The organism is Chelativorans sp. ZYF759, from assembly GCF_012911015.1.
GTDB lineage: Bacteria > Pseudomonadota > Alphaproteobacteria > Rhizobiales > Rhizobiaceae > ZYF759.
Genome location: NZ_WVVV01000005.1, coordinates 279,717 through 326,607 on the forward strand (window position 1 = coordinate 279,717; position 46,891 = coordinate 326,607).

Annotated in this window: 41 protein-coding genes; 21 read left to right on the forward strand and 20 right to left on the reverse strand. The window is 62.1% G+C overall.

Features of this window, described 5'->3' with window-relative positions; translation table 11 throughout:
* Nucleotides 1–394: 394 nt before the first annotated feature.
* Entirely contained in the window at nucleotides 395–1,441 is a 1,047-nt protein-coding gene (locus GRZ55_RS23415) for a site-specific integrase (RefSeq protein WP_169286916.1), read from the reverse strand.
* Nucleotides 1,442–1,864: 423 nt separating this feature from the next.
* On the opposite strand from GRZ55_RS23415, the gene GRZ55_RS10820 reads away from it, so the two are divergent.
* The 7 genes from GRZ55_RS10820 (at nucleotide 1,865) to GRZ55_RS10850 (ending at nucleotide 9,198) form a co-directional block, all read left to right on the forward strand.
* Nucleotides 1,865–2,272, forward strand: coding sequence for a hypothetical protein (locus GRZ55_RS10820; protein ID WP_169286917.1), 408 nt, complete (start codon nucleotides 1,865–1,867; stop codon nucleotides 2,270–2,272).
* A gap of 252 nt (nucleotides 2,273–2,524) precedes the next feature.
* Nucleotides 2,525–3,682, forward strand: a complete 1,158-nt coding sequence (locus GRZ55_RS10825; protein WP_169286918.1) for an MFS transporter — start codon at nucleotides 2,525–2,527, stop codon at nucleotides 3,680–3,682.
* A 379-nt stretch (nucleotides 3,683–4,061) separates the two neighbouring features.
* A complete protein-coding gene (locus GRZ55_RS10830; protein ID WP_246734674.1) occupies nucleotides 4,062–5,276 on the forward strand; it encodes an FAD-dependent monooxygenase in 1,215 nt (404 codons plus the stop codon).
* A 39-nt stretch (nucleotides 5,277–5,315) separates the two neighbouring features.
* On the forward strand, nucleotides 5,316–6,353 hold the full coding sequence (locus tag GRZ55_RS10835; RefSeq protein ID WP_169286919.1) for a TRAP transporter substrate-binding protein: 1,038 nt from the start codon (nucleotides 5,316–5,318) through the stop codon (nucleotides 6,351–6,353).
* Between the two features lie 6 nt (nucleotides 6,354–6,359).
* Nucleotides 6,360–6,893: a TRAP transporter small permease gene (locus GRZ55_RS10840; RefSeq protein ID WP_169286920.1), complete on the forward strand. Its 534-nt coding sequence runs from the start codon at nucleotides 6,360–6,362 to the stop codon at nucleotides 6,891–6,893.
* Nucleotides 6,890–8,200 carry a TRAP transporter large permease gene (locus tag GRZ55_RS10845; RefSeq protein ID WP_169286921.1) on the forward strand — a complete coding sequence of 437 codons (1,311 nt, stop codon included), beginning with the start codon at nucleotides 6,890–6,892 and terminating at the stop codon, nucleotides 8,198–8,200. Before GRZ55_RS10840 ends, GRZ55_RS10845 begins: the two co-directional genes overlap by 4 nt.
* Before the next feature lie 209 nt (nucleotides 8,201–8,409).
* A complete protein-coding gene (locus GRZ55_RS10850; protein WP_169286922.1) occupies nucleotides 8,410–9,198 on the forward strand; it encodes a helix-turn-helix domain-containing protein in 789 nt (262 codons plus the stop codon).
* Nucleotides 9,199–9,536: 338 nt separating this feature from the next.
* On the opposite strand, the gene GRZ55_RS10855 is transcribed toward GRZ55_RS10850, so the two are convergent.
* Complete coding sequence (locus GRZ55_RS10855) at nucleotides 9,537–10,247, reverse strand: GntR family transcriptional regulator (RefSeq protein WP_169286923.1); 711 nt, start codon at nucleotides 10,245–10,247, stop codon at nucleotides 9,537–9,539.
* A gap of 86 nt (nucleotides 10,248–10,333) precedes the next feature.
* Here GRZ55_RS10855 and GRZ55_RS10860 point away from each other — a divergent pair, with 86 nt between their 5' ends.
* The 5 genes from GRZ55_RS10860 to GRZ55_RS10880 all read left to right on the forward strand — a co-directional run bounded on the left by GRZ55_RS10860 (nucleotide 10,334) and on the right by GRZ55_RS10880 (nucleotide 15,514).
* Complete coding sequence (locus GRZ55_RS10860; protein WP_169286924.1) at nucleotides 10,334–11,185, forward strand: fumarylacetoacetate hydrolase family protein; 852 nt, start codon at nucleotides 10,334–10,336, stop codon at nucleotides 11,183–11,185.
* Nucleotides 11,186–11,206: 21 nt separating this feature from the next.
* The gene (locus tag GRZ55_RS10865; RefSeq protein ID WP_169286925.1) at nucleotides 11,207–12,295 is read left to right on the forward strand and encodes a tripartite tricarboxylate transporter substrate binding protein; all 1,089 of its coding nucleotides are present in this window, start codon (nucleotides 11,207–11,209) and stop codon (nucleotides 12,293–12,295) included.
* A 74-nt stretch (nucleotides 12,296–12,369) separates the two neighbouring features.
* Nucleotides 12,370–14,334 (forward strand): tripartite tricarboxylate transporter permease, encoded by a 1,965-nt coding sequence (locus tag GRZ55_RS10870; protein ID WP_210257306.1) that lies wholly within the window; start codon nucleotides 12,370–12,372, stop codon nucleotides 14,332–14,334.
* 590 nt (nucleotides 14,335–14,924) lie between these two features.
* Nucleotides 14,925–15,161: a hypothetical protein gene (locus GRZ55_RS10875; RefSeq protein WP_169286926.1), complete on the forward strand. Its 237-nt coding sequence runs from the start codon at nucleotides 14,925–14,927 to the stop codon at nucleotides 15,159–15,161.
* Between the two features lie 14 nt (nucleotides 15,162–15,175).
* Nucleotides 15,176–15,514 carry a hypothetical protein gene (locus GRZ55_RS10880; RefSeq protein ID WP_169286927.1) on the forward strand — a complete coding sequence of 113 codons (339 nt, stop codon included), beginning with the start codon at nucleotides 15,176–15,178 and terminating at the stop codon, nucleotides 15,512–15,514.
* Nucleotides 15,515–15,604: 90 nt separating this feature from the next.
* On the opposite strand, the gene GRZ55_RS10885 is transcribed toward GRZ55_RS10880, so the two are convergent.
* Nucleotides 15,605–16,849 (reverse strand): hypothetical protein, encoded by a 1,245-nt coding sequence (locus GRZ55_RS10885; RefSeq protein ID WP_169286928.1) that lies wholly within the window; start codon nucleotides 16,847–16,849, stop codon nucleotides 15,605–15,607.
* Nucleotides 16,850–17,046: 197 nt separating this feature from the next.
* On the opposite strand from GRZ55_RS10885, the gene GRZ55_RS10890 reads away from it, so the two are divergent.
* Nucleotides 17,047–17,538 (forward strand): DUF3489 domain-containing protein, encoded by a 492-nt coding sequence (locus GRZ55_RS10890; RefSeq protein WP_169286929.1) that lies wholly within the window; start codon nucleotides 17,047–17,049, stop codon nucleotides 17,536–17,538.
* Nucleotides 17,539–17,689: 151 nt separating this feature from the next.
* Nucleotides 17,690–17,860, forward strand: coding sequence for a hypothetical protein (locus GRZ55_RS10895; protein WP_169286930.1), 171 nt, complete (start codon nucleotides 17,690–17,692; stop codon nucleotides 17,858–17,860).
* Here the strand turns inward: GRZ55_RS10895 and GRZ55_RS10900 are convergent.
* The 6 genes from GRZ55_RS10900 to GRZ55_RS10925 form a co-directional block, all read right to left on the reverse strand.
* Complete coding sequence (locus tag GRZ55_RS10900) at nucleotides 17,845–18,339, reverse strand: hypothetical protein (RefSeq protein WP_169286931.1); 495 nt, start codon at nucleotides 18,337–18,339, stop codon at nucleotides 17,845–17,847. The two genes, GRZ55_RS10895 and GRZ55_RS10900, sit on opposite strands and share 16 nt — an antisense overlap.
* A 1,973-nt stretch (nucleotides 18,340–20,312) precedes the next feature.
* Nucleotides 20,313–20,750: a hypothetical protein gene (locus GRZ55_RS10905; protein ID WP_169286932.1), complete on the reverse strand. Its 438-nt coding sequence runs from the start codon at nucleotides 20,748–20,750 to the stop codon at nucleotides 20,313–20,315.
* Between the two features lie 296 nt (nucleotides 20,751–21,046).
* A complete protein-coding gene (locus GRZ55_RS10910) occupies nucleotides 21,047–22,129 on the reverse strand; it encodes a hypothetical protein (RefSeq protein ID WP_169286933.1) in 1,083 nt (360 codons plus the stop codon).
* A gap of 11 nt (nucleotides 22,130–22,140) precedes the next feature.
* Nucleotides 22,141–22,824: a hypothetical protein gene (locus tag GRZ55_RS10915; protein WP_169286934.1), complete on the reverse strand. Its 684-nt coding sequence runs from the start codon at nucleotides 22,822–22,824 to the stop codon at nucleotides 22,141–22,143.
* A gap of 318 nt (nucleotides 22,825–23,142) precedes the next feature.
* Nucleotides 23,143–24,003, reverse strand: a complete 861-nt coding sequence (locus GRZ55_RS10920) for a hypothetical protein (RefSeq protein WP_169286935.1) — start codon at nucleotides 24,001–24,003, stop codon at nucleotides 23,143–23,145.
* Nucleotides 24,004–24,292: 289 nt separating this feature from the next.
* Nucleotides 24,293–25,138, reverse strand: a complete 846-nt coding sequence (locus GRZ55_RS10925; RefSeq protein WP_169286936.1) for a hypothetical protein — start codon at nucleotides 25,136–25,138, stop codon at nucleotides 24,293–24,295.
* 185 nt (nucleotides 25,139–25,323) lie between these two features.
* On the opposite strand from GRZ55_RS10925, the gene GRZ55_RS10930 reads away from it, so the two are divergent.
* Together GRZ55_RS10930 and GRZ55_RS10935 are read left to right on the forward strand one after the other, a co-directional pair.
* Entirely contained in the window at nucleotides 25,324–25,782 is a 459-nt protein-coding gene (locus GRZ55_RS10930) for a hypothetical protein (protein WP_169286937.1), read from the forward strand.
* Nucleotides 25,779–25,973, forward strand: a complete 195-nt coding sequence (locus GRZ55_RS10935; RefSeq protein ID WP_210257307.1) for a hypothetical protein — start codon at nucleotides 25,779–25,781, stop codon at nucleotides 25,971–25,973. Before GRZ55_RS10930 ends, GRZ55_RS10935 begins: the two co-directional genes overlap by 4 nt.
* A gap of 219 nt (nucleotides 25,974–26,192) precedes the next feature.
* On the opposite strand, the gene GRZ55_RS10940 is transcribed toward GRZ55_RS10935, so the two are convergent.
* From GRZ55_RS10940 to GRZ55_RS10985, 10 genes are all read right to left on the reverse strand, one after another.
* A complete protein-coding gene (locus GRZ55_RS10940; RefSeq protein ID WP_169286939.1) occupies nucleotides 26,193–27,395 on the reverse strand; it encodes a site-specific integrase in 1,203 nt (400 codons plus the stop codon).
* 495 nt (nucleotides 27,396–27,890) lie between these two features.
* Nucleotides 27,891–30,032, reverse strand: coding sequence for a helix-turn-helix transcriptional regulator (locus GRZ55_RS10945; protein ID WP_169286940.1), 2,142 nt, complete (start codon nucleotides 30,030–30,032; stop codon nucleotides 27,891–27,893).
* Between the two features lie 158 nt (nucleotides 30,033–30,190).
* Nucleotides 30,191–30,562 carry a hypothetical protein gene (locus GRZ55_RS10950; protein WP_169286941.1) on the reverse strand — a complete coding sequence of 124 codons (372 nt, stop codon included), beginning with the start codon at nucleotides 30,560–30,562 and terminating at the stop codon, nucleotides 30,191–30,193.
* Nucleotides 30,563–31,208: 646 nt separating this feature from the next.
* Entirely contained in the window at nucleotides 31,209–31,454 is a 246-nt protein-coding gene (locus tag GRZ55_RS10955; protein WP_169286942.1) for a hypothetical protein, read from the reverse strand.
* Nucleotides 31,455–32,291: 837 nt separating this feature from the next.
* A complete protein-coding gene (mobC, locus tag GRZ55_RS23770; RefSeq protein WP_169286943.1) occupies nucleotides 32,292–32,636 on the reverse strand; it encodes a plasmid mobilization relaxosome protein MobC in 345 nt (114 codons plus the stop codon).
* Between the two features lie 9 nt (nucleotides 32,637–32,645).
* Nucleotides 32,646–32,891 carry a hypothetical protein gene (locus tag GRZ55_RS10965; RefSeq protein ID WP_169286944.1) on the reverse strand — a complete coding sequence of 82 codons (246 nt, stop codon included), beginning with the start codon at nucleotides 32,889–32,891 and terminating at the stop codon, nucleotides 32,646–32,648.
* Between the two features lie 406 nt (nucleotides 32,892–33,297).
* Entirely contained in the window at nucleotides 33,298–33,870 is a 573-nt protein-coding gene (locus GRZ55_RS10970; protein WP_169286945.1) for a hypothetical protein, read from the reverse strand.
* A gap of 771 nt (nucleotides 33,871–34,641) precedes the next feature.
* Nucleotides 34,642–35,709, reverse strand: coding sequence for a hypothetical protein (locus GRZ55_RS10975; RefSeq protein WP_210257308.1), 1,068 nt, complete (start codon nucleotides 35,707–35,709; stop codon nucleotides 34,642–34,644).
* Nucleotides 35,710–36,614: 905 nt separating this feature from the next.
* Nucleotides 36,615–36,953 carry a DUF2958 domain-containing protein gene (locus GRZ55_RS10980; protein WP_169286946.1) on the reverse strand — a complete coding sequence of 113 codons (339 nt, stop codon included), beginning with the start codon at nucleotides 36,951–36,953 and terminating at the stop codon, nucleotides 36,615–36,617.
* Entirely contained in the window at nucleotides 36,950–37,159 is a 210-nt protein-coding gene (locus GRZ55_RS10985; RefSeq protein ID WP_169286947.1) for a hypothetical protein, read from the reverse strand. Before GRZ55_RS10985 ends, GRZ55_RS10980 begins: the two co-directional genes overlap by 4 nt.
* Nucleotides 37,160–37,885: 726 nt before the next feature.
* Between GRZ55_RS10985 and GRZ55_RS10990 the strand changes: the two genes are divergently transcribed.
* From GRZ55_RS10990 to GRZ55_RS23420, 4 genes are all read left to right on the forward strand, one after another.
* On the forward strand, nucleotides 37,886–39,076 hold the full coding sequence (locus GRZ55_RS10990) for a DNA cytosine methyltransferase (RefSeq protein ID WP_246734675.1): 1,191 nt from the start codon (nucleotides 37,886–37,888) through the stop codon (nucleotides 39,074–39,076).
* Complete coding sequence (locus GRZ55_RS10995) at nucleotides 39,073–42,054, forward strand: ATP-binding protein (protein ID WP_169286948.1); 2,982 nt, start codon at nucleotides 39,073–39,075, stop codon at nucleotides 42,052–42,054. Before GRZ55_RS10990 ends, GRZ55_RS10995 begins: the two co-directional genes overlap by 4 nt.
* The gene (locus GRZ55_RS11000) at nucleotides 42,044–43,801 is read left to right on the forward strand and encodes a response regulator receiver domain (RefSeq protein WP_169286949.1); all 1,758 of its coding nucleotides are present in this window, start codon (nucleotides 42,044–42,046) and stop codon (nucleotides 43,799–43,801) included. Before GRZ55_RS10995 ends, GRZ55_RS11000 begins: the two co-directional genes overlap by 11 nt.
* 254 nt (nucleotides 43,802–44,055) lie before the next feature.
* Nucleotides 44,056–45,576 carry a DNA cytosine methyltransferase gene (locus GRZ55_RS23420; RefSeq protein WP_246734677.1) on the forward strand — a complete coding sequence of 507 codons (1,521 nt, stop codon included), beginning with the start codon at nucleotides 44,056–44,058 and terminating at the stop codon, nucleotides 45,574–45,576.
* Between the two features lie 12 nt (nucleotides 45,577–45,588).
* Here GRZ55_RS23420 and GRZ55_RS23775 read toward each other — a convergent pair whose 3' ends face one another.
* Complete coding sequence (locus tag GRZ55_RS23775; protein WP_169286950.1) at nucleotides 45,589–46,119, reverse strand: deaminase; 531 nt, start codon at nucleotides 46,117–46,119, stop codon at nucleotides 45,589–45,591.
* 47 nt (nucleotides 46,120–46,166) lie between these two features.
* On the opposite strand from GRZ55_RS23775, the gene GRZ55_RS11020 reads away from it, so the two are divergent.
* Nucleotides 46,167–46,748, forward strand: coding sequence for a hypothetical protein (locus GRZ55_RS11020; RefSeq protein ID WP_169286951.1), 582 nt, complete (start codon nucleotides 46,167–46,169; stop codon nucleotides 46,746–46,748).
* The last annotated feature ends 143 nt before the right edge of the window (nucleotides 46,749–46,891 follow it).

Consider the following 46,891-nt stretch of genomic DNA (forward strand, 5'->3'; position numbering starts at 1 on the left):
TCGCCGGGATTGATGTGGAACGCGATCTTCGGCTGGCGCCTCGTGGGGAGCTCGCAATCCCCATGGGGCTTAATTACCGGCGTCTCGCGCTGATCGTCAACCCGACCTGCAGCGCATCAGGGAAAAACAGTTGTCTTTGTAGCGGCAGGTGTCAGGCCAAGTCGAAGCAGGGTCTACGACCGCAGGGATACGGAGCCGCCTTGGAGATCAGCCACTGGTCAACGGCCGCTTTCGCCCCCCCGATTGCCGGGAGGGGACAGTCCGGAGTCGGCCCCGAACACGTCCTTCGCGATTGGCCCAGTACACCCATCCACCAGCTGGGCGACACGTCCCGCCTGTCCCCCAGTATCGCAATCCGACCGTCATCCATCCCCGTTGCAAAAGCGATACGACCTCACCCGCCCATGCAGAACCGCCCCCACGCCTCCATTAGCTCACGCCGCCGGTCGAGGTATGTCGTGCGGGCATAAGCGGCCACCACCTTGTCGGCCTGCTGGTGCGCAAGCGCCGCCTCGATAATCTCCGGCGAGTAATCGGTCTGTTCGCGCGCCCATGTCGAGAAGGACGAGCGGAAGCCATGGACAGTGGCGCCGTCATCTCGGACGCCGCGAAGACATTGCAGCATAGCCATGTTGGACAGGGTAGGGGCTTTGGCCCCGGGGAACAGGTACTCGCTCGTCCGCGGCAGGCCAGCGATCAGATCGACTGCCGCCGCCGACAACGGCACACTGTGCTCCGCACCCGCCTTCATCCGGTCAGCCGCCAATGACCACAGCTTCTCATCCAGATCGATCTCAACCCATGTCGCCAGCAAGGCCTCGCTGGTTCGCGCTGCCGTAAGGATGGTGAACAGCAGCGCCTTCGAACTCACCGAGGCCAGCGTGCCGATGTCAGCCGCCACGGAAGGCACTTCCCGGTAGGGCACGGCCGCATGATGCTTCTGCTTGCCCCGCTTCACCTTGCCCAGTGAGGGCAGGAGATGTTCGAGCGGTCCGGTGCGGCTGGCAGGGTTGTCGCCGGTCCGATATCCCATGGCCGTTGCCCAGCCCAGCACCTTGTCGATCCGGCCGCGGATGTTGCCGGCCGTCTGCGGCTTCTCATGCCAGATGGGCTTTAGCACCTTCACGACGTCATCGATTCCGACCTCGTTGACGGGCTTGTTGCCGAAGACGGGATAGACGTAGTTCTTCAAGGTCGAGGACCATTGCCGGCGGTGCTTCTCGTTCCTCCAGCTCGCCTCATGCGAGGCAATGTAAATGCGGGCGCATTCCTCGAAGGTCGGCATGGGCTTGGCTGCCGCGTGCTGCTGGTGCTTCTCCTGCCGGGCGGCTTTTCTGTCGCCGGCAGGATCGGCGCCATCACGGATCTGGATGCGCAGCCGATCAGCCTGGTTCTTCGCTTCGGCGAGGCCGACGTCTCTGGCGGATTTGAGCCCGACCACCTTCGGCTTGCCATTGACCCAAATAGCGGTAGAGCCAGCTTCTGGTGCCCTGATGGCGGACCTGCAGATACAGATTGTCGGCCACCCAGTGCATGCCGATCTCGCGCAGGCCGTCCACCTCTCGTTGAGACAGGGCGCGTCGCCGTGCCATGGGGTTCGTCCTCGTCGTTGATCGTTCGCCGTCGATGATTGCTTGGTCGGGCGGAACAGTCCAGTGCGGGCGGGGCAAGAGGATTAGCGAATTCATCACATCGTGCCCCGCCGGAACGCTTGGGATCTGACGCAGGGCTTTCGACGAAGCAGGTCCACCGACCACGAAGACAGTGCACAGGCCGACATCATTTTGCCGATAGCAAGCTCAAGCGTTCAGATGTATTCTGCTCTCGCCAAACTCACTGGTGCTTTGAGGGGAGGGTTAAACAGATGCCTCAAATAGCAGAGAACTTCTTCAAGCTGGCCGTCGTCTTCCTGATCTTCGGAATTCTCATGGGACTCCAGATGTCGATCAGCGGCAACCACAGCGTTATCGGCGCGCATGCACACACCAACCTGGTCGGCTGGGTTACGATGGCGCTCTTCGGCGGGTATTACGCCGTCAATCCAGCAAAGGCAGAGACCAGACTCGCCCGGATCCATTTCTGGTCATTCGCTGTCGCTGCCGTCATTCTCGCGCCGTCCCTGTACGCGATGTATATGGGCTTTACCGCCATCGAACCACTTCTGGCGATCAGCTCGATCGTTGCCTTCCTGTCGGTGCTCGTATTCGCAGCCATCGTGTTCACCAAGGCTGAGGCGACCGTGAGGCCGCCAGCAACCGCTGCAGCCGCCTGACACGCACTGGCCCGACACCTCCTCTAGTGGGCATGTCGGGCCTTGCTCCACTGAGCCTGAAGACGGTCTAGCGCTTCCGACGATGCACTGGTGATCCTGCCGCATCGCTGAGGTCCTTCGAGGGTTTCGCGCTTTGGGATTGCTCTTGGGGCAGATATCGCGACGGCAGTGAGTTGCTGGCCACGCAGCCGACTTCACGATGCCGCGCGTTGCAGCCCAGGAACTGGTCAGATCGGCATAGGAGGGCCCGACATGTCTGTCGTTCCAGTTCGGATTCTCCCGACGATTGTCATCTCGCAGTTCGCCGCTACGTCGCTGTGGTTCGCCGCAAATGCGGTGATGCCCGATTTAGAGCGCAGTGCGGGCTTGCCGACTTCTGCCGTCGGCAAGATTACGATCGCCGTGCAGCTTGGCTTCATCGCTGGCACACTGGTCTTCGCCTGGCTGTCGATTTCGGACCGTTTCTCACCGCGTATCATCTTCTTCCTGTCCACGCTCGCCGGCGCGACAGCCAATGCCGCCACGTTGCTGAGTGGAGGCGAGGTCCTGCTCGCGGCGCGGTTCGCAACCGGCTTTTTTCTCGCTGGTATATACCCCGTAGGCATGAAGATTGCGGCGGGCTGGTACGACCGTGACCTCGGCCTCGCATTGGGGTGGTTGGTTGGGGCGCTGGTACTTGGAACTGCACTTCCCCATCTCGTCCGCGGGCTGGGTGGCGATTTGCCTTGGCAGGCAGTGATCCTGTCGGTCTCGGCGATTGCGATCGCTGGCGGCCTGGCGATGCTGCTTCTCGTTCCGGACGGCCCGCATCTCAGAGCGGGCGCAAGGTTCGATCCGACCGCATTCGCGACGATCTTCCGCTCGGCCCAATTCCGCGCGTCAGCCTTCGGCTATTTCGGCCATATGTGGGAACTCTACGCGTTCTACGCGTTCCTGCCGGTGTTGCTGGCGGCGCGCCTCGGCAGCGATGGCGCCGCGACCTCTTTGTGGAGCTTTGCGGCAATTGCCGCCGGCTTTCTCGGCTGCGTTGTCGGGGGATACCTCTCGAGGGTCATCGGAAGCCTGCGCGTTGCCTCTATCCAATTGACGGCGTCCGGCTCGTGCTGCCTCCTCTCGCCGTTGATGTTCATGGCACCATTGCCGGCGTTCCTCTCTTTTCTCCTGTTCTGGGGCGTGGTCATCGCGGGCGACTCGCCGCAATTCTCCGCACTCAACGCCCGTTTCGCTCCATCGAAGCTCGTCGGCTCGGCGCTGACGATCGCCAATTGCATCGGCTTCTCAATCACAGCAATTTCGATCGCGCTCCTTGCCTTGCTCATCGAAATCGTCGGAGCGCAGTATGTTTTCGTGTTGCTGGTGGCTGGGCCGGTGCTCGGGCTGGTAGCGTTAAGGCAAGTGGCCGCGAACTGAATGATTCCAGACTGACGTCTCTGGCGGATTTGAGCCCGACCACCTTCGGCTTGCCAGTCACCCAATAGCGGTAGCCAGCTTCTGGTGCCCTGGTCGCGGATCTGGAGATACAGATTGTCGTCCACCCAGTGCATGCCGCTTTCACGCAGGCCATCCACTTCTCGCTGAGACAGGGCGCCTCGCCGTGCGATGGGGTTTGACCTCGTCGTTGAGTTTGTTCAAGGCGGGATGATTGCTTGGTCGGGGGGCATAGTCCAGCGCCTGAAAGTAACTTGGCAATTGTCCCCCTTGCTACTCGGGGGGGCGGTTAAGAAGGACACGGTGTATGTCCCCACCCAGTGGGCCGGTTGACGGGCAAGCCGATAGCTGATTTGTTCACATGGAGAAGAATTTTCGCTATGTGAAAAGGCAGACGATGGAAGCCAGGAAGTTGAACGTCGCGATCGTGGGTGGAGGCATTAGCGGTCTGGCGGCTGCCGCCGCGCTCTTGCGCAAGGGTGTATCCGTCCAGGTCTTCGAGCGCGCCGACACGCTGGGCGAAGTGGGAGCGGGCATCCACATGACACCGAACAGCCTCCGACCGCTTTACGCGATGGGCATGGAGAAGGCGCTGAAGTCTGCTGGCGGTGATGTGTCGGGTAAGTCCGAATATTGCCACATGGACGGAACGGTGGTCTCGCCGATCCTCACCCACGATTCGGCCCTGAACCAGACTTACGGCATGCACCGCGCTGATCTACTTTCGATTCTGGCCGATCAGCTCCCCGAAGGCACCGTGGTCACCGGCCACCAATGTGTGGGGTTCGAGCAGACCGACGAAGAGGCGACACTGCATTTCGCCAACGGCCAGACCGCGAACGCCGACCTCGTCATCGCGGCGGATGGCATTCATTCGGTTCTTAGGGAATTCATCACCGAGCCTACCCAGCCGGTTCATTCAGGCTCGGTTGCGTTTCGCGGCCTGATGCCGCTTGATAGGCTGGACAGCTGGCGCGACAAGGCGTTCCTGGTTTGGATGGGACAGCGTCGGCACTTCATGGCCTTCCCCGTCCGCGGCAACACGATGCTCAACTACGTTGCCTTCGTACCGACGACGGAGGAGACGGCGGAATCCTGGTCTGCCCATGGCGACCCCGTCGCACTTGCCGCCGAGTTCAAGGGCTGGGATCCCCGGGTTGAACACCTTCTGTCGCGCGTCGAATCCTGCTTCTGGTGGGGTCTCTACGATCGCGAGCCACTGCCCAGCTGGACAAAGGGCCGCTTGGGTCTTCTGGGAGACGCCGCCCATCCCATGCTGCCGCATCTCGGGCAGGGCGCCAATCAGGGCATAGAGGATGGAGTCGCGCTGGCCTGTTTCCTGGCCGGCAAGGATCGGCGCGAGGCCCCTCAGGCATTGCGCGCCTACGAAGAGTTCCGCCGGGAGCGAACTGCAATTGTCCAACTCGAGTCGCGACAGAACGGGCGCCGGTACGATTCAGAATACCAGGATATCCGGCAGCGCGACGAGGAAATCGCCAACTCGGCCAAGTTCCGCAGATGGCTCTACGACTACGATGTCGAACTCGAAGCGTTAGAGGCCGCGCGGCGGGCGTAGCGCGCGTCCCCAATACCTGGAATCAAGGGAGGAAAATCGATGACAAAACTGACGATGAAACTGGCCAAACTGGCTTTGCCGCTGTTTGCTGGCACGCTGGCAGCTACCGCGGTACATGCTCAGGAATACACGCTCAACATGACGCATCACCTGTCTCCGCAGGCGATCGGGCACAGGCTGTTTCTTGAACCCTGGGCTGAGCGGATTGCGGAGGCCTCTGACGGGCGGCTCCAAATCAACATCTTCCCGGCGCTTCAGATGGGCGGCTCGGCTTCGGACGTCTATTCGCAGGTTCGCGACGGCGTGGCCGATATCGGCTGGACGCTGCCCGGCTATTCGTCGGGACTGTTCCCGATCACTGAAGTATTCGAACTTCCTTTTATCGCCGGTTCCGCTACCGCTACCGCACCCGCGCTGATGGAATTCCACGACTTGTACCTTCAGGACGAATGGTCAGAAGTGAAGGTGCTTGCCCTCCACATGACGGCGCCTGGCGGGTTGCACACGGTCAGCACGCCCATCCGCACGGTCGACGAGATGCAAGGTGTGCGGATCAGGGCACCCTCGGCAATCGGACTGACTGCCCTTGAGGAGTTCGGTGCGGTTCCGGTCGGAATGCCCGTTCCGCAGGTTTATGAAGCCCTGCAGCGGAATGTGATGGAAGGTGCGCTCCTTCCCTGGACCATCATGGGGCCAACGCGGCTCTATGAAGTCACCGCCTATTCAACCGATCTGCGCATTCTGGCATCGACTTTTGTCCTCTTCATGAACAAGGGGACCTTCGAAGCGCTGCCTGATGACCTGCAGCAGGTGCTGGAAGACAACAGCGGCATGGAACTGGTCAAGCAGGCCGGCGTCTTGTGGGACCAGGACGAGGCTGATGCACGTGATCGTGCCATCGAGGCCGGCGTCGAGATCATCGAGCCGAGCGAGGAGGAACTGGCCGCCTGGCACGAAGCCGCGCAGCCGGTGCTCGACAGCTGGGTCGCCGCCATGGACGCACGCGGCCTTCCCGGCCGGGAGATGCTCGGCGAAGCGCGCGCGCTGATCGAGAAATACGAAGACGGACAGCAGTAGAACCTCATGGCGTCTCAGCACGATCAGGACGAACTTCTGCCGGCATCGGGCTTCGGTCTGCTGCTGTACAAGGCCTCGGCCGGCCTGGCGCTGTTGGGCGGCTTCATCCTGCTGGCGGTGGTCCTGATGACCACCGCCAGCGTGGCTGGCCGCTACCTGTTCCGCATGCCCGTACCCGGCGACTACGAAATCGTCGGGATCGGCTGCGGGATCGCCATCCTGTTCTTCTTTCCCTATTGCGAGATGGCGTCGGGTAACATCAAGGCCTCCTTCTTCACGGACAATCTGGGCGATCGCTGGAAGCAGCTGCTCAACATGATTGCCGAAGTGCTGTTCCTGGCAACCGCCGGACTGCTGACCTGGCGGTTCGTGATGGGGGGATTGCGGCGTATGGCGGACGGCCAGTCATACATGTACACGCAGATGCCGATCTGGTGGGCCTACATCCCTGCCACATTCGCCATGAGCCTGCTGGTCATCGTGGCCGTCTATCGCCTTTTCGACTATGCCCAACGGTTCAGGAGCCAGAGCAGCACATGACCGGTTCCCTCCTTGCGCTGATCCTCCTCATTGCGATGATTGGCCTGATCGTAGCGCGCGTCCATGTGGCGGTGGCGATGTTCGTTACCGCCGCGGTGGGCTTCGGATTAATTACCAACTGGAACGCGCTGTTCAACCTGCTCAACAACATGCCCTGGGGCCGCGTTTCCTACTATGGCCTGACCGTCATTCCCCTGTTCGTGCTCATGGGCCAGGTTGCGCTTCATGGCGGTTTCGGTCGATCGCTGTTCGAGGGCGTCAGGACGTGGGTTGGCCACTGGCCGGGCGGCCTGGCCATCGCTGCGCTGCTGGGCTGCGGTGCCTTCAGTTCCATATCGGGCTCGTCAGTGGCCACAGGGGCGACCATGGGCGGCGTCGCGCTGCCCGAGATGAAGCGCTACAACTATGCCGGCTCGCTTTCCACCGGCACGCTGGCCGTCGGCGGGACGCTCGGCATCCTCATCCCGCCTTCCATCATCCTGGTGATCTATGCCAGCCTCGTCGAACAGTCGATCGGGGCGATGTTCCTTGCCGCCGTGGTGCCCGGACTGATAGCCCTGCTGGGCTATGTCGCCACGGTCGCGATCATCGTCTGGCGCAATCCAAACGCCGGGCCGGCGGCGCCCCGCGTCCCGTTCCGGGAACGCTTCCGCATCGTCTACGACCTGGTCCCGATCGGGACCATCTTCGCCATCGTGATCGGCGGCATCTATGTCGGCATCTTCACACCCACTGAGGCGGGCGCGATCGGCGTCTTTCTCGTCGCTCTTGCGGCCTTCCTTCGTGGTGAACTCGACGCTGCCAAGGTCCATGCCGCGCTGATGGATACGGCAAGAACCACGGCGATGATCTTCCTCATCCTGATCGCCGCGGAACTTTATGGCTCCTTCATCGCAGTGTCGGGCGTCACACGCGCCCTGACCGACATGATCGTGGGCAGCGAGTTGTCGCCCTACATCATCCTGATCTTCATCCTGTTGGTCTATCTCATCGGCGGTTTCGTGATGGATGCCATGTCGATGATCCTCATCACGGTACCGGTGTTCTATCCTGTTCTCGCCACGCTCGACTTCGGGCTCTCGCCGGATGCGTTCGCCATCTGGTTCGGTATCCTGGCGCTGATCATGGTCGAGATGGGCCTCATCACACCGCCGATCGGGTTGAACGTTTATGTCGTAAACTCGATTGCCAAGGATGTTCCGATTGTACAGACGTTCAAGGGAGTGGTGCCGTTCCTGATGAGCGACATCATTCGCGTCGGCTTGTTGATTGCAGTGCCGTGGTTCGCGCTGTGGTGGATGGTTTGAACTGTGCTTTTCCCGAGCCCTGACGGCGTCTTGCCGGAGGTGAGGTCGACTGCCAGTGCTTGTATTGTTGATAAGGAGGCTGGCGATCCCTATACGAAGCTACTTTCCCAGCCATCAGGAGAAGCCCAGATCGGCCGGCCCGAGGACAATTCGCCAACGGCTGGCCAACGAAAATAAGGACGCGACGTGGCTTGCGGAAAAAGGAACTCATGACATCTGACGGCCTTACTGTGGTGGATGAAAAGCTTTCTAAGCGTAGTGAAACGCTGGGCAGTTTGGCGAAGGGGCTCGCAATCCTTGAGAGCTTCTCAATCAACCATCAGCGGCTATCCATCAGCGAGGCGTCACGGCTGACGGAAACTTCGCCGGCGACCGCACGCCGATGCCTTCGGACACTCGAGCAGCTAGGGTTCGTCGCATTTGACGGCAAGTATTACCGGCTAACACCGCGCCTCAGCCGCCTTGCAGCAGCCTATACGGATCTGCCTCTGCCTACCTTGGCACGGCCTCACTTGGATGCCGTCAGAGACGCGACCGGCAAATCTGTCTCGCTTGCGGTCCTGGAAGACAATTTCTCGGTCTTCATTGCCCGCTCCGAGGTGGATGTGGTCGTTACGGCGGCGGTCAAGGTGGGCACACGCCTGCCGGCGCCGTTATCTTCAACAGGGCGCGTCCTTCTGGCATCCATGGAAGACAGCTTCGTCCTGGAAAGCATAGATCGGCTGGCCGACCAGCACCCGCCGACGTCCCAGCCGGCGGCGGCCAGAGCTGAAATCATAAAGGCGATCGAAAAGGTACGCGAAGACGGGTTCGCTCACCTAGTCGACATACAGAATGTCGTGAGGACCCTCGCTGTACCCGTGGTCGACGCCCGCGGGATCACCCATGCGGCGATGAGTATTGTAGCCTTCGCTAGCCAGTCTACTCTGGAAGACCTGCGCGAAAGGGTGCTTCCCGTATTGCTTGGACAAGCGTCTGAATTAGGTCGCAAGCTGTGAGATGAAGTCTTGCGGGCCGTTCACCTCTCGCCGAGATACGGAGCATCGACGTGCAACGGGTAGGTAGCCGGACCGGTGCTTGGGCATAGGTGGGGCGCAGTGGAAAAGATATCCCGCCCGGAGGCGGATCGGCCCGAAGACCACGGCGAGTACTAGGCGGTTGCCGGTCGGTCAGCGAGGCGGCGGATCTCGCAGGCTCCGGTGGTGCATCTTGGGCGCCACGCCGAACCTGTCAGGCGATAGCGTGGCCTTCGGCTCCCAGTGATGGCGCTGGACCCATATCATTGGGCTGAAGGGATACTAGGTCTGCAGTCTGATCGGCCGCTGACCCAATTGCCTCATTGATCGATGCCAATTGATCTTAAGGGATTGTTCCGTAGCAGATGGACTAGATTGTCGGCCGTGCGATCGAAGTGTTCGGCAACAAGGATACATGCCGCCTCAGCGTCGCGCGAAAGCACTGCTTTCGTGATCGCGCGATGTTCCTCCAGCAGATTGCGCTCTAACCTGGCGTGATAAACCGACGCGCGGCGATACCGCTCGCACTGTTCCTGCAGCATGCCCCGATGCTTGAGCAGCCATCGGCTACCGCAGGCCTCGACCAACGCGGTGTGGAAACGGCCGTTGAGCAGTTCCCAGCGGCCGAAATCCTGGAGCTCGCCGCGCATCAGCAGCACGTCGTGCTTTTCAAGCGAGTAGGCCGCCGCCACGACGCCTGCCTCCCAGTCCTCGTCGCCATGCTCGATCGAGAGCCGCAGTGCCGCGGTCTCGATGGCCACGCGGGCACGGTTGAGGTCAATGAACTCGTCGGGATCGAGCGGGGCGACCTGGAAACCGCGATTGGAGTTGACGATGACCAGCCCGTCGGCGGCCAGTCGCTGCAGCGCCTCGCGCAGCGGCGACGGTCCGATGCCGTAAAGCGAGCGCAGCCTCTCGATGCGCAGCTTCTCCCCTGGCTGACGGGTCCCGGCGATGATGTCAGAGCGTAGTCGGTCGAGAGCCTGTTCGACCAGTGAGGGTTCGGCAAGCGTCGGCGGGCGGATATTCATGCGCTAGAAATCGCCCAACAACCTTGACAAGTCAATCACGGTGGTTTCTGATTTTATCGATAAAAAGGCAAACCCACGAGGATTTGATGAAGATCGCAGCGTTCGAATTGGATGGCCGCCAGGCCCTCGGCAGGGTCGAGGGGGATGAGGTGGTAATCTTGCGGGAAGGCAATGCCGGTGAGGCACTTCTTTCACTCATTGAGGGCAAGGAATCCGGCGATGGCAACGGCAAGCGCGTCTCGCTATCTGCTGTAAAGCTCCTGCCGCCCACCGTATCGAGGCGTTCGGCAGTAATCTGCGTGGGCAAGAACTACCAGGCCCACGCCAAGGAATTCTTCGGCAGCGGCTTCGATTCGAGTGCCAAGGAGGAGGTGCCGTCCGAAGCCGTGATTTTTGCCAAGGCGGGTTCGTGCCTGGTCGGCGAGGGAGACGACGTGCGCGCCTCGCTCGATCCAACCGCAACCGTCGACTATGAGGGGGAACTCGCCATCGTGATCGGCAAGACCGCCAACCGCGTGTCGAAGGAAAACGCCTTCGACGTCATTTTCGGCTACACGATCTGCAATGACGTCACCTCGCGTGAACTGCAGAAGCGGCACAACCAGTGGCTCGTTGGCAAGAGCCTCGACACTTTCGGTCCGCTCGGCCCCTGGATCGTCACGGCCGACGAGATCGGTGACGTGGGCGAACTGGAGCTGGTGACCAGGATCAATGGCGAGGTACGCCAGCAGGCCAGGGTCGCCGACCTCATCTTCGACATCCCGACCCTTATAGAGACGCTGACAGCGACCATGACGCTGCAGGCTGGCGACATCATCGCCACCGGCACCCCCGCCGGCGTCGGGATCGGCTTCCAGCCGCCGAAATATCTGAAGCCCGGGGATCGCATGGAGGTGAGCATCTCCGGGATCGGCACTCTGACCAACCCGGTCGTCTAATCAACCAAGCAGGAGGAGAACATGGAAGCACCTACGAAAATCTACGCCGCATCCACCGCCGCAGCAGCACTTGTGGCGGGGATACTCGTGGCGCCGAGCCCCGCATCCGCCGATTTTTCGGGTCAGACAATCGAGATCATCGTGCCCTTCGCGCCGGGCGGCGCGACCGACGTCGCCGCGCGCTTTCTCGAGAAATACCTGGAACGGCATCTCGCCGGCAATCCGAATGTAGAGGTCGTCAACCGGGAGGGCGGCGGCTCTATCCTGGGCGCCAACTGGTTTGAAGCGAATGCCCGACCCGATGGCCAGCGGGTGCTGTTCACCACCTCGTCGACGGCCAATCCATATGTGCTCGGCCAGCCCGAAGTGGAATATGACCTTGCCGCCTACCGCGTGGCTTACGGTCTCCCCTTCGGCAGCGTAACCTATGTCTCGTCCGCCACCGGCATTGCCACCGTTGAGGACTTCGCCAATGCCGAAGGACTAATCTACGGCGGCATCGGCGCGGCGGCGAGCGACCTGCCGACACTTCTGTCCTTCGAACTGTTCGACGTCGACGTGCAGTCGGCGCTCGGCTTCACCGGACGCGGTCCAATCCGTCTCTCCTTCGAGCGCGGAGAGACCAATGTCGACTTCCAGTTCACGCCCGTCTACCTGACCCAGGTCGCCGACACCGTGGAGGCAGGCAACGCGGTCGCCCTCATGTCGGGCGGCTACATGGCCGCTGACGGCAACATGACAGATCGCGATCCAGCCGTCCCGGATCTGCCCTCCGTCTATGAGGCCTACGTGGATTTGCACGGTGAAGCGCCAAGCGGCGTGGAGTGGGACGCCTACAACGCAATGGCGGCCCTTACCCTCGGCTTCGGCCTTTCGGCATATCTGCACGCGGACACGCCGGAAGAGATCATTCAGCTCTATGCGGATGCCGTGGAGCGGATCAATGCCGATCCTGAGTTCCTGGAAGAATCGCAGCAGGTCGTCGGCGGCTACCCGCTGTCCTCGCCGATTGAAGCCGAAGGCCCGTTGCGTGCGGCGCTCCAGCCCTCTGACGAGGTTCGCGAGTACCTCATCAACCTTCTATCTGAAAAATACGATGTCGATTTCTAGCATCAGTTAGACTCAGGTCGACCGGCGGTCGTGCTTCGGCACCGCCGCCTTTTTCTCACGGGGAACACTTCCTGATGGAACACGCTCTGGCTGCCCTGAGCGAGCTTTTCGAACCAATGCGCCTGTTGGCACTGTTCACCGGGATGATTGCCGGAATGCTATTCGGCATGATGCCAGGCCTGGGCGGCGTCGCGGCAGTGTCGATTATGCTGCCCTTCATCTTCCTGTTTGACGCGATGGGCGGGCTGGCGTTGTTGCTCGGCGCGATCGCGGTGGTCTACACCTCCGACACCATCACATCGGTGATGCTTGGCGCCCCCGGTTCCCCGGCTTCGGCCCCGACTGCCATCGAGGGCCACGCCATGGCCAAACGCGGCGAGGCCTCGACAGCGCTCAGCGTCGGCTTCCTGTCCTCTATGCTGGGTGGATTGGTGGGCGCAGTCACGCTTGCGCTGGCAATACCCATCGCGGGACCGATCGTGCTCGCGCTTGGCACACCCGAACTGCTGATGTTTGCCCTCGTGGGTCTCTATTTCGCGTCAAGCATGGTCGGCAAGGATCTTGCCGTCGGCATTCTGGCCGGCTGTTTCGGGCTGCTTCTCGGCACCATAGGCCCTGCCCCGGCTGCAGCAAATTTCAGGTTCACCTTCGGACAGGCTTATCTTCTCGACGGGCTGTCGCTGACCATCGTCGCGCTGGGCTTGTTCGCTATCGCCGAGGTGATCGGCATGTTGGCTGGGGGCGGTGGCATCTCCAGCGGACGCCAAGTGGTCAGCAACTGGTCGACTGGCTTCGCCGTGTTCTGGAAACACAAATGGCTTGCCCTGCGCGGAGCGATCATCGGCACGTTTGGCGGCTTCGTGCCGGCCGTTGGAGCCAATGCATCGACGTGGGTCGCCTATGGCGACGCGATGCGGTCGGCCAAGGACAAGTCGCGTTTCGGCAAGGGGGAACCGCGTGGCATCGCCGCCGCCGAGGGCGCGAACAATGCAACGGTAATCTCCGATCTCGTGCCGACGTTACTGTTTAGCGTGCCCGGCGGTCCGGCCGCCGCGATCTTTCTCGGCGCGCTGTTCTCGTTTGGCTTCTATCCCGGACCGCGGATGGTGAGCGAACAGCCGACGCTGCTCTATCTTATCGTGTGGAGCGTGGCGCTTGCCTCCGTGGTGGGCGCGGCAATTTGCTTTGCCATCACGCCGCTGATGGCGCGGCTGACCCGCATCCGCTTTGCTCTCATTGCGGCCCCGCTTCTCCTGATCATGGTGGCAGGCGCCTATCAGTCCACCCAGACGCTTGGCGACATCGCAGTGCTGCTGGTCCTCGGCATCGTAGGCTGGTTCATGAAGCATGCCGACTGGCCGCGTGCGCCGGTTCTGGTGGGTTTCGTGCTGGCGGCCCCAATGGAGCAGTATTTCTGGCTCTCCAATCAGATCCACGGCTGGAGTTGGCTCGTCCGGCCCGGCGTGCTCATCATAGCCGGCCTCATCGTCGTTCCAATGTTGTGGAAGGCGGTCATGGCACGCCGTCGCAAACTCGCCGACGCGGCGGCCGCGATCGGGCTCGAGCCACTGCTGTCGGCAGAGGATGACGGGCCGCGCGGCACCACCACCTCGCGCCTGATGTTGGCGGTGTTGGCGGTGGCGGTGTTCGCCTATGCCGCCTTCGAGACATCCGGCTTCAGGGCAAATGCAAGGCTTCTGCCGATGCTGGCCATCATTCCGGGGCTCGCGCTGTCGCTCTTCGTCCTAGTGCGCGAGGTGCGCTCGTTCCTTACCCAGCGCGACGCCTTCATCTTTGATGCCTGGAATGAGTATCCGGTCGCCGCAATGCTCTTGCTCTACGGCATTGGCATTGCACTCGTTGGACTCAACCTCGCCACGCTCGCCTTCCTATTGTTCGTGCTCGTCAGATTCGCGGGCATGCGGTGGATCACGGCACTCATCTACACCGGGGTGCTGATCGTGGGCATCAACGGCATGTTCGTGCTGATGCGCCTGACGCCGCCCGGCGGATACTTTACCAGCGTGAACATCTTCTGATCACAGGGCCGGAAACCACTTCGTTTTGTCGGCGGGTGTGCAATGCCGCCTGCTGTCGATTTGGCGGCCTTCAGTCCATTACGAGGGCAGGGCGACAAGCAGTTCCTAGCATCCCCTTCCTGGCTATAGCCGTCAGGTACTCCAAAGTGCTGTCCGGCAAAGCAGTCGCGCCGAGACAGCAGAGTGGATCGGCCGCGGCAATTGGACGATCGGACAGACGGGACGACAGACGGTGGAGCAGAGGCCCCGATCCCGCAGAACACCGCAACTTTTGTGAACATCGACCCGTTGGAGCACCGACAAAACCTGCAAATCTCTGCCATGTCTGGAGTGAATAGGCCGCAACCGCCCGGAATCCGCGGACTTTAGCAACGTGGCTAATTATGAAGATGGCGGAGAGGGGGTCAGCGGACTATCCCGGAAGTGTGCGGTCTTGCGGGCGGACAAATATGCGCACGTGCCAGACCACGTGCCTAAGAGCAGGCCAACGTTAACCTACTGGAGTAACACGCGAATCCGCTGGCCGGTTCGAGTGGATGTTCGCCCGCGACCAAGCGATTGTCTCCTTACGAACAAGGAGGCAGACCGCCATGAACATCACCATCGTCACCACCGAGACAGCCGCCAAGTGGACCAACACCTACACCCAGCAGGTCACGCCCGGCGCCGAGTACGAGGAGTGCTTCAGCGCCGCAGAGCGCGACCGCCTCGACCGGGGCGAGGTGGTGATGCGGGAGAGCCACGGGGTGGTCAGCACCATCGTCAACGCCACCGCGCTGGCCCTCAAGGCCATTGAGGCCCACGGCGACCTGACGGTAGCACGCTGATGGAGGCCCGGCCGATGACCATCCCAACCCACCACCACCACAAGGCAGGCGCCCGGCTCCACATCACAGGTCGGGCGACCGTGGCCGAGGTCATGGACTACAGCCGCGACAACGGCCTCACGGCCGAGCAGACGGCCGAGGTCCTCGAAGGCTGGCAGGCCGCTCGGGATACAGGCGCCAAGTCGCTGCGGGACATCCGCTGGGCGACGGATGCCCGGCCGATGACGGACGAGGAGTTCCTCGCGCACTGGGATGCGCTCATTGAGGCCGCTGCGCTCGAAGGCGATGAGGCTGAGGTCGAGCGTCTGATGCTCGCGCTGGGCGAGGCCATCACCATCCGCTACCCCGGCTGACGGGCTGCGCCACACGCCAGTATCGCTAAGGGCTCCCAGCTGGGAGCCCTGCTCGTTGCGATACTGGCGATGTGGCATCTGTATCGAACTCTACCAGTCCTGTTCCCAGTCCGCGTCGATTGGACCGTCCCGGTCAATATCCTTGCGGAGCCTTACGGTTGTCGCGACAACCTCCAAGAGCTGAACGGCATCGATGCTCCGAGGGTGCATGGTCGGATTGCGAATACCAATCAGCCGCTCAATGTCGACCTGCAGACGTTCACGCCTGCGGAATACCTCTCCGAACAGGGCATCCCAGTTATCGCGACGTAGGATGATCGAACACACTTCACCGAGGTGCAGGAAGTGGTGGAGCGGGGCAAAGCTCTCTCCTCGTCGTAGCGCCTCCTTCCGCCGCGTCTTGGTCGCAAGCAACAGGTCGCCGGGAGCGCGGTGCTTCAACCATTCTATGCCCGCCACGGCTTCCAGTCTGCAGGCAACGAACTCTCTCAGATATACCTCGAAGGTATCTATCACCCGGAAGGCGCCGACCTTGGGCTGAGACGCGGCGACGTGGACCTCAACCGGACCGAGGTTCAAGACAGCCACGGCACGGGCACCCTGCTGGCGACCCGCCTCCGCTATACCACTGTCGATGAATATCTCGACGACGTCCGTTGGCTTGGCCTCGACAAGTCCCTGGTCCACCTCCGCTTCCCGATATACTTCTCGCCTCACCTCTCGATGGCGCCAGAAGGATTGAGGGAGGTCAATCCTCGTGCGGTAGCTGCCCAGGAGTGATTCGAAGGCAACCTTGCTCGCGAGCGCGCCGGGTCGGAGGAGGCTGGTGGCTTCAGCGAAGGCTGCCACCTTCAAGTGAGTCGTGACCAATGGTCCACTCGCGAGCGCTAGCCTTTCGGACACTAGGGCACCCCCGGCCGCTAGCGCCAAGCTGCCCGTGGCGAACTTCGCCTGCTCGCCTATGGCGCGCAGCGGCGCGAAGGCTTCTTGGATGCGACTCTGCAGCCGCGCCATCTCCTGGACCACGCTGGGCGTTGGACCGAAGATATCTGCTATGCGCGCGCTCGTTAGTTGACTGAATTCGCGCGACCACTCCGTCATCCTCGCGGCCTCGGCCAGTGACCCTGCCGCTTGAAACTGCGCGATGGCGCCGAAGCTCTGTCGCTCGATTGCCTCAATAGCCGTCCGAGCTTGCAGGGCGCCGTCAGCCATATGTGCTGCACGAGCTGCCGCACCCTGGAGTGCTGACGCGTCACCAATATGCTTCATCAAGCGCGAAGCGGGCGTGTCCGAGAGCTGCTCCGTGGGCTGCAGGAACTTCGATATGTCGACCATGACGTCGCCTCAGCGGTGATTCTACGTGAACAAATGTAGCACATCTGCCCGCTGCGGAATACCCGACCAGGTCTCCGTCCCCTGCTCAGGCCAAACATTAACCTAGACCACCAACCTAGCATCATGGCCACACTTCCGACTGGCGTTGCTCCTCGAAGCAAGCGGTAACAGGACACCGCACTCACAGGAGACCAACCATGACCACCAGCAACCACTACCGTAAGGCCCGCGCCCTCGTCGCCAAGATTGAAGCCAACGGCTGCACGGCCGGCGAGGCCGCTTCGGCCCTGCAGACCGCTTCCGACATCGTCGCCAAGCATGGCCTCGAGCCGAGCCGCATCGACTGGCCCGTTGCCCCGGCCGGGTACACGGTCGAGGGGACGCTAGGCGTCGACGCCAAGGTCATCAAGGTCGAGGCCGAGGAGCCCGCCACGACCAACGCCCCGAAGACGCCGCGCCGACCATCTAGCCGAAAGCTACCTCCGCGCACCCGCGCCGCAGGAGAGCCGACACAGGGCGAGCGGGTTGCTGAGATGGTCGACCGACCTGACGGCACCTCGCTCGTCGAAATCATCGAGGCCCTCGAAATTCTGCCCCACAGCGCGCGAGCGTTGATTACCGTTCACCTCAGGAAAAAGCGAGGCTGGAAGGTCGTCTGCCGCGACGGTCGCTACTATCGCGAGGGATAGACCGGGCGCATCATGACGTAGGGCCGGGAGCGCTTCCCGGCCTTGTCGCGTCCACACGGGCGGTCCCGCTCCTCGGCCCACCACCATCCGCCCGGCTGGGATACGGCGCCACGCGGGCCGCTCGTGGCCGCAGGTCGCAGGAAGCGGGTCCATGGCTGAATCGGCCAATATTCGCCGCGAGATATCAGGGGGTTATGAGGCGGAAACGCACGTATCGCTCGAATCTGGCGTCCCTGTAGGGGTCGGAAAGCGATACTGGACGGAACCCCGCATCTCCGGGCTTCTCGGGCCGCACCGCGACACCTCCTACCTCATCCTGTAGCGTCCTTCTTCGAATAAGGCCCGGCCTCCGACACGGCGCGAGTTGATGCTGATCAGCGCCTTGATGCTAATCGGCTTGCAGCCCAGCTCCGCCACAGCCTCCTCGACCGAGACGCCCTGTGGGCGGCGCAGCAACTCGATGATGCGGGCGGCGCTGGAGCCAGGCTTGGGCGGGCGGACGGTCTTGGTCCTCTCAGGCTCATCGGCTTTCGGCGCCGTCGCGATGGGCTGCTCGACCGGCTCCGCCGCGACGGGCACCTCGGGCGCCATCTCGTCGGGCTGGCACGCTTGCACCTGGAGGGGCGGGATGATCGAGTTGCATAGAACGACCCGGCCGTCTCGCCAGGCGTGGCCTGGTGGTGGCGCAGGCCAGGTGTCGTCGGGCAGGGATGAGCGCGCTGCGGCTGAGAGTGCTGCGGCGCGCTCAGGGTAGGTCAGCTCGGTGTCGGCCGCTCGGGCCAGGAGGTGGCGGGTGTCCATCGGGTTTCCTCGTCCATGGGGGCGAGGAGGAGTCTGGCTTGGTAGGCGGGACGAAATCCACCCTGATCATGTTGGCGGGTGGGCGCGAGATGCTGAGAATCCTCTCGTCGCGAGGAATAGCAGAAGCCCGGAGTTGCGCGGTTCCCACCGTTGGCCCGTTTACCGCTGGCCTTTGCCCATTGGCCTCTGGCCTTTGCCCAAAGGCCAGAGATTCCGTTGGCCTGGCCAGTACTCTCAAGAAGCCCGGAAACCTGCGGAGGCCAACGGTGAGGCCAATATGGAGGCCAACGGTCCTCGGGCCTGCTGCAGCACTCAGGCCAACGGTGGGCCACTAAGGCCCACCAGTTGGCCTGAGCGCGCGTCCCCTGGCCTGGCTCCATTGGCCTGCGAGCCTTCGAGGTGAAGTAGAAGAGCGCGCGGTGGCGCTGGCGGCGAGGAAGCCCGCCCGCCAGCCAGGCAATAAGCCCAGAATTCCCTCGTCTCGAGGAATAGCAGAAGCCCGGAATTGCGCGGTTCTCACCGTGGTCCGCTTTACCGTGGTCCGATGCCCTGGTCTGGTCCGATTTGGGCCTGTTTGGCCAAAGCGGACCACGGCGGACCACGGCGGACCAGGATTGCAGAAAGCCCGGAACTCTGGGCGGACCACGGTCGGACCACGGTGGGACCACGGTGCTCAGGGCTTGCACGCTGTGCCCCGGACCAAGGACCCCTTGAAGGGGGGTCCATGGTCCGGGCGCGGCAGCCGTGGTCCGGTCCATGGTCCAAGCAGTAGATTGGTCCGAGGAATCCTCGAAGTAGAAGAGCGCGCTGGTTCCCTCGGACGAGGTCACCCAAGCGCGCGCGCGCCGTTGCCCGCGTATCGCTCTTCGCAATGCCATATCGCCCCGCAGCCCCACCACCGACTGATACCGCCCGTGTGGCCGCGCGTGGCCGAAGGCGTGGCCCTCCACGCGCGGCGGACGTTGTCTCGGACTCCGCCCGGGTTCATATATCAGTATGGCGAGCATCGCCTCGCGGGCCCGACAGCTTACACCACATGGTCCGATTCAGACGAAGCCCCAGCGGCTGGGCGGTTGCGCGGATACAGACGATAGGGCGGACTGCATCGATTGCATCGTCTGCGGGCTGGATGCCGCCACGGTCGTTGCTTACTAGGACAGCCATACTGACCCATCGGCCGAACCACCTCATGATGTTATGGGAATAAATACTCCATGCGGAGCCCCACATCGGGGCTCCCGCCCTCCCTCATGGGTCCATGGCGTTCCCGGGTCCCGTTCAAGACGAGAGCCTCGACCTGGGTGAGGCCTCTCAGCCTCGAAGGCCTTGGCTCCCCATCATCTGCCCAGCTCTGTCACGGCTCGCTGCGCTCGCGCGTGTCGAGGTTCTGCGGGGTGGCGCGGCCAGGTCGACCCCTAAGGCGCCGAGCGCGTACTGCTTCCTCGCCTGCCAGCATTACGAGGCAAAGTGGCAACAGCCCAGTCGGCCCGCTCTCGTCCGCCAAGGCTCCTCGCTGGAGTGTTCTTCTACCATTCCAACTGTCCAGTCCAGTCGGTAGCACCGCCCTGTCCAGTGGAGACCCCCTTCAGGGGTCCCACTGGACAGGGGGCGCCGAGGATGCTCCGCTCGTCATTGTATAGGCGATTGGACAAGTGACTGGACTCCGCACAACTCCGGGCTTCTATGCCTACTTGTCCAGTCACTGTCCTTCGACTGGACACGTCCATTGGACAGGGGTGCCGGGAGGCCATAAAAGGGGCAGTCCAGTCGCCAGTCCAGCGGTAAACCGTCCAGCGCTGGACTCCGCAGAACTCCGGGCTTCTGCTAACCGGTCTCTCCTGAGGAATCGAGCAGCAACTCCTCGGCTTTCAGCTTGCCCGCCTCCGTGAGGGAGAGCGAGTGGTCGGCTGGGCGAGCAGTCCCCTCAGCCTCAAAGCCCGAGCAGCACTGACCGCCTGCCCGGCCTGCTAGGCTCAGCGCCCCCTCGGACGAGGCTTCGCGCCGACGATGCGCTTGAGGGTGTCGTAGCCGGGTCCATGACCAGATATCGAGCGGTCGACGCCATCATCCGTGTTGGCCTTGCAGGTGCCATGCTTCGCCCAATACCGCGATGATACCTCGGCCATGCTCTTTGCCTTCGCAGGCTCCAGGCGCTTGCCATCGGCAGAAGCCCGAAGAGTAGTCAGGCTGGATGCTTCAGCCATCGAGCCCGAGGTGTCGAGCTTCGTGTAAGCAGCCATGATTGCCTCGAGGCGCGCTTCGCGCTGGGCAGGTGTGGCGTCCTCTGGGAGGTCGGTCATGAATGCCGCCGTCGCTTCGAGATAAGCCTCCACCGCGCTTTCCGGGAAGACGGCGACCGGGCCGCTAGTGGCATAGCCGGTGATTGCAATTCGTGGTTCGTCGGTCTGCATGATGCTGTTCCTTTCGTGGTGTTGATAGGGCGTGGCCGGAACCGCTCTGAGAGAGGACGGGCGATTCCGGCCACAAGGAGACGCGTCGATGTTCCCTGCCGACCCGCCTGCTATTCTTTCCCGGCCAGACGGAGGGAGGACACGACTCCATCCGGCCGGGAGGTACACGCGCGCATCTGGGGCTGGGTAAGATGTGGCCCGTCGAGCGCTGCGCTGTGACGGCCGGTCAGCTTCTGGCCTGACCGGCCAACGTCCTCGCGAGACGATACCAACTCATCTACGCCTCGCGAGGAATACTAATGTCCGGTGATCATCTGCCGCCCGCCGCCGCCGCTGACCTCGGTCTCCTGCGCCCGCGCTTCGCGGAGCAGCGCAACGTCAACTCGTAGGCCCAGCACTGCGTCGGCGGGCAGCGCTCGCCACGTGACGTCCTCGCCAGAGTCGATGGCCTGCCAGACGGCTTCGGCTTCGAGGCGCTCGACATCGGCAATCTGTCGGTCGAGAGCGCGGACCAGCTTGCGGCGCTCAAGCGCGTCGATGCCGTCAGTGGTGTCGTAGGCCTCGTCGATGTTGGCCTCGAGGGTCTCGATCAACTTTTCCTTGAACAACCAGGCCGTCAGCGCGGCCGCGTCGACCACGCTGGGCGTGATGTCGGTGATGCCGTTCAGACGCTTCTTCGGCCAGCTGATGCCAACGCTCGGCGGATGGATGTGGCCTTCACCATGATCGATGAAGGGTTCGCCCGCGCCCGAGACGGTCGGGGCGCCGCGCCTGGCGAGGGCCTCGACTTCGCTTCGTACCTTGGCCTTAACCTCTTCGGCCGAGAGCGGCGCATGCTGCGCCTCCTTCTTATCCTCGCGCAGGCGCAGGGCGTCGGAGCGATACTTCGCGACGAGGGCCGCGCAGCCGCCCGTGGCGGGCAGCTTCAGCTCGGGCCTGGCATCGACCAGCGTTCCCGCAGGATGACCGTTGACGAAGCGCTTCGCTTCCGCCTGCAGGTCGCGCGTGGCATGGAGCTGGCGGATGATTTCGCTCTGCGCCTGCATCGCACGCTCATGGCTACGCCGTGCGCGCGGCAGAGCTTCCTCGGCTGAGGCCAGCGAGGCCTTGGTTGCCGCGCTCACCTCCTTACGTGTGGCCCGCTCCTCGGCCGCAGCCTCCTTGAGACTTTCGACGAGGGCACGCGCATCGAGGTACCGAGCTTCCGCCTTGGTTGTGGCGTGGTGGGCTCCCTCGGAAAGGTCGGCGAGTTCATCGGCCCGCTGCGCGAGCCAGCCGAGTCGGCGCTGAGCCGCTTCGGGCAAGGATGCAATCCGGTCCTTGGGCCGGGTGGTGGTTGGTGCCGCGTCAGGCGCAGCGGCTGTCTTGAGTCCGAACATGATTCAGTACCTCACTTGCAATGTTGCGTTGTGCGACCGCAGCCGCGCTGTCTTCCAGTGCTCGCATTAGGACTTATGTTGCTGGCGCTTGTGTAGTCTCCCGGTGGTGAAGCGACTTCCTCGTTCGAGTCGCTCCCGGCCACCAGGCGCTCGACCTCTAGCGTCCGCTCCCATTCTGGGCGCTGGCGCCAATCGATGATGGTTCGCGGCCACACGCCGATCAGGTCCGCCAGCTGCCTTATTGAGAGCGGCCGACCGACCACCTCGGCCTCGGCCGTCAGTCGTGCGGCGGCACGGAATTCCTCGTGGAGGACGACGCCATGAATCTCTCGGATGGCATGGGCGGTGAGCCCGCGCTTGCCCACCAGGCCGAGGGCGCTCAGTATCGCGAACCACTCCTCGTAGCTCAGAGCCCGATCAGCCACCGCGTGCAGATGGCCAAGCAGGGCCAGCCGCTCCTGACGTCCCCAGCGGCCTGGCTCGACCAACAGCCATACGTCGACCTCAGCCGCAGCGACCTTGGCACGGCGGAGAGCCCAGGCGGTGCGGAGCGCGCTGTGGATGTAGGCGGGCAGCGACTGCTTTATGCGGGTCAGGTGATCGACCGCCCGGCCGATGGTGAGGAGGTGATCTGCGCGACGGTGTTCGCGGTTCAGCTGGAGGGCCTGTTCGGCTTCGAGGACGGCCTGCTCCATGAGGCCAGGGTCCTCGCGCCACGCGGCTGGCGGGCGTAGCGCGCCAGGATGGGGTCGGCCGCGTGCGTGGGATTCATGTGTCGTGTGCTCCATACGGAGGAGTCACGCTTACCCCCGAGGTTGATTCCACCGGCATCATTCCTCGGGCTGGAAGGAATGGTTCGAGGATTCGCGAATCGTCGGCCGGTGTCAGCGAGAAGTGGGTCCATGGCTGAATCGGCCGAAATAGCCACCGCGATTACAGGGGGTTACAAGGCGGAAACGCACGTATCGCTCTGAACTGGCGTCCCTGTAGGGTCAAGATAGCGATACCGGCCGCTAGAGCCGGGTAGGGGCCGGAGAACCGGCATTCTCAGGCAGCAACTCGAGGACCGCCAGTGCCTCATCGCCAGCATCGTCGACAAGGATGTCGACCACGTCGAGCAGCGCCTGCTTGGTGTCAATCCGTGCGGCCCATTCCCAATGGTCGCCATCACCTATGCGGCGCTGGAGAATCCAGAATCCTCCATCCTCCACGATGCACCACTGGCGGCTCAGCCGGACGACCATGATTTCCTCGGTGTTGACCTCGGGGAGTTCGGTCTCCTCCTCCTCTTCATCCTCGGTCACACGCTCTTCCAGAATCTCCAGCATCCCGTCGAGTGCGCGGCGCATGTCTTCCGTGCAGTCATCCAACTGGTGAGCGGCGAGAACGAGCGGCCGGACGTCGCCCGTCGCCATGGCCATCGCAACCATCTTCGCTTCATACAATCCGGGCCTATCCATCGACAGCCCGGCCGCTTCCATCCAGGCGGGTCCGATGACCCACTTCTTGTGCGCAGCATGCCATGACGGCCGGTCCATCCCCTTGTCGAAGACCCACGCAATCGCACGGGGCGTCTGGTACTCCTTGCCCTTCAGGCTTGGACCGTCCATCCTGACGAGGACCCCGTCAGTGAGCTTGATGTGCTGCGCGTCAAGCTTCTCCCAGCGAAGCGGCTGCGGAGGCGGTACGGGCGTCGGGCCCAATCTGGCCACCAGCACGTCCAGGGTCTCCTCGGGGTTGGGAACGGCAATGGAGCGAATCGCGCTCGGGCCGGTACTGCGGGACGTGGAGACGCGGGTGCTCGCGGCGCGACAGGCACCGCTGCAGAAGCGAGTGTCCCTGCGCTTCGCCTGAAACGTCTTACCGCAGTTCATGCATGCTCTATCGACCGCCATTCCACACCTCGCTTTCAGCTCAAGCGTTAACCCATAGTTACCTAATGATTGCCAGTCCCGAAGAAGAGGGTATGTGGCGTATTCGGCCGAATAAGCCCCAGCGATTACAGGGGGTTACGAGGCGGAAACGCACGTATCGCTATGGAGTGGCGTCCCTGTAGGGGTCGGAGAGCGATACTGGACGAGAAGGGCGGAGTTGCGGGGCCTGTGGGCGCGACCGCGACGTCGGGTGGACGGTGGTGGGCGACATGGTACATGTGGACTGTCGCTACGCCTCGACCGTCTCCTCGCTCGCAGTGGCCGGGCGCACCACCTGCCTGCGCGGACGTGGCATCGGAGGGATATCGACCTCGCCCGATGGATTGGCATAGGCGACCTTCTCCCAGCAGGGGACCTTGTAGCGGCGCGGGACGTTGTCGGTGTGGTCAGCCCAGACCGCCATGCCTCGGGCGATGCACTCGACCATCTCTACGGGCGTCAAGTTGAGCCTGTTGCCTTTGGATTGGTTCTCCGGGCCGGGTAGGTGGCACAGGTTCTGAGGTACGTGGAGCCCGGCGATTGGCTTACTCTTTAGCCCGATGATGTGGTCGACGTGATGGCTGGGCGGGCAGGAATCGTAGATGGCGACGATGGCTGCGCGCTCGGCGTCGGTGAGCCATGGCGGGGTGCGGTGACGGTTGCGCCGCGCGTGCTGTTTGGCGAGGCCGGGGTTGGCCTTGCGCCATGCTGCGCCGTACTCGCGGAAGTATCCGGTCTCAGCAAGCTTGTGGATGCGGGCGTTATCGGCCTCGCGGTTCTCGGGGATGGCGAGGCGCGCTCGTGCACTGGCGTTCCGGGCCTCGCGCCATTCAGGGACGCTGGCGTTGCTGGCGTACCACTCGCGGACGCGGGCGTTCTCGGCCGCGCGGACTTCCGGGTCGGCGCAGCGCTTGCGGTCGCTCTCGCGCGCACACCCCATGCACTGCTGTCCCTTGCCCTTCCTCGTCACCCGCCACACCGACACGTGCCCATGCTTGCAAGTCCCTTCGGGATAGAAGAACGGCTCACCCGCCGCGACTGCCTCCAGCCGCGAGCCTGGTAGGCTCGGCCAATCATCAGGGTGCGGTGCTGCCATCGTCGAACCTCCTCATATGCCAGGGAGCCGACAAGGACTTGCCGTGCGGAGGTAGTCCACCGCCATCAACGAGGTGTGGTTAGCGCCCTCCTCGGTGTCGTTAACCCATTGTTCTAGAACGACTTCCAGCCTTCGAACCTTCAAGCGTGAGTGCAGCTCCCAACTCAACAGGGAGAACCACCACCATGCTGAACACCATCCGCCTCATGCTGGGCCTCAAGCCGAAGGCGCCGCCCAGACCGTACATCCCCTCACGCCCCAGGCATCGGGCCGAGGAGCCACAACCGCTCGCCCCAGAGGTTGAACTACATCGCCGCGTCCTCGCCCTCCCTATCCGGCCACGACAGGCATGGGAACGGTGGCTCGCGGGCAACGGCGTGGAGCCGAGCCTCGCCGTGTTCGAAGCGTGGCAGGCCGACCACCACCACCGGGCGAGAACGTTCCCCTGTCGCTTCACGCCCGCTGTCATCCCGCTGGATGCGCTACCAGACTTGACCCCGCGCGAGCAGACCTCTCTCGCGGCGTGGTGCATCCATCAGGGCTGCCCCATGGATAGACATGCGTTGAGTGCGTGGCGGGCGGACGAGGCCATGACGCGACGACTGATGCATCTGCCAGCCAAGGCGCTCGGAGGTTCGAAATGAGTATGGTGCGAACAATGAAGCGGGTGCTGGTCGGCCCCGATGTTGATCGAGAGTTCATGCGGAGGATTGGCAAGCTGACGCTGGACGAGCTTGAGGACTTCGATGAATTCAGCTGGCGGGCATTCCTGCCGCTCGGCCAAGATGCCCTCGATGCATGGGAAGAGTCCCGACAACCCACCATCGACGCCTAGACCGAGGATGGTGCATGGTGCGGCCGGGGAGGCGACTCCTCGGCCGTATCCGTTCGCGTATCGCGCCTGTGGCCGAGCAGGCCGGGCGGGTGCCCGAGGCGCGAGGTTCTGCTCGGCCACAGCGCCAGTATCGCTGTTCGGTAGGCCGGAAGCGGTCGGTGTGCCACCTGAAGGCGATACTGCCGCACACGGGCGCGACAGGCGGCAAGGAAGGGCTGCTCAGCGCCCCATCAGATAGTCCGCCCATCGCTGCATTAGTTCCTGGCGTTCGTCGCGACGGTAAGACTTGTCATATATCCGCTCCACCTTGCCTCGGATGTCATGTGAGATGGCCAGCTCCGCAATCTCCCGTGGCGCCTTCGCAACCTCGCTTGCCCAGGTGCGGAACGACGTTCGCATGCCGTGGACGGTGGCGTGTGCCTGCCCAGCGCGGAGTTTCTTCACGCACTTGTTCAGTGCGTTGTAGCTCAGAGGCTCTCCCGGATTCCCACCGGGGAAGACCAGCTCCTCTGTGCGCGGCTGAGCCTGCACCAACTCGATGGTCACGTCGGCAAGCATCGAATGGTGGATGCGCTTGGTCTTCATCCTATGAGGCGGGATGGTCCAGATGCGCTGGTCCATGTCGAACTCCTCCCACAGCGCGCCTCTGGCCTCGCCGCTGCGGGCGCCAGTCAGGATAACGAGCTGCAGGACCCTAGCAGCAGGATATTCCTCCTTGCGCAGCCGCCCGAAGAACTCAGGCATCTCCTCCCAGGGTACGTAGGGATGGTTTTCGATGACCTGGAAGCTCGACAGCGGCGGGAGGAGGTGGAGGAGCGGACCATCCTTCGCGGCAGGATTGTCGCCTGAGCGAAACTTCCTTGACTTGGCCCAGTCGAGGACCTTGGCTATGCGCCCGCGCAGTCTCCCCGCCGTCTCAGGCTTCTCGTACCAAACCTCTTCCAGCGCTTCGAAGACGTCCTCGACCTCAACCTGGTCGACCGGCTTGCTCCCGAACACTGGGCTGGCGTAGTCGGCCAGCGTCTGACGCCACTGCCGTCGATGCGGCTCGGACTTCCAGCTCGCCTCATGAGCAGCGATGAATTGCGCGGCGCACCAGTCGAACGAAGGAACAGTGGTCGATGGGGATGGCCTGGCCTTGCGGCGCTCGTCGCGTGCTTGCTTGCGCTCGGCCGCAATGTCGATGCCGCGCCAGAGCTTGGCTCGTAGTTCGGCCGCTGAGGCTCTCGCCTCGTCGTACGAGACGTCGCGCCGCGCGCCCAGGCCGAGCGACCGCTTGCGGCCGTCGCGCATGTACCGGAACGCCCACGAGCACGTCCCGTCCGGGCGAACCTGAAGATACAGGTTCTGGTCAACCCGATGTGTGCCCTGCACCTTCGCCAGCGCATCGACACGTCGCGCTGACAGCACCTGCTTCGCCATCGCCCTTCTCCCTTCCGCACGGACCATGGGCTGAGGCGCCCACCAAGTCCACGTGCCAATCCACGTGCCTAATAGCAGAGCCGCATTACCGCAGCGTTCCGGGGTTGATGTAAATATCAGCGCTGCCAGGCCGTTGAGGTGGCTGCGAGAAGTGGCGGGAATGATGGATTTGAGGGCGCAACCCCGCAGGACAGCGGCATGTCCAACATTCCAGGGCAGGTAAGGGTGGCGGAGAGGGGGGGACTCTTCCGCTCAATGCTCAGAAGCCCTGAATTCTAGGGTTCTACAACCGCATTGCAGGCGGGTTGTGTACCACTGATGTGACCCCTTTCCAAGCCTTTCGCGTCCTGGTCGCGTGTCATCAAGGAACGCGCCGCGATCAACTGCTGTCAAGAGAACAAGAGGTGTTCGAGATGGTCGAATTAGCGCGGGACAATCGAACTAACGTCGAAATGCCGAGAGGGCCGGCAAGATGCCGGCCCATATACTCTGGACTCAAGCCCCGTCGGCGCCATGCGACACATCCTCGCTCTGTCCGGCCGCCTTGCGAAGACGGTCGATGAAAGTTGTCTCCCACGCCCGGGCAACGCGTCTGTCCAGTTCCTCGCTCAGCTCGGGATGGTCATCGAACCACTGCCTTAGAAGTTTCGCAACACCTTCGCGGTAGTTGCGCACGCCGCGTCCGTAGTCATCCTCACAGGCATCCCAGAGCGCCTGATCACGGCTCAGCGGTTGGAGATAGACGGCCGAGGCTTGGTGGCGCACCGCGTTGACGAAGTCGGCCTCCCAGCTTTGCGCATCAGCCCGCACCTGTTCCAAAAAGCTCCGTGCAGAGGTGTATTCGGGATTATCCATGTCGGAATCGATAATGGCGCAGAGCGAATCAAGCACGGTCTTGGACTGCGCCTTCGCCACACCGGCCGCGCCGTCGCCCAGATACTGGAAGGCGTTGAAGTTCCAAAATCGGCCGTTCCGCAATGTCGCGGCCCAGACGGTGCGCGCATGGTTCGTTGTTACGGCGGCAAGAAGCCGTTCGTGGGCGCCGCGTCGTTTCTTCGGGAGGACCTGACTGCGGTCTGCGAAGCGTTCAAGGGTGGCACTGACCTCTGCCAACGCGGCCATGGTCTCAGCCTCAGCCCTGTTCTCGATCATTTGCTTGATAGCCGCGACCGTCGCTCTGGCCGCCTCAGCCTGTGCTTGGCGGACGGCACGGATACGACCTAGGACGAAATCAGACAGCGCGGAGGGGTCGTCAACGCTCGCATCGTAGGCGAATGCTTCTACGCCGTTCAGCCCCACTTTGGTCAAGGCATCGTCGACCTGGCCGAGCTTGATATCGTATCCTTCGTGCACATCCTGTGCCGCCTCGCCAGAGTCGTGACGCATTGATAAGGCATCACCAGCCCGGGCCAAAGCCAGTACAACGGCGCGGCTCAACAGGGTGGGGTCTGCGTGGGTCTCCGTGACATGCTCTAGCAGAGCCTGGGCGCTCGGGTCCGGGGCACTGCCCCACTTCGAGCACAGGATGTTCACGGCACGTGGATTCTTGATATGGTCAAGGATGTCGGGGCGGACCGCGCTTCCATCGACACCTCGGGTGTCAACCACTGAGATGGCTAGACGTGCATCGGACAGAAGAGAGAACGGCACGGTCACGGTCACCCGCGCTGGCAAAGACACGTCATCCTGACGCCCATTGTTGATTGCCATGAACGTGGATTTCAACCACCGACGTCCGGCCTGCGGATCGATGCCTTCAAACTCAAGGGTCTTTCGTTTGCGGCGCCACAGACCTAGGCGCGATCCCAGTTCCGTGACAAACCCCTCGCGGCTTCCGAAAGTCTGCGCCAACTCGATGGCCGGATCAGCTGCCGGGGCCACACCTCTCCTGGCACGCGGAGGCCGCGGCAAACTGGCCATATTGCGTAGAGCACGCTCGACTTCCTCTGGCGGCTTGAATTCGACCGACGCGTCACCGGCCTCGCCAGATACCTTCTCGTAGATGCCCCGTCCCATCTCGGCGACGAGCCGATATATTTCTTCGTCTGGCACTGCCTCGATCGCCATCGAGAAGCGATCTCCGGTTACGACGCGAACGTCGCAGATCGTCGTTCGACCGCCGCCGGTGTCAAGCAGCATGCCCTTGAGATCGCTAGCAGTGGCCTCATCAAGAACGAGGCCAGTCTGGCGGCACACAGCTGTCGTCTTACCGACACCGATCTCTCCGACATAGACGACATCGTGGTCGACCGAGAGGAGGAATTGTCCAGCACTTTCCAGTCGCTTATCGAGCAAGGCGGCCTGGTTAGCTAGGGTGCTTGGAACCGTCTCATCGGCAAGAAAGGTCCGAACCGTGGCCAAACCGTGTTCGATCTCAATAAGTGCATCCAGATCGGGATGGCGGAGCGACGGCCTTGGGATGTGGACCCACTCGATGGAGAGGAGCTCCTTCAGACGTTGCGCCTCGGAGGTACCGATAGCATCGAGATAGGCCGCTACATCAACTGTATCGCCCCCGCCAGCCTCAATTCGAGAGATCTTGGTCTGGTTCGCCTTCATGGCATCCGCGACCTGCTTCTGCGTCTTGTCGGATTGCGATCTCACAAGCGACAACAACTCACCCACTTCGGTATCCACGGCATATCCTCACGTTATTCATTCGGTTTCTGAATATATTCAGATAGCGAATGAATGCAAGCAAAATCTGCCGATGAGCTGCGGATGGATCTCGCCGCGCCCCGAAATGCCGATCCAACAGTACTGGCTGACAGACTTGGACGTGCCCATTGGCATGGTCAGGGTGCGTGCGCACCCTTTTGGGGATCGTCGCCATCTGGCGGACGGAAATCCTTGCCCCCCTTACCATCCCCGCCTGCTTCCCGGCTGTCGGTCGAACGATCCTCTTCCTGCTGCTGCGCCTCCAGCCAGCCCAGCGCGGATCGGAGCAGCGCTATTTCGGCATCCGCGTCGATCTTCCCGGGCGGAGCGCAGGTCGCAAGCACGGCCCAGTCGTGATTGTCGCTGATTTCGTCAAGCCAGCCGTGCGCGGCAGCGGGCAGCGCGAGCCGTCGCCTCAGGACGTCGAGAGCCTCGGCACGTGCAGCCGGTCGACGGAGGTCCGCCACAAGCCGTCTGTAGGACGGGGCTGACCGATAGCGGCCATGCATCCTGGGCGCTCTTGACCTGAGCTGTATGATGCCGCTGCCACCCTCTCCGCGCTCCCTCTCTGCCTGCTGGGCGCACCGGTCGTCGCGGGGCGGAAGTGGAAGGGCCGCCACCTTCCAGGGCCACCAGTCCGGAACGACTGGTGCGCGTCCTACAAGGATCAGGATGATGAGCAGCAGCTGCAGCGCCGTCGATGCCGCAGGATCGATCCTCCGGATGCGCCGGCGGCGATGGCGCCAGATGTCCAGACAGCTCCTGCGCTTCGTCTTTTGGTTCTTCGAACCGTTTTCCATCATCTCCCCCTTCATCTGCGTGGCCCGATAAACGTCGCGGTTTCCGACGGGTCGTGGGTCGGGTCCGCTTGAGAATCGCGCTGTATGGGCCTTCCAGCGCGACGTTTTGTTGACGGACTGCCCGAAACGGCCCGCATCCGGGCCCGCAGCGCTGCCGCCTCGTCCCAGCCCTGGACCATGTGGGCGATCAGTTCGGCCGCTCTCCGTCCCGCCTCTTCGGCCAGGCGGAGGATCTCGTTGAGGTCGACGCGGGCCAGCCTTCTCGCATCGATCGCCAGATGCGCTCGGCTGCGAGGTGAGATCCTTCGAATTCCGAAGAGCCTGGGACCATGGCTCGACATCGCACCGGCGGCGGCTAGCTCCGCTCGTCCAGCCTGTCGGACAGGACCTCGATGGCTCGCAGGGTTTCCAGCTGCGTCTGGACGATGGTCGACAGCAGCTCCGTCACCTCGTCCAGTGCGCTCCCTTCGCCTAACTGCGTCGGGTCGAGGAGCGACAGGAGCGGTCGCAGTGCCTCGGCCGCCTCCCGGCTCCCTCGGGCCTGATCGTAGGTCGCTCTGAGGGCGCGCATGGCGGGTGGTGGTGGTGTCTGGTCCTGCATGGTCGGGTGCCTCCTGCTGCATGCGTGCCTGCACCGCGCGGCGACGCTGGCCGGCCAGTCGGTCCAGCGCGCCCAGCGCCGCACCATCTGGGCCCGTGACGATCCACACGCCCGGCTTGTCGCCGCGCGCGACACCGAGTCCGGCTTCTGCAAGGGCGGCGCGAAGGGCGTCCGCGCTGTCGCTTGCTTCCCACGCCTGCCGCACCGTGACGCGTACGTCGGGAAGGGAAACTCCAAGTCTTTCGGCCCTCGCCCTCTGCCGGCTGGACATGGCCGCGCGCGGAGGTTTGGGCATGGCTTCGCCCCTGACCCGCGCCGCGACATCGGGACGACCCATGCGATCGAGTTCGTCGGCGATGGCGGCCACGCTGCGGACCTGGGTCAGGTCGTGACCCCAGTCATGTTCCATCGCCCGCGCGGCGGCTCCCAGCCGGACGAAGCTGTGGCCGTCTTTCAGCGCCCTGCCATCGGGCCCGACGTGTGACAGGACCAGGTGGTAGTGTGTGTCCACGTCGCGCCCACGTCGGGTCTTCCCGGCATGCTCCCAAAGGACATGGGCATGATCCTGGGCACCCATCGCCGCGAGGACCCGCTCCACGGCCTCGTCGCGTTGCGCGTCGGTCAGGGGCGCGGAAGGTGACAACGATATGTGGTGATAGGCGACCTTGGCCTGGGATCCGTCGCGAAGCGCCTCCATGTAACGGAGCGCCTCTACTTCGTCGGAAACCGGCGCTGCGATATGCACGACGCGGGCCCGCTGGCCTTCCTGACGCCCAAGGTGCTTAAGCAGATACCGCGTATCGCGACGGGTGCGCCCGTGCCGTGTCGTAGAGACAATCATCTCGGTGGCTCCCGCAGGGCGAGCACGGCAGCGGTCAGGCGCGCCAGTTCATGACGGCATCCATTCACTGCCTCATCCGGAACAGGGCACCCCCGATTCCCCGCGCGCGCCAGCTGATTGAGATTGTTGCCGATGCGGCCGAGGTCCCCCAGTGCCCGGCCCACGGCACGCGCCAGCCCATCTGGGCGTTGGCGCACGGTAGCCGTCTGGCCACAGGCGGCCATTACCGCGCGCCGGACAAAGGATGACGGGCCCAGCCCTGCCGACGCGGCGGCGGCATCAAGGGCGGCACGCTCGCTGCCAGAGAGGCGGAAGCTCGTTGTCGACGTCGCGCTGGGCATGCTGCTTCCTCAGGTTCCCGCTGGCAGCGGGTCACCATCGAGGGTGATGCCCCATTGGATGGCATGACCGGCGGCCAGCCGCAGATAGTATCCGCGGAGTTCGGGTTCCTCGGTCGCCATTGTCCGGAGCACGCCAAGTGCCCGCCGCTGGTAAGCAAGCATCCGTTCGCGGTCGCCCTCCCAGCGAGCCAGATTGGTGCCCGCGAGGCAGCCGATGAGAATCTGGTCATTGGTCATTCCATTCCAGTCTTCCATGTCCGTTCTCCTGTCAGCCGCCTGTGGCGGGGTGGGGTCCACGGGGAGGGAATGCCTCCCCTGGTCAGCGGCAGGGCGTAGCACCTGCCATTGCTGGCTCACCCTTCAAGCGTGCTTGCCGGCGGAAACGGGGGCAAGGGCCCATGATGCCGGAATCGACCCCGATGCCAGGGTATCCGCATATGGGAGGGGTCAGACTTGCGTCTGTATGGGCTTCTAAACGGGAGAACGAATTCCTATTAGGCGGTCCAGGAGCGAATTTCGACGGCCAGTTGCGGCCCCAGACGAAATCTCGGGGGCAGTCCGCCATGGCAGAAATTCCGACAGAGCCGCTCCATTCATGGCCAAAAGAAAGGGCGGGCGGCCAACAGGCCGCCCGCCCTTTTCGGCGCCGTTCGTGGAAACGTCAGGCTGCCGACGCCCACTCCAGGAGATGATCGAGCATGACCAGAACAAAGTTCTTGGCCTCCCACTCGGTATCGAATTCCCAGGTCCGCGTGCGGCCCTCGAACGTCACCTTCGCCTCGAACCCGCCCTCCGGAAGCTCGCCGACCTCGCCGACGACTTCGCAGCCGGCCCGCGACCGCGACGTCTGCTGCACGAACGCTACGGGCACCTTGCGCCAGCGGGATTCGACGGGAGCCCTGTCTGCAACGACCTGACGACGATTGTCGTTGCTCCCCTCGCAATGGCGGGAGTCAGAGACATCATCCTCCACGACGCAAGCCTCCTCGGTGAAGATCCCGAGCCTGGCCAGCTTCGACCGGATTGCAAGCAGCGCCCTCTTGCCGTGGACGTAGGTCTTCTCCGCGAGCGGTTCCCCGCTCGTAGGGTCGAGGTAGAGAACGTCGATGCCAGAGTCATGGGCACTCACCCATAATTCAAGCCTCTCCTCCAGAGCGTACTTTCCGATAGACCCTGACCTTGCTTCGATCAGGCGTGCGACAGAACTGAGCAGATGGGAAAGTTTTTCTGACATGATGTGCCTCCTTGTGGCTGGAACACCCCTCGCCAGGAGGGGCCCTTTCCAGGCGCAAAGGGGGACACAAACCCCGTGGGTCGGCCGGATGGTACGAAAGGAGCGCTGCATGTCGCGATAGTCGTCATGATGTGCCTCCTTTCGCGTCTCGCGCCGTGGGTGGACCGCATGCTGTTGCGGCCGGCTCAGTTGACGCGAAGCTAGCCGCGACCCCATGAACGGATGCTTACGCTGTTGGGTCGGATTTTACTGATCTGTGGAATTGCTTCGGTGGACACCCCGGCAAAAGATGGCCTCGCCCAGTATGGGCGAGGCGAACCGCATCACGGTTCTCGACCTGCTGTCCACGCCTCTGGAAGGCCCCGTTCATCGCTCAGATTCAGCATATCGTCTACCACGACCGTAACGGACATGTCCGTTACGCATTGAGGCCTTCTGGCTGGCGGAAGCGGCTAGCCTACCATGGGTCCTGGATACAGGCGGGCACCATCGCACGCTGTCGCGCAGTGGGCCTCGTATCCGCTGCTGGCGGTTACGGCAACCATTCGGCGGTTGCCCGGCTAGGCGTGCAAACTCCTTCCGCTACAGTTCCGCCAGCTCGAGGGCCGACGAGCGGCGCTGCAGGAAGGTGGGGATGGATCGTCTTTCGCTTGGTGGGTTCATCTGATCGAGCCAACAACCCCAGATTTGGCCCAAATCAGGAAAAGCCCGCCCATTCTGGCATTTGCGTGGGGCGGGAGACTGGCTTCCTTTTTATCTATACACCGATCTTTACACCTGCCTCAGTTGGGCAAGGGCTTCGCGCCAGTGCTTGTGCACGGTCGGCCGAGACAGGTCGGCCCTGACTGCCATTCCTGACTTCGTCAGTTCGCGGCCTTCCCTCGTTGCTTCGCGCATGGCGGTGACGAGCCTTTCCAGGCTGCGCTTGCCACGCAACTGCGCCGCGTAGCGCGCGCCCACGATTTGCCGGTCGCGTACCCCGACGATCCCCTCGACGTCCGCAGCGCAGGCACGTCGGTCTCGTGTTCCGTCGCGAGATGCGCGCGATGGGTCCCAGTGATCCGCCGCGTAAGTCACGACCCGATAGAGGATCGCCTGGGCCTGCTTCGACTTGTCAGCCACCTTGCTGGCTTGCCCGACCAGGCGGTCGAACAGCATTTCCGCCAGTGCATCCTGGTCCTTCCTCAGGATGGCGCTCACATATGCGCTCTCTCCGGCACCGTGCATTTCGCGCAGCGACCCATAGGCCCACTCCTGGAATGTCGTGAAAAGGGCGTTGGAGGCGCGGCGTTCGACACCGGAAAGAGCGGCGGCGCTTTCCCGAATGATGCTGTCGCGCGTTGCGCCAGTGTCGACCCAGCCGGCCCATTCAGAGAGATCGGGGAAGTGGGACTCGTTCCAGAGCTTCACGGTCCAGAACGGCGACAAGGGGCACTTGATCCGCATGGGGTTGGACAGGGCGCCAGGATCGGCTCCGAGCGGGAGGAACGTTTTGCACATGCCCGCGTGCACACCACGCCAAAATCCCATGATGTCCCTGCGGCAGCGGTCATCGTCCGGATCGAACCAGACTTCGGAACCGTAGGGGAGAAGATAGAGAAGGTGAGGCCGCTCCACGCTGCCGTCTGGCAGCTCGAACGCGATGGCCGCGTGCGGCAGGCATGGGAGTGGAAGCTGCGCGACCTGAGAGCGCAACGCTTCCCAAGACCAGAACGTAAGATCGAGATCGAGCCGGAAAACGCCTCGCACCTTGCCGTTGAGGACAACATAGGGTTCGTCCAGTCCCAGAAGCTTTGAATCCGTGGACCGCAGGATGTCCTTCGAGCGGCCGGTCGCCATCCGTGAGGCCTTGGGTACAAGCTGCACGATGCGTCGGAGCACATGGCTCGTCTCCGAGCGCAAACCCTCTTCAACGAATGGCTTGCGCCAACGCCCTCCGATCTCCTCTCCGTGGCACTCGAACCCGACCTCCAGCCGACGGCGGATCAGCTCGCGCCTGACTTCGGCGCGCCCCCGAAAGAACTCGGCACTCTCCCGGTCGGCGCGCCGGCCAGGCTCGCTCGTCCACTCGGACATGACGTCGCGCAGCCAGCGTTCCTCTGCCCACCGCGTTTCGAAATGGCGGACGGGGTCGTCAACATTTTTGGTCTGAGGGGTAGAAGGGGGCGTCGGGGGGAGGTGGCGGCCGGTTGTCGCCGTGCTCACGCGCCCTCGCGGTGGGAAATATTGACCTGTGCGTGGCCGTTCATCACGATGGAACTCCAGACTGAACACGCGGCCCGGAGGGAACCCCTTCCCGATGATGGGCCGCGTATTCAATTGGACGGCGCCGGGAAGCAGGCGTCCAGCGCCGGCCGGGGCCGGCCAGAAAAAAAGAGCAGCGCATAAGGAACAGCCGGGGCCGCGTCCGATCATTCGGACCAATGGCGCGGCCCGGCTGGGGAAATTCGCGACTCTGAGATCGGTTAACCAGGCAGCCGAAGGAGTGTCAGCATAGCGCCGCGAAGCGGGGCACGGGGCCGCCTGCCTCCGACGAAGAGCCCATGGCGTGTTTGGGCCGAATGGCCCGAAATTGGCTCAATCGGCCGGAATAGGAATTAGTTCTCCCGTCTACAGCCTCATACAGCGCGATTCTCGACCCGGCATGGGTTCAGGGTCACGGCTGTAAGACGTCGATCTGCTGATCCGGCACAAGGTCGGCCGCCAGATCGCTCCGACGACCGATGCTTCGGAACGCCATCGTGTCAGGCGACGATCCGACCGTGGGCTCGCGCATCGCTGGCGCATTCCGAAAGCCGCTGTCGGGCGACGAAATACCGATCGACTTCAAGGAGCAGCCCCAGCCTGGTCCGGCAGGCCTTCAGTTCGGAGATGCTGACATAGCCGAGCTCAGGCATTCCGAGCCCGAGATCGGCAAGGCCGAATGCGCGGTCGGGCTCGTCGGGGTCGAGTTCGGTGAGCAACCAGGTTGCGGAGCCTCCCGGCGCGAAAACCTTCACGACGGGATAGGGATCGATCTCCATTCCGGCAGCCGTTTTCCGGCCGTTGGCGAGAAGGCGGGCGCGAAGCGGGGCGGGGATCATTGTTCGCCCCCCTTGTTCGCGCGGACGACGAGACGTCCGGAGAGAGGTAAGGCCGCCAGGGTTAGGTTGAAGCCTTGTCCGTCGCGGTGCGCCCACGCGCCGCCGATCCGGGTCCAGAAGGCATCCTTGCCGTCGCCCTCGACGACGAATACGCCGTGGGTGGGTGGTTCCTTCGGACGTGCCGAAGTGGGTTCTTTGCTTGCCATCCTGGCCTCCATCATCGGCCGCACCATTGCAGCCGTTCCAGAAGCCATTCACGGCAGGAAAGGGACGCAAGCTGACCGCCGCAGGCGCGCTCGCGCTTGGTCATGAGCGTAAGCGGCGCGTCTGCCGTAACAGGTGTGGAGGAAACGGCTTCGTGCGGCCTCAAGTGCGGGAGGTATGGCACCGAAGGACAAGCTAACGATGAGAAAGGGCTCCGGCCGACGAAATTGTGCAGGGCAACGCTTCTACGACTAATCCGAGGTCGATCACGTCCGGCACGAAGGCCGCGAGGGCTGCGGTCGAAATTGGGAGGATGGCTTCACCTCGTCAGGATGCAGCGGGATCGATAGACTCAGAGTGTCCCGAATGAACTTCTGCTGCCGACCCCATTGTCGCCGTTCGGAATGCACCTGGCGTCACCCGAAGCCTGATGCCGTTCGTCCACATCGCCCATCCGACAGAACTGGAGTTGTGAACGGAATGTTCGCCTTCTGGCCTCGATATGGGGAAAGCCGCCATTCGTAGGCAATAAGCGCCTGGTCGCGTCTGGCTCAAAGGTGACGCCCAGGCAGGCGAAAACGGTCGTACTCAAACGGTTTTTGACGCGAATCGTGCTAGCCTATGGTCCGCCACTCGATTGAAGGACAAGCTGGGGATGCGTGCTTGCGACACGGACCGGCACTCGACAAACTGATTTTGCTCGACCATAAGAACAAGCAAGGGAGCGCATGCAAGCAGATGGCGGGTGTCGGAGCAGCGGTGCTATTCTGCGCCAAACGAATACTGAAATCATGTTGAACTGCGCGGATTTGTTCTCCGGCGCTGGCGGATTCACCTTGGCTGCGCGACAGGCGGGGCTGCGGGTTCGTCTAGCGGTTGAAAACGATCGACATGCGATCGGCACATATCGAGACAATTTCTGCAAAGGCCCACTGGCACCAACGCTGCTTACGGATGACATTACCGAAATCGATGCCTGGAAGGCTTTTCGGGATGCCTTTCCTGACGGAGATCAGTGCGATCTGTTATTGGGAGGACCGCCGTGCCAGGGCTTCTCGACCCATCGAATCAACGATGCTGGCGTCGACGATCATCGAAATGATCTCATTCATACCTACTTCGATTTCGTCCGCGCCTTTTCGCCCAGCGTGTTTCTAATGGAGAACGTGCCAGGAATGCTCTGGCAGAGGCACGCGGCGGTGCTGGATCGTTTCTATCTCGAAGGGGCGCTGGCAGGGTACGACGTGAGGGATGCGGTCATAGTCGATGCCCGCAACTATGGGATCGGCCAAAGGCGAAAGCGCGTCTTCATTCTCGGCATTCGCAGTGGGTTGGATGCGTCTGGCTTGACATGGCCCCCAGCGCCCACACACGGCAGCGATGCCGCGCGAAAGGGCAATCCCGATCTGTTACCCTGGGTGAATTGCACCTCGGCATTTGCCAATGCTCCTGCAGAAGACGAAAACGACGTCCACATGACGCACAGCAAAGAACTTATCGAGGCGTTTCGGAGGACACCGGCCAACGGCGGCAGCCGAAAGGATTCGGGGCGCGAGCTCCCGTGTCACCGAACTCATGACGGGCATAGGGACGTGTACGGGCGGATCGATCCGCTACAGCCCGCTCCGACGATGACGACCGCTTGCATCAACCCGTCGAAGGGCCGTTTCGTGCATCCCATCGAGCATCACGGCATTACCGTTCGACAAGCAGCGAGGATTCAGACATTTCCCGACGAGTTCGTGTTCGGCGGCGGCCTCATGGCCGCCGGCAAACAGGTGGGAAATGCGGTTCCCGTAGAACTCGGGCGGCAGTTGATCACGCACCTATTGCCGTTGCTGCGCCGCGGCCGCATCGTGAAGGAGCGGGAGGTCGCCACCGTCCATTCTGGTATTTTCGACGAACTCGAAACCGTATGATCACCCGCGTCGCATTCCAGACAAAGGCGCGGACCGTAGATCACCTGGGCCGCGAGCAAATCGCCGACACGCCGACGGCGATATCCGAGCTGTGGAAGAACGCATTCGACGCTTATGCGCGGAACGTGGCGCTCGACATATTCAACGGGGACAATCCGGTCGCCGTGATCGGAGACGACGGTCACGGGATGGACCGTGACGAATTCGTCAACCGCTGGCTTGTGGTGGGCACTGAATCCAAGGCAACTACCGAACGCACGCCCGACAAGGACCGGAATGGCCTCTATCCTCGTCCGCGCCAGGGCCAGAAGGGTATTGGTCGCTTGTCCTGCGCGAATTTGGGGCCGATTCTGCTGTTGGTGTCAAAGCGCCGCGATCGACCCTTTGTCGCTGCGCTCTTAGATTGGCGTTTGTTTGAGAACCCATTTCTAGTTCTATCGGACGTCCATATCCCGGTCGTTGAATTCGAGACCGAGGCGGAGCTGTTCAACCAGGTCCCGGTCCTCATCGAGGGACTGCTAAGGAATCTCAACGACCCCGAAAACGAAGAGCGTTCAGCGCGTCTCGAAGCAGCTTGGACCGCCTATGACAACCTCTACGATGAGGAACAGGCCGAAGGCGTGAGCAACAAGATCGGCGCGCCTTCATTGGAGATTCGCTCGTCGATCAAGAAGCTGCACTTTGAATCGCGCCATATTGCACAGTGGCCAGTGTGGTCAGGCGAATCCGAACATGGCACGGCGCTGCTCGTGTCGGGCATCAATTACGATCTCCAGGTGCAGCTTGAAACGGAGATCGCGGATTCCTCGGCGCGCGCCGCACGCGAACGTTTTTTTGAAACCCTATCGAGTTTCGTCGATCCGTTCGTCGACCCCAAGCATCCCGAAGCCCGTGCCGTGGACCTCGATTTCACCTACACCGTGAGAACCTGGCACCATGATGTTCCCGAGCTCGTGGTCGGGAGCGAGAAACAGTTCGATCGCAGGCTGCTCGACGGGCTTGAGCATCAGATCATCGGCACGGTTAACGCAGACGGGGTCTTTGAAGGTCGGGTCAAGGCGTTTGGCCACTGGGTTGAGGAGACCTGCCGCATCGAACCGCCGCGCGATCTGGCAATCCCAACGCGAGCGGATACCGAAGTTGGTCCGTTCGACATGTACATAGCTTCGATGGAATTTGTGTCCGCGAACACGACGCTGCCGAAGTTGGAGTTCCAGCGCTATCAGGAATTGGCCGAGCGTTATTCTGGCTTCATGATCTTTCGCGACGGATTACGCGTCCTTCCCTACGGTCGAACCGACAACGATTTCTTCGAAATCGAATCGCGACGCAGCAAGAATGCTGGCCGAGAGTTCTGGAATCATCGGCAGATGTTCGGACGTCTCGCGATCACACGAGGTGCTAATCCGAATTTGAAAGACAAGGCGGGGCGTGAAGGACTGCTGGACAACCGAGCAGCTAAGACGCTTAAGCTGATCGTCGCCAATATCCTCAGCCAGTCGGCCCGACGATATTTCGGCTCGGCTTCGTCCATTCGCAGCGAGGTGCTCCCCCAAGTCAAGTCGTCGAACAAGGCCGAACGCGCCAAAACTGAGCGCAACAAACTGCGCCAGCGGCAGCGCAAGGAGTTCCGGTCCAAGCTCGACAGGTATGTTAAGGAACTACCGGCGCTGGTGGACGAGATTGAGGACTTCGCGCAACATCTCGACATCGCAGACGAGAGTGCGATTGCCGACGCCCAGGCGGCGTTCGAGAGCTTCAAGGACAGGGTCGCGGACTTTCGCCTTTCGGGTGCGCCGAAGAACCTCGGCTCGCTTGAGGACAAATATGCCGATTATCGGGATTCGATGCGGTCGGCGACAACGCTGATCGAGACAGCAGCGATTGAAATCGAAAGACAGATTGAGGAGATCAACCCCACCCAGCCCCGCGAACTCCTCGAAAGGCAGCTGGCGCGACATTCCTCGCAGATTGCGCATCGTATCCAGCAATGGAAGAAGGCGATTGAAGGGCTGCAGCGGGCGGAGTTCGAACGTGTCAAGGATCTGATCACGGATAGGAACAAGTATTTTCATGCCGAGGCGAGTCCGCTCTTGGCGCGGTTTGATCGCGGAGAATTGTCCTTTGCCGAAGCCGCGAAGTTGATGGAGCAGGAAAAGGAGCGCATCGATCAGGAAAACGAAGATCTGTTCCTCCCTTACATCGGCGCGTTGGAAAGCCTGAAGGAAAGCATCGATCTCGAGCATCTCGCCGCGTTCGGCATGGAAGAGGCGGGAGACATGCGCGCGGAACTCGACCGCCTGAACAGCCTCGCACAATTAGGCATTGCGGTGGAGATCGTCGGTCACGAACTGCAGTCCTATGACGATATCATCGGAGCGGCTCTGCGGCGATTGCCTGCTGAAGTGCGCGACAGCAAGGCAGCGAAGGACATCGAGTTTGGCTATGAGGGGCTAACCGATCAACTGCGGTTCTTGTCGCCGCTGCGTCTCGCCGGCCAGAAGATCCAGCGCTGGATCACTGGTCAGGAAATTGCCGAATATCTTGGCGAATTCTTTAAGCTCTCCCTTGCCAAGAACCACATAACGCTGTCCGCCACCGACGCATTCAAATCCTTCAGGGTCTATGACCAGCAATCGCGGCTCTATCCGGTTTTCATCAACTTGGTGAACAACAGCCTGTACTGGGTCGGAACATCCGAGCGCGACGATAGGCGAATTGTTCTCGACGTTCTCGACGACATCGTAGTTGTGTCCGACAGCGGACCAGGCATCGATGTAGAGGACATCGACAATTTGTTCAGCTTGTTCTTCACGCGCAAGGCTCGCGGTGGACGCGGCGTGGGGCTGTATCTCTCTCGAGCGAACCTCGCCGCGGGCGGTCACCGCATCCGCTATATGGCACCGTCGGATACGCTCCCGCTTTCCGGAGCCACTTTTGGAATCGAGTTCAGGGGGGCGGAATTCGATGGCGAATGAACATTACGCCAAATTCATCGCGGAGGCTTTCGTCAAGCCGATCCGTTCGGTCTTGATTGTGGATGACGACTATCCGACGCTGGAGGAAATCCTAGACAAGGAAATAGCAAAGAAGGGCGACGGCGAGCCGCCCGCGACGAACAAGACATGGTATCGGAATCCCGAGCGCATCAAGCGCGTGATAGATGGATTTCGGAAACCCGAACGCCCACTCCTGGTCGACATTCATGACGGCGTTAACGTCGATGCAAAGGGCGATGCCAAGGTTGCCTCACATCTGCATCAGTCGGATCTGCTGGTACTCGACTATGAATTGGACAAGGCACGGCGCGGCGACGGCGCGCGCGCGATCGAAATCCTGCGCGGGCTGATGGCGAACGACCATTTCAACCTCGTCGTGGTTCACACGAGTGAAGACCTCGATAAGGCGTACCGGGAAATCATCCTCGGGTTGCTCGGACCGATGGAAACAAGTTTGACTGGCGAGGAACGGGCTGTGGTGGACGAGCTTATCGCCGATCGCGAGGACGCGGAAGAAGGGATCCTCGATGCTTTGCATCAGGCAGTGATCGTTGATCAGTATCTGCATGCTAGGCTCCATCCGGACACCTATCTGCGAACGATGGGCAAGAAGGAACAACCCTATACGGGCTTCGCTGTTTTGGCCGATGAGGCCAATTGGGACAATGCCAGTCGGAAACTGGTGCTGCGGCGACTGCTGTCTGATGCTGAGAAGCCGCTGCGGCCGCAGTTAAATGGCACTTCCGCCGCAGGATTGAAATGGTCGAAGTCGGCCGTGAAATGGGTCAAGGCGGAATCGGTGTTCATTGCCTTTTCCAACAAGTCCGATCACGACGATCTTTTTGCGGATCTCCAAACGGCATTGGAAGCATGGAATCCTGCGCCATCCCGTTTGTTTATGGCGAAGCTGCGCGCCGAAATGGATGAGTACGGTGTCGTTGCGCAAACTGAAGCACTCGAGCGGCAACATGCACTGGCGCATTGGTATGCGCGGCTGCTCCGTTCCGAGGGCGACGAGCGCCGATGGCTAATTGCGGAAAGCGTCGGGCGCCATTCGGATCAGTTACTGAACATCATTCTGAGACGTGTGGAGTCCTTTGCGAGTGGGTTGGTAGAAGCGGAGGCCAAGGCGGCGGGCAAAGAAGTCGACGCGCGGTGCCTGCAGCATTTCAGCGTCGATCTGAGCAAAGAGCAATCGAAGAAGAGAGCAGAACGGGAGCACAATGCTCTTGTGTCGAGCAAGGCACCTGAGGGCTGGCATCTCACGACTGGACATGTCCTCACGATGGACGACGACTACTGGGTATGCCTGTCGCCACTGTGTGATCTGGTCCCGGGCCAAGCGGCGACGCGGAACGCGGACTTCGGCGACCGCCTACCATTCATGGCTGTGAAGCTGCACCCAGTGGCGGCCGACGGCGATCACGACGTAAACTCCAACCTATATCTCTTCCTCACACTTGAAGACGGGGTGAAGAAGTTCTGCTTCAATTCTCAGGGAAAGGACTCGACAGCTCCAATCTGGCGTACGTTCTACGCCGAACGTCGAGGCCTTCTTGATAAGAATTTCAATCTCAAGGTATCGGTTATGAGCGCGGGCTCCAAGCGGCTAATCGCGACTGTTCATCGGTCCCAGATCGTCGCGCAATTGCGCTACGAATACGCGCTCAACCTGCTGCAGAAGCTGGGCGTCTCGATGACGCGCATTGGGCTGGACTTCGTCTGATGTACTTAGTGTTGAATGTGGAGAGGACGACCTATTTTCAGCTTTACACGGCATACCTTACGCTGGATTTCTGCAGGAGGCGGAGAATGGCTCAAGCTGGTGTTGGTAGACGATAGAGCGTGCGGTGGTAGGCTCCGCAGTCGAAGGTCAGCTGTTGGTTGGCTTTGCCCTCAGATAATGCGCAGCTGCGGTGACTGACCCCTTTCGGGATTATATCGTGAATCGGCGAACGACCGGCTCGGGGCGCATTGCCGTTGAAGCGCAGCGGCGACCTGAACGGCCGCTATCCCAGCTTCCCGCCCGGACACTGCCAGTCCGTTATCTACCCGAAACGGCCACTGCGGACCCATGCCTTTATCAGTAATTGCACTTTAACGGATCGGGGGGTAACGGAGATATCCATTACGGGGCGGCGGGAAAAACAGATGCGAGCGGTGGAGCTTTTTTGTGGGGCCGGAGGCATGAGCCTTGGTCTCAAAAGGGCGGGATTCGAGATCATTCAGGCGTACGATGCATGGCGGCCGGCGGTGGAGGCTTACCGCCGCAACGTGGGTCCCCACGTCTGGCAGGTTGACCTCAAGGACATTTTCCGATTCGGCCCAATGCTCGCCTCCCTGTCTCCAGACATGGTAGTGGGTGGGCCGCCCTGCCAGGATTTCTCGTCTGCTGGGCAGCGCGTCGAGCGCGAAAACGCGGCTCTTACGCGGGCCTTTGCGATGCTGGTGGCGATAGCGCGTCCCGAATGGTTTGTGATGGAGAATGTGGCCCGCGCCTCCTCCTCAAAGGCATGGGCTGATGCGCGAGGAATGCTCGTCAAGGCCGGCTATGGCCTGACAGAGGCCAAGCTGGATGCCAGCTGGTATGGAGTGCCCCAGGTCCGGAAACGGCTTTTCGTGATCGGGCGCCTCGGAGAAGCTCATGGCTTCCTCGAAACCGCTCTGGCCGCCGCGAAATCTCCCCGCCAGATGACCGTCCGCGACATGCTTGGAGATGGTCTCGGCGATGCCTTCTATGCCCATCCGCGGATGCCTGGGAAGCGCGGCCTGTGGTCGGCGGACGAGCCGGCTCCCACCATGCGCGCTTCCTCCCGGCGCCCTATGCCCGAAGGGTATCGCATGCATCCCGATGACATCGCGCTCCTGGAGAGGGCCTCATTCTTCACCCGACCCTATCGCACGGGTCGGGGTGTCCGGACGCTCGACGAGCCGTCGCCTGCCATCATACGTACATCACGGGAGCGACCTCGCCCCCACTACCTTTCAAGCCCGCACCCTGCCGATCCCGTCCACCCGTTGGAAGCGGCAATTCTCACGCAGGACCAAGTTTCGCGAATCCAAGGATTCCCGCCCTGGTGGGACTGGTCTGGAGCCACAATGAGGGACATCGACCAGATGATCGCGAATGCCGTGCCGGCACCGCTAGCCCAGGCGATCGGCAGCGCGGTTCTGGCCCGCGCAGCAGGAGAGACGATCCCCGAGATCCAGGGCCGCTTCCTCCATTGGCTGCGGAAGCGCGGACGATCTGACCAAGCTGCAAGGAACGTGAAGTCTCAGGTCAATCGCGCGCGCCGCCTTCTGGGCGGTCGCACCTATGCCGACCTCGGAATCGAACTGGCCACGCTCGAAACCCGCGCAGGGTTCTCAGTTCTTCCAACCCGTACGAAATCCGACCTGCGGGCAGCGCTCAGGCTGCACCGGGATTGGCTGGCAAAGGCAGAGGCATCACCCCGCTCCAGAGGTAATGTCGCCATCCAAATCACCAAGGCGGTGGCATGACAAAGCCAAAAGCTAGCTTGCTCCAGAGGGGTGCGGGGTGTCGGTTGGTTCTTCAACGGGTTGGGCTAGAAGGTGCTGGGGTACCATCTCCACTGTGACACCCGCCAACTCAAAGATGCTGCGGGCATATCGATAGTGGTCAAGCCATTTCTGGTCTCGTACGGCATCGCCGCCGGGACTTGGGACTACCACTCGCGCAATGCCAACTGCTACGATGGCTCGTGCACAATCGGCGCAGGGAAACAATGTCCCGTACATCGTGGCACCGAGCAGCTGTGAACCATTCTGCAGCGCGGAGAAGATCGCATTTCGTTCTGCATGTTCCAGCACGTGATACTTCCAGTGGGGGTCACCTTCCACCGCAGCATGACTCTGAAGCAGAGTTAGGCTCAGACGTTTGGGCGGGGCATTGGCGCCAACCCCAAGGATGCGTCCGTTAGCATCGGCGATCACCGCTCCCACCTTGCGATGGGGATCATGGCTACCTTCTTGGGCTGCTTGGCTCTGGCGGAGCAATCGGAGGTCGTTGTGAGAAATTGCCATCAGAAACGATCGAAGTTATCAACACCTAGCGGGGTTGGGAGGAAGGGATGACGCTTGTATCAGCAAGTGGGCTAGATCATGAGAAGTTTTTCAAGGAAGGCATTCCTAGATGCCAAGGTTCCAGTTTTGATCTGACCATAGGAAAAATCTATGACTGCGAGGGGCAGGAGGTCAACGGACCATATATTCTGGCACCTGGACATATGGTTCAGGTAGTGTCGAACGAGGTGTTCGACCTGCCGCCGCATATTACCGGACATGTGACCTACAAAACAGGCTTAACTAGCCAAGGTATATGGGCGCTCACAGTAGGTATTGTTGACCCTGGGTGGGACGGCCCGGTAGCCACAACACTGTTAAATTTCAGGAGCACGAAATTCGCTATACATCAGGGGGAGCCATTTCTGCGCGTGAGTCTATTTGAGCACGAGCCCGTTTCAAAAGAAAGAATTCGGAAGGCTCCAGATCTGAAAGAATACCTGAAAACAATACAGAATTCAGCTTCGACGATTTTTCCAGAGACATTCTTGAACACTGATGACCTTGCGCGCAAAGCAGGTGAAAGAGCTGTAAAAGTAATGAGAAATTGGGCGGCGATCTGGATCGCTGGCATCGCTCTCATTTTGTAACCCTTCGGCGTAGGACGCCTTGTGCGGTTGGAAGGCGGCCAAGAGATTGTGCGTATGGATATGCATACTCACACTCACACTCACGAAGTGTCCCGGCTGGAGGTCGTCGACACTGGTCGCCGCCGTCGATGGACGGATGAAGC

What these genes read in the sequence shown, in the direction of transcription:
- GRZ55_RS10820 (WP_169286917.1), top strand. Translation starts at nt 1,865, where the DNA reads ATGCCTCAAATAGCAGAGAACTTCTTCAAGCTGGCCGTCGTCTTCCTG.
- GRZ55_RS10940 (WP_169286939.1), bottom strand. Translation starts at nt 27,395, where the DNA reads ATGGCGAAGCAGGTGCTGTCAGCGCGACGTGTCGATGCGCTGGCGAAG.
- GRZ55_RS11020 (WP_169286951.1), top strand. Translation starts at nt 46,167, where the DNA reads ATGACGCTTGTATCAGCAAGTGGGCTAGATCATGAGAAGTTTTTCAAG.
- GRZ55_RS10845 (WP_169286921.1), top strand. Translation starts at nt 6,890, where the DNA reads ATGACCGGTTCCCTCCTTGCGCTGATCCTCCTCATTGCGATGATTGGC.
- GRZ55_RS10895 (WP_169286930.1), top strand. Translation starts at nt 17,690, where the DNA reads ATGGCTGAATCGGCCAATATTCGCCGCGAGATATCAGGGGGTTATGAG.
- GRZ55_RS10975 (WP_210257308.1), bottom strand. Translation starts at nt 35,709, where the DNA reads ATGGCGACCGGCCGCTCGAAGGACATCCTGCGGTCCACGGATTCAAAG.
- GRZ55_RS10930 (WP_169286937.1), top strand. Translation starts at nt 25,324, where the DNA reads ATGCTGAACACCATCCGCCTCATGCTGGGCCTCAAGCCGAAGGCGCCG.
- GRZ55_RS10920 (WP_169286935.1), bottom strand. Translation starts at nt 24,003, where the DNA reads ATGAACTGCGGTAAGACGTTTCAGGCGAAGCGCAGGGACACTCGCTTC.
- GRZ55_RS10935 (WP_210257307.1), top strand. Translation starts at nt 25,779, where the DNA reads ATGAGTATGGTGCGAACAATGAAGCGGGTGCTGGTCGGCCCCGATGTT.
- GRZ55_RS10865 (WP_169286925.1), top strand. Translation starts at nt 11,207, where the DNA reads ATGGAAGCACCTACGAAAATCTACGCCGCATCCACCGCCGCAGCAGCA.
- GRZ55_RS10985 (WP_169286947.1), bottom strand. Translation starts at nt 37,159, where the DNA reads ATGGCAAGCAAAGAACCCACTTCGGCACGTCCGAAGGAACCACCCACC.
- GRZ55_RS10925 (WP_169286936.1), bottom strand. Translation starts at nt 25,138, where the DNA reads ATGGCAGCACCGCACCCTGATGATTGGCCGAGCCTACCAGGCTCGCGG.
- GRZ55_RS10990 (WP_246734675.1), top strand. Translation starts at nt 37,886, where the DNA reads ATGCAAGCAGATGGCGGGTGTCGGAGCAGCGGTGCTATTCTGCGCCAA.
- GRZ55_RS10860 (WP_169286924.1), top strand. Translation starts at nt 10,334, where the DNA reads ATGAAGATCGCAGCGTTCGAATTGGATGGCCGCCAGGCCCTCGGCAGG.
- GRZ55_RS10850 (WP_169286922.1), top strand. Translation starts at nt 8,410, where the DNA reads ATGACATCTGACGGCCTTACTGTGGTGGATGAAAAGCTTTCTAAGCGT.
- GRZ55_RS10855 (WP_169286923.1), bottom strand. Translation starts at nt 10,247, where the DNA reads ATGAATATCCGCCCGCCGACGCTTGCCGAACCCTCACTGGTCGAACAG.
- GRZ55_RS23775 (WP_169286950.1), bottom strand. Translation starts at nt 46,119, where the DNA reads ATGGCAATTTCTCACAACGACCTCCGATTGCTCCGCCAGAGCCAAGCA.
- GRZ55_RS10835 (WP_169286919.1), top strand. Translation starts at nt 5,316, where the DNA reads ATGACAAAACTGACGATGAAACTGGCCAAACTGGCTTTGCCGCTGTTT.
- GRZ55_RS10965 (WP_169286944.1), bottom strand. Translation starts at nt 32,891, where the DNA reads ATGGAAGACTGGAATGGAATGACCAATGACCAGATTCTCATCGGCTGC.
- GRZ55_RS10880 (WP_169286927.1), top strand. Translation starts at nt 15,176, where the DNA reads ATGACCATCCCAACCCACCACCACCACAAGGCAGGCGCCCGGCTCCAC.
- GRZ55_RS11000 (WP_169286949.1), top strand. Translation starts at nt 42,044, where the DNA reads ATGGCGAATGAACATTACGCCAAATTCATCGCGGAGGCTTTCGTCAAG.
- GRZ55_RS10870 (WP_210257306.1), top strand. Translation starts at nt 12,370, where the DNA reads ATGGAACACGCTCTGGCTGCCCTGAGCGAGCTTTTCGAACCAATGCGC.
- GRZ55_RS10875 (WP_169286926.1), top strand. Translation starts at nt 14,925, where the DNA reads ATGAACATCACCATCGTCACCACCGAGACAGCCGCCAAGTGGACCAAC.
- GRZ55_RS10970 (WP_169286945.1), bottom strand. Translation starts at nt 33,870, where the DNA reads ATGTCAGAAAAACTTTCCCATCTGCTCAGTTCTGTCGCACGCCTGATC.
- GRZ55_RS10910 (WP_169286933.1), bottom strand. Translation starts at nt 22,129, where the DNA reads ATGTTCGGACTCAAGACAGCCGCTGCGCCTGACGCGGCACCAACCACC.
- GRZ55_RS10840 (WP_169286920.1), top strand. Translation starts at nt 6,360, where the DNA reads ATGGCGTCTCAGCACGATCAGGACGAACTTCTGCCGGCATCGGGCTTC.
- GRZ55_RS10955 (WP_169286942.1), bottom strand. Translation starts at nt 31,454, where the DNA reads ATGCAGGACCAGACACCACCACCACCCGCCATGCGCGCCCTCAGAGCG.
- GRZ55_RS10900 (WP_169286931.1), bottom strand. Translation starts at nt 18,339, where the DNA reads ATGGACACCCGCCACCTCCTGGCCCGAGCGGCCGACACCGAGCTGACC.
- GRZ55_RS10995 (WP_169286948.1), top strand. Translation starts at nt 39,073, where the DNA reads ATGATCACCCGCGTCGCATTCCAGACAAAGGCGCGGACCGTAGATCAC.
- GRZ55_RS10980 (WP_169286946.1), bottom strand. Translation starts at nt 36,953, where the DNA reads ATGATCCCCGCCCCGCTTCGCGCCCGCCTTCTCGCCAACGGCCGGAAA.
- GRZ55_RS10825 (WP_169286918.1), top strand. Translation starts at nt 2,525, where the DNA reads ATGTCTGTCGTTCCAGTTCGGATTCTCCCGACGATTGTCATCTCGCAG.
- mobC (WP_169286943.1), bottom strand. Translation starts at nt 32,636, where the DNA reads ATGCCCAGCGCGACGTCGACAACGAGCTTCCGCCTCTCTGGCAGCGAG.
- GRZ55_RS10890 (WP_169286929.1), top strand. Translation starts at nt 17,047, where the DNA reads ATGACCACCAGCAACCACTACCGTAAGGCCCGCGCCCTCGTCGCCAAG.
- GRZ55_RS10885 (WP_169286928.1), bottom strand. Translation starts at nt 16,849, where the DNA reads ATGGTCGACATATCGAAGTTCCTGCAGCCCACGGAGCAGCTCTCGGAC.
- GRZ55_RS10905 (WP_169286932.1), bottom strand. Translation starts at nt 20,750, where the DNA reads ATGCAGACCGACGAACCACGAATTGCAATCACCGGCTATGCCACTAGC.
- GRZ55_RS10950 (WP_169286941.1), bottom strand. Translation starts at nt 30,562, where the DNA reads ATGCATGGCCGCTATCGGTCAGCCCCGTCCTACAGACGGCTTGTGGCG.
- GRZ55_RS10915 (WP_169286934.1), bottom strand. Translation starts at nt 22,824, where the DNA reads ATGGAGCAGGCCGTCCTCGAAGCCGAACAGGCCCTCCAGCTGAACCGC.
- GRZ55_RS10830 (WP_246734674.1), top strand. Translation starts at nt 4,062, where the DNA reads ATGGAGAAGAATTTTCGCTATGTGAAAAGGCAGACGATGGAAGCCAGG.